49 protein-coding genes (1 of these 49 running past the window's edge) are annotated in these 57,671 nt (G+C 61.9%); 16 read left to right on the forward strand and 33 right to left on the reverse strand.

The window, feature by feature from the left end:
* Positions 1–27: 27 nt before the first annotated feature.
* The 3 genes from uxaC to AC1DYF_RS22830 are packed head-to-tail and all read right to left on the reverse strand — an operon-like array spanning position 28 to position 3,398.
* Complete coding sequence (gene uxaC, locus AC1DYF_RS22820; protein ID WP_477879059.1) at positions 28–1,443, reverse strand: glucuronate isomerase; 1,416 nt, start codon at positions 1,441–1,443, stop codon at positions 28–30.
* Between the two features lie 29 nt (positions 1,444–1,472).
* Positions 1,473–2,660: a mannonate dehydratase gene (uxuA, locus tag AC1DYF_RS22825; protein WP_477879060.1), complete on the reverse strand. Its 1,188-nt coding sequence runs from the start codon at positions 2,658–2,660 to the stop codon at positions 1,473–1,475.
* A gap of 18 nt (positions 2,661–2,678) precedes the next feature.
* Positions 2,679–3,398, reverse strand: coding sequence for a GntR family transcriptional regulator (locus AC1DYF_RS22830; protein WP_477879061.1), 720 nt, complete (start codon positions 3,396–3,398; stop codon positions 2,679–2,681).
* Between the two features lie 180 nt (positions 3,399–3,578).
* Between AC1DYF_RS22830 and AC1DYF_RS22835 the strand changes: the two genes are divergently transcribed.
* Genes AC1DYF_RS22835 through AC1DYF_RS22850 form a run of 4 tightly spaced genes read left to right on the forward strand, consistent with a single transcriptional unit; the run spans position 3,579 to position 7,613 of the window.
* A complete protein-coding gene (locus AC1DYF_RS22835) occupies positions 3,579–4,754 on the forward strand; it encodes an extracellular solute-binding protein (RefSeq protein ID WP_477879062.1) in 1,176 nt (391 codons plus the stop codon).
* A 55-nt stretch (positions 4,755–4,809) separates the two neighbouring features.
* Positions 4,810–5,898: an ABC transporter ATP-binding protein gene (locus AC1DYF_RS22840; RefSeq protein WP_477879063.1), complete on the forward strand. Its 1,089-nt coding sequence runs from the start codon at positions 4,810–4,812 to the stop codon at positions 5,896–5,898.
* Positions 5,895–6,773: an ABC transporter permease gene (locus AC1DYF_RS22845; RefSeq protein WP_477879064.1), complete on the forward strand. Its 879-nt coding sequence runs from the start codon at positions 5,895–5,897 to the stop codon at positions 6,771–6,773. The genes AC1DYF_RS22840 and AC1DYF_RS22845 overlap by 4 nt, the downstream gene beginning before the upstream one ends.
* A gap of 3 nt (positions 6,774–6,776) precedes the next feature.
* Complete coding sequence (locus AC1DYF_RS22850; RefSeq protein ID WP_477879065.1) at positions 6,777–7,613, forward strand: ABC transporter permease; 837 nt, start codon at positions 6,777–6,779, stop codon at positions 7,611–7,613.
* A 9-nt stretch (positions 7,614–7,622) separates the two neighbouring features.
* Here the strand turns inward: AC1DYF_RS22850 and AC1DYF_RS22855 are convergent, their stop codons facing one another.
* Positions 7,623–10,286, reverse strand: a complete 2,664-nt coding sequence (locus AC1DYF_RS22855) for an EAL domain-containing protein (protein WP_477879066.1) — start codon at positions 10,284–10,286, stop codon at positions 7,623–7,625.
* Between the two features lie 383 nt (positions 10,287–10,669).
* Between AC1DYF_RS22855 and AC1DYF_RS22860 the strand changes: the two genes are divergently transcribed.
* Positions 10,670–11,749 (forward strand): DUF3616 domain-containing protein, encoded by a 1,080-nt coding sequence (locus AC1DYF_RS22860; RefSeq protein ID WP_477879067.1) that lies wholly within the window; start codon positions 10,670–10,672, stop codon positions 11,747–11,749.
* Positions 11,750–12,177: 428 nt separating this feature from the next.
* On the opposite strand, the gene AC1DYF_RS22865 is transcribed toward AC1DYF_RS22860, so the two are convergent.
* The 16 genes from AC1DYF_RS22865 to AC1DYF_RS22940 form a co-directional block, all read right to left on the reverse strand.
* Positions 12,178–13,254, reverse strand: a complete 1,077-nt coding sequence (locus tag AC1DYF_RS22865; protein ID WP_477879068.1) for a DUF917 domain-containing protein — start codon at positions 13,252–13,254, stop codon at positions 12,178–12,180.
* Entirely contained in the window at positions 13,254–14,354 is a 1,101-nt protein-coding gene (locus AC1DYF_RS22870) for a DUF917 domain-containing protein (RefSeq protein ID WP_477879069.1), read from the reverse strand. Before AC1DYF_RS22870 ends, AC1DYF_RS22865 begins: the two co-directional genes overlap by 1 nt.
* Positions 14,344–15,891, reverse strand: a complete 1,548-nt coding sequence (locus AC1DYF_RS22875) for a hydantoinase/oxoprolinase N-terminal domain-containing protein (protein WP_477879070.1) — start codon at positions 15,889–15,891, stop codon at positions 14,344–14,346. The genes AC1DYF_RS22870 and AC1DYF_RS22875 overlap by 11 nt, the downstream gene beginning before the upstream one ends.
* On the reverse strand, positions 15,888–16,814 hold the full coding sequence (locus AC1DYF_RS22880; protein ID WP_477879071.1) for an ATP-binding cassette domain-containing protein: 927 nt from the start codon (positions 16,812–16,814) through the stop codon (positions 15,888–15,890). Before AC1DYF_RS22880 ends, AC1DYF_RS22875 begins: the two co-directional genes overlap by 4 nt.
* The gene (locus tag AC1DYF_RS22885) at positions 16,811–17,656 is read right to left on the reverse strand and encodes an ABC transporter ATP-binding protein (protein WP_477879072.1); all 846 of its coding nucleotides are present in this window, start codon (positions 17,654–17,656) and stop codon (positions 16,811–16,813) included. Before AC1DYF_RS22885 ends, AC1DYF_RS22880 begins: the two co-directional genes overlap by 4 nt.
* Entirely contained in the window at positions 17,653–18,540 is an 888-nt protein-coding gene (locus AC1DYF_RS22890) for an ABC transporter permease (protein WP_477879073.1), read from the reverse strand. The genes AC1DYF_RS22885 and AC1DYF_RS22890 overlap by 4 nt, the downstream gene beginning before the upstream one ends.
* Positions 18,540–19,562, reverse strand: coding sequence for an ABC transporter permease (locus AC1DYF_RS22895; protein ID WP_477879074.1), 1,023 nt, complete (start codon positions 19,560–19,562; stop codon positions 18,540–18,542). Before AC1DYF_RS22895 ends, AC1DYF_RS22890 begins: the two co-directional genes overlap by 1 nt.
* A 133-nt stretch (positions 19,563–19,695) precedes the next feature.
* Positions 19,696–21,261 carry an ABC transporter substrate-binding protein gene (locus AC1DYF_RS22900; RefSeq protein WP_477879075.1) on the reverse strand — a complete coding sequence of 522 codons (1,566 nt, stop codon included), beginning with the start codon at positions 21,259–21,261 and terminating at the stop codon, positions 19,696–19,698.
* Between the two features lie 209 nt (positions 21,262–21,470).
* Complete coding sequence (locus AC1DYF_RS22905) at positions 21,471–23,831, reverse strand: helix-turn-helix transcriptional regulator (protein ID WP_477879076.1); 2,361 nt, start codon at positions 23,829–23,831, stop codon at positions 21,471–21,473.
* A 52-nt stretch (positions 23,832–23,883) separates the two neighbouring features.
* A complete protein-coding gene (locus AC1DYF_RS22910) occupies positions 23,884–24,087 on the reverse strand; it encodes a type II toxin-antitoxin system CcdA family antitoxin (protein ID WP_477879077.1) in 204 nt (67 codons plus the stop codon).
* Positions 24,088–24,162: 75 nt separating this feature from the next.
* Positions 24,163–24,660, reverse strand: coding sequence for a hypothetical protein (locus tag AC1DYF_RS22915; RefSeq protein WP_477879078.1), 498 nt, complete (start codon positions 24,658–24,660; stop codon positions 24,163–24,165).
* Positions 24,661–24,875: 215 nt separating this feature from the next.
* Entirely contained in the window at positions 24,876–25,742 is an 867-nt protein-coding gene (locus AC1DYF_RS22920) for a hypothetical protein (RefSeq protein WP_477879079.1), read from the reverse strand.
* 4 nt (positions 25,743–25,746) lie between these two features.
* A complete protein-coding gene (lepA, locus tag AC1DYF_RS22925; protein WP_477879080.1) occupies positions 25,747–27,567 on the reverse strand; it encodes a translation elongation factor 4 in 1,821 nt (606 codons plus the stop codon).
* 87 nt (positions 27,568–27,654) lie between these two features.
* A complete protein-coding gene (locus tag AC1DYF_RS22930; RefSeq protein WP_477879081.1) occupies positions 27,655–28,383 on the reverse strand; it encodes a FadR/GntR family transcriptional regulator in 729 nt (242 codons plus the stop codon).
* A 383-nt stretch (positions 28,384–28,766) separates the two neighbouring features.
* Positions 28,767–32,960: an nSTAND1 domain-containing NTPase gene (locus tag AC1DYF_RS22935; protein ID WP_477879082.1), complete on the reverse strand. Its 4,194-nt coding sequence runs from the start codon at positions 32,958–32,960 to the stop codon at positions 28,767–28,769.
* 2 nt (positions 32,961–32,962) lie between these two features.
* Positions 32,963–34,105 (reverse strand): RyR domain-containing protein, encoded by a 1,143-nt coding sequence (locus tag AC1DYF_RS22940; protein WP_477879083.1) that lies wholly within the window; start codon positions 34,103–34,105, stop codon positions 32,963–32,965.
* A gap of 318 nt (positions 34,106–34,423) precedes the next feature.
* Here AC1DYF_RS22940 and AC1DYF_RS22945 point away from each other — a divergent pair, with 318 nt between their 5' ends.
* A complete protein-coding gene (locus AC1DYF_RS22945; protein ID WP_477879084.1) occupies positions 34,424–35,548 on the forward strand; it encodes a patatin-like phospholipase family protein in 1,125 nt (374 codons plus the stop codon).
* Positions 35,549–35,559: 11 nt separating this feature from the next.
* Here AC1DYF_RS22945 and AC1DYF_RS22950 read toward each other — a convergent pair whose 3' ends face one another.
* The 5 genes from AC1DYF_RS22950 to AC1DYF_RS22970 all read right to left on the reverse strand — a co-directional run bounded on the left by AC1DYF_RS22950 (position 35,560) and on the right by AC1DYF_RS22970 (position 40,523).
* A complete protein-coding gene (locus AC1DYF_RS22950) occupies positions 35,560–36,321 on the reverse strand; it encodes an SDR family NAD(P)-dependent oxidoreductase (protein ID WP_477879085.1) in 762 nt (253 codons plus the stop codon).
* Between the two features lie 14 nt (positions 36,322–36,335).
* Positions 36,336–37,148 (reverse strand): ABC transporter permease, encoded by an 813-nt coding sequence (locus AC1DYF_RS22955; protein ID WP_477879086.1) that lies wholly within the window; start codon positions 37,146–37,148, stop codon positions 36,336–36,338.
* On the reverse strand, positions 37,148–38,014 hold the full coding sequence (locus AC1DYF_RS22960; RefSeq protein WP_477879087.1) for an ABC transporter permease: 867 nt from the start codon (positions 38,012–38,014) through the stop codon (positions 37,148–37,150). Before AC1DYF_RS22960 ends, AC1DYF_RS22955 begins: the two co-directional genes overlap by 1 nt.
* A 229-nt stretch (positions 38,015–38,243) precedes the next feature.
* Positions 38,244–39,404 (reverse strand): ABC transporter substrate-binding protein, encoded by a 1,161-nt coding sequence (locus AC1DYF_RS22965; protein ID WP_477879088.1) that lies wholly within the window; start codon positions 39,402–39,404, stop codon positions 38,244–38,246.
* Between the two features lie 21 nt (positions 39,405–39,425).
* Complete coding sequence (locus AC1DYF_RS22970) at positions 39,426–40,523, reverse strand: ABC transporter ATP-binding protein (RefSeq protein ID WP_477879089.1); 1,098 nt, start codon at positions 40,521–40,523, stop codon at positions 39,426–39,428.
* Positions 40,524–40,709: 186 nt separating this feature from the next.
* Between AC1DYF_RS22970 and AC1DYF_RS22975 the strand changes: the two genes are divergently transcribed.
* Entirely contained in the window at positions 40,710–41,531 is an 822-nt protein-coding gene (locus tag AC1DYF_RS22975) for a helix-turn-helix transcriptional regulator (RefSeq protein ID WP_477879090.1), read from the forward strand.
* Between the two features lie 502 nt (positions 41,532–42,033).
* The gene (locus AC1DYF_RS22980) at positions 42,034–43,536 is read left to right on the forward strand and encodes a DegQ family serine endoprotease (protein WP_477879091.1); all 1,503 of its coding nucleotides are present in this window, start codon (positions 42,034–42,036) and stop codon (positions 43,534–43,536) included.
* Positions 43,537–43,683: 147 nt separating this feature from the next.
* Here AC1DYF_RS22980 and AC1DYF_RS22985 read toward each other — a convergent pair whose 3' ends face one another.
* The 7 genes from AC1DYF_RS22985 to AC1DYF_RS23015 form a co-directional block, all read right to left on the reverse strand.
* Positions 43,684–44,454: a cyclase family protein gene (locus tag AC1DYF_RS22985; RefSeq protein ID WP_477879092.1), complete on the reverse strand. Its 771-nt coding sequence runs from the start codon at positions 44,452–44,454 to the stop codon at positions 43,684–43,686.
* A gap of 107 nt (positions 44,455–44,561) precedes the next feature.
* Positions 44,562–45,539: a fumarylacetoacetate hydrolase family protein gene (locus tag AC1DYF_RS22990; protein WP_477879093.1), complete on the reverse strand. Its 978-nt coding sequence runs from the start codon at positions 45,537–45,539 to the stop codon at positions 44,562–44,564.
* Between the two features lie 16 nt (positions 45,540–45,555).
* Complete coding sequence (locus AC1DYF_RS22995) at positions 45,556–46,674, reverse strand: MFS transporter (protein ID WP_477879094.1); 1,119 nt, start codon at positions 46,672–46,674, stop codon at positions 45,556–45,558.
* Between the two features lie 97 nt (positions 46,675–46,771).
* Positions 46,772–47,902 (reverse strand): FAD-dependent oxidoreductase, encoded by a 1,131-nt coding sequence (locus AC1DYF_RS23000; protein WP_477879095.1) that lies wholly within the window; start codon positions 47,900–47,902, stop codon positions 46,772–46,774.
* Positions 47,903–47,914: 12 nt separating this feature from the next.
* Entirely contained in the window at positions 47,915–48,280 is a 366-nt protein-coding gene (locus tag AC1DYF_RS23005; protein ID WP_477879096.1) for a Rieske (2Fe-2S) protein, read from the reverse strand.
* Positions 48,281–48,286: 6 nt separating this feature from the next.
* Positions 48,287–49,231 carry a VOC family protein gene (locus AC1DYF_RS23010; RefSeq protein ID WP_477879097.1) on the reverse strand — a complete coding sequence of 315 codons (945 nt, stop codon included), beginning with the start codon at positions 49,229–49,231 and terminating at the stop codon, positions 48,287–48,289.
* A gap of 42 nt (positions 49,232–49,273) precedes the next feature.
* Entirely contained in the window at positions 49,274–50,440 is a 1,167-nt protein-coding gene (locus tag AC1DYF_RS23015) for an alpha/beta hydrolase family protein (RefSeq protein WP_477879098.1), read from the reverse strand.
* A gap of 166 nt (positions 50,441–50,606) precedes the next feature.
* On the opposite strand from AC1DYF_RS23015, the gene AC1DYF_RS23020 reads away from it, so the two are divergent.
* Both AC1DYF_RS23020 and AC1DYF_RS23025 read left to right on the forward strand, forming a co-directional pair.
* Complete coding sequence (locus AC1DYF_RS23020; protein ID WP_477879099.1) at positions 50,607–51,518, forward strand: LysR family transcriptional regulator; 912 nt, start codon at positions 50,607–50,609, stop codon at positions 51,516–51,518.
* Positions 51,519–51,908: 390 nt separating this feature from the next.
* Positions 51,909–52,799 carry a SphA family protein gene (locus AC1DYF_RS23025; RefSeq protein WP_477879100.1) on the forward strand — a complete coding sequence of 297 codons (891 nt, stop codon included), beginning with the start codon at positions 51,909–51,911 and terminating at the stop codon, positions 52,797–52,799.
* A 40-nt stretch (positions 52,800–52,839) separates the two neighbouring features.
* On the opposite strand, the gene AC1DYF_RS23030 is transcribed toward AC1DYF_RS23025, so the two are convergent.
* Positions 52,840–53,757 (reverse strand): LysR family transcriptional regulator, encoded by a 918-nt coding sequence (locus tag AC1DYF_RS23030; RefSeq protein ID WP_477879101.1) that lies wholly within the window; start codon positions 53,755–53,757, stop codon positions 52,840–52,842.
* A 138-nt stretch (positions 53,758–53,895) separates the two neighbouring features.
* Here AC1DYF_RS23030 and AC1DYF_RS23035 point away from each other — a divergent pair, with 138 nt between their 5' ends.
* From AC1DYF_RS23035 to AC1DYF_RS23060, 6 genes are all read left to right on the forward strand, one after another.
* Complete coding sequence (locus AC1DYF_RS23035; RefSeq protein WP_477879102.1) at positions 53,896–54,522, forward strand: pyridoxamine 5'-phosphate oxidase family protein; 627 nt, start codon at positions 53,896–53,898, stop codon at positions 54,520–54,522.
* A 6-nt stretch (positions 54,523–54,528) separates the two neighbouring features.
* On the forward strand, positions 54,529–55,005 hold the full coding sequence (locus AC1DYF_RS23040) for a nuclear transport factor 2 family protein (protein WP_477879103.1): 477 nt from the start codon (positions 54,529–54,531) through the stop codon (positions 55,003–55,005).
* A gap of 134 nt (positions 55,006–55,139) precedes the next feature.
* A complete protein-coding gene (locus tag AC1DYF_RS23045; protein WP_477879104.1) occupies positions 55,140–55,592 on the forward strand; it encodes a CoxG family protein in 453 nt (150 codons plus the stop codon).
* A 222-nt stretch (positions 55,593–55,814) separates the two neighbouring features.
* On the forward strand, positions 55,815–56,144 hold the full coding sequence (locus AC1DYF_RS23050; protein ID WP_477879105.1) for an XdhC family protein: 330 nt from the start codon (positions 55,815–55,817) through the stop codon (positions 56,142–56,144).
* Positions 56,144–56,851: an XdhC family protein gene (locus AC1DYF_RS23055; protein WP_477879106.1), complete on the forward strand. Its 708-nt coding sequence runs from the start codon at positions 56,144–56,146 to the stop codon at positions 56,849–56,851. Before AC1DYF_RS23050 ends, AC1DYF_RS23055 begins: the two co-directional genes overlap by 1 nt.
* Positions 56,848–57,671 carry the 5' portion of an NTP transferase domain-containing protein gene (locus AC1DYF_RS23060; protein ID WP_477879107.1) on the forward strand. The gene runs 811 nt beyond the window's last position, so the window shows 824 of its 1,635 coding nt (coding positions 1–824); the start codon lies at positions 56,848–56,850; its stop codon lies off the right edge, out of view. The genes AC1DYF_RS23055 and AC1DYF_RS23060 overlap by 4 nt, the downstream gene beginning before the upstream one ends.

The raw sequence follows: 57,671 nt of genomic DNA on the forward strand, positions 1-57,671 counted from the left end.
GACCGATGGTGTCCTGTAAGCGCTCGGTCACAGCTTGTATGCCTTCTTCGCATTTCCGTAGCTCAGCGCCTCTGCCACGCCTTCGGCATCCTGTTTCGACAGGCGGTGTTCGGCGACGAGGTCGGCCAGGAAGCGGCAGACTTCGCGCCGCCAGACATCGTGGCGGGCCGGGATCGACAGGAGCGCCCGGGTGTCGTCGTTGAAGCCGGCGAGATTGGCAAAGCCGGCCGTTTCGACGACCTGATCGAGATAGCGGCGGATGCCGTTCGGGCTGTCGTGGAACCACCAGGGCGGGCCGATCATCAGGCAGGGCCAATAGCCCGCCATGGGGGCGAGTTCGCGGGCATAGGTGGTCTCGTCAAGCGTGAACAAGAGGATTCGCAGGCCGGGCGCCCGGCCATATTTCGACAGCAGCGGTGCGAGGCCGCCGACCCAGTCGGTGGGTGTGGGGATGTCGGCGCCCATATTCGGGCCGCGGGTGCGGAAAAGGCCGATATCGGTGTTGCGGCGCGAGCCGGCATGGATCTGCATCACCATGCCGTCTTCTGCTGAAAGTCCGGCCATTTCGGTGAGCATCAGGCCGCGGAAGAGTTCRGCGTCAGCGGCTGTGGGGGGTGCCACCAGGATGCGGTCGAGCAGAGCCTGCTTGTCGTTCAAGGGCAGGTCGGCGGTGAAGGCGGTGGGTACGCCATGGTCGGTCGCTGTCGCACCATGCTGGCGGAAGAAGGCGCGGCGGCGGCGATGTGCCTCGATCATGCCCTCCCAATCGGTGATATCGGTGCCGGCAATCTCGCCGAGCTTGACCAGGTTTTCGCGGAAATGCGGTGCATCGGGATCGGTGACGCCGTCGGGGCGATAGGTCGAACGCACCTTGCCGATCCAGCCGTCTGCCGCCAGTTTCTGGTGATGCGGGAGYGGATCGAGCGCGCCATCCGTCGTGGCGATGGTCTCGATGTTGAAGCGTTTGTGCAATGCGCGGGGGCGGAATTCGGGCTGGGCGAGCTCGGCGTTGATATGGTCGTAGAGCGCGTCGGCATTATCGGGCGTCAGCGGCTCGGTGCAGCCGAGCACGGCCGACATGGCATGGTCGACCCAGAGCCGCGACGGCGTGCCGTGGAAGAGATGGTAGTGTGTGGCAAAGGCGCGCCAGACCTCCCGGCCGCGCGCGACCGGCTTGCCGTCAAGCCGTGGTACACCCAAAGTGTCGAGATCGACCCCGACCGAAGTGAGCATGCGGAAGAGATAGTGGTCGGGGATGATCAGCAGCGAGGCGGCATCCTCGAACGGCTTGTCTTCCGCAAACCAGGATGGTTCGGTATGCCCATGCGGACTGACGATCGGCAGGTCGCGCACGGTTTCATAGAGATCGCGGGCGATCGTGCGAAGGGCTGGGTCGGCCGGGAAAAGCCGGTCGGGATGGAGAAAGCCGTCGCTTACGGTCATGAGATGCTCCTTGCCGCCTGAAGCGGGTTCTAGTTCGGCACGCTGCCGAGCGCATAGAGAATGCCGCGCAGTTCCGCCAGCCCGCGCATGCGGCCGATGGCCGGATAGCCGGGGGTCACGGTCTTGTGCAGGTCGTCGAGCATGCGGTGACCATGATCGGAGCGGAAGACGATTGCGTCCTTGTCGCTGCGCTTGCGGTCCTCGGCCACCAGTTCCCTGAGCACCGCGACCATGTCGACATCGCCCTCCAGATGTGCGCTTTCGTGGAAACTGCGGCCCTCGCCTTCGCGTTTGGTGGCGCGGAGATGGGCGAAATGGATGCGCGAGGCGAAGCGACGAGCGATTGCCGGCAGGTCGTTGTCGGCGCGGACGCCAAGGCTGCCGGTGCAATAGCACATGCCGTTGGCCGCGGATGGCACCGCGTCGAAGAGGGCGGCATAGTCCTCTGCCGTCGAGGCGATACGCGGCAGGCCGAAGAGCGGCCGCGGCGGATCGTCGGGATGCAGCGTCAGCTTGACGCCGCGCGCCGCGGCCGCCGGCGTCACGGCTTCGAGGAATTCGATCAGGTGCCGGCGCAGAGTCTTGGCATCGATCTCGGCATAGGCGAGCAGCTTGTCACGGAATTCCGGGATGGTCAGCGGTTCGGTCGTCGAGCCGGGCAGGGCGGAGGTGATGATGCGGGTGATCTCGGCGATTTCCTCCCCCGTCATGCTTTCGAAGACGGTGCGCGCGCGCGCCGTGTCCTCCTGCCCATAGTCCCGAGCGGCGGCCGGGCGCTGGAGCACGAAGAGGTCGAAGGCGGCGAAACGCTCGTGGTCGAAGCGCATGGCGGTCGCACCTGTGGGTGTCACGTGGTCGAGCTCGGTGCGGGTCCAGTCGACGACCGGCATGCAATTGTAGCAGATGATCGGGATGTTGCAGGCGGCGGCGGCTTCGAGGCTGGCGATCCAGGCCTCGATCTCCTGTTTCGCGCCCTTTCCCTTGCGCTTGACCGCGTCAGGAATAGGTATGCTTTCGATCACCGACCAGGTGAGCTTCGAGCGGCCGGGTGGCGTGATCTCGATCAGCGACTGGCGCTCGCGCACTTCGGCTTCGGTCCAGGCACGGCCGATCGGCACTTCATGCAAGGACGAGACGATGTTGGTGGCGCCGGTCTGCCGTACCTCGTCGAGCGTAACCGGGCTCGCCGGCCCGAACCATCTCCAGCCCTGTTTCACGCATTCTCCTCCGGCGGCTCAGCAGAAATAATCGGGATAGCGGGAGCGCAGTTCCGCGACGTCGGGGATGACTGCGCTGAGATGATGGATCATCCGCTCCCGCGCCTGCTGTATGTCATGGGCGGCGATCGCATCAAGAATTGTCTGATGCTCGGCGATGACGTTTTGCATGCGGCCAAGCACCGGCAGCGTCAGCCGTCGTGCGCGGTCGATCTGCACTTTCACCGTCTTGAGAATATTCCAGATGCCCGGATAGCCGGCGATCTGGCTGATGGCTTCGTGAAACGCCTCGTCCTGCTCGTGAAAACCGGATGTGTCGCCGATCGCCGCAAGCGCCTTCTGGCGCGCGATGATCGCCGCCAGCCGTTCGATATCGGCTGCGGTGGCAATCTCGGTCGCCCGCTCCACCGTCGTGCATTCGAGCGATTTGCGCACCACGACGGCTTCCGGAATGGCGCCGACCGGCACGCGCGACACCACCGTGCCTGATTGCGGATAGATATCGACCAACCCGCCCTCGGACAGTCTCAACAGCGCCTCGCGCACCGGCGTGCGGCTGACGCCGAATTCTTCTGCGATGCGTTTCTCCTGCAAGGCGGTGCCCGGCGGCAGGCGCAGCGACAGGATGTCGGCGTGAAGGCGACTGAAAATCGCATCCGCCGTCGTCACGCGACGTAGCGTGATTATTTTCTCCGGCTCTCGCTCATTCAGCGCGTTTGAGACGCTGTTCTCCGTCATCGGCTTTCCATGTTGTTGACACCTTCGTGCATACTAGTATATCAGTTGCCGTCGCTTGCCAAGGGCATCCGAAGAGGAGTTGGAAACCTGGCCTGAACTTTACGCAAATATTTCCAATCATTTTCACGCCGGCATCCGCCCCATGTCGCCGGTATGGATCAAAGTGGAGGAGAGACCACGATGGAGATGAAACGCAGAACATTCGTCGGCACCGCAGCCGGCGCGGCCGTTGCCAGCCTGCTGCCTTCGCGCCTGCTGGCCGCCGTCGCCAAGCCGGCCAGCCCGGTGACGATCACGATCGCCGACGTGGCAGGCGACCTGGCGCTGACGCAGGGCATGTTCGAGAACTATGCATCGGAAAAATCCGACTGGGTGTCGAACTTTGCCTTCACCAAGGCACCGGCGCCGGAACTGCCCGCCAAGATCAAGGCGCAGCAGGATGCCGGCAAGGTCGATATCGATCTCGTGCTCACCGGCACGGATGCGCTCTCGGCCGGCATCGACCAGGGCCTGTGGATCAGCATGGACAGCCACAAGGCCGACCTGCCGAAATCCGAAAATATCCTCCTGCCGCAGGCGCTGAAGATGCAGTCGCTCGCCAAGGGTCAAGGCGTGGTGATCACGTATTATCCGTCGGGACCGCTGCTTGAATATATGCCGGACAAGGTGGCCAATCCGCCGAAGACGGCGCAGGAACTGCTCGATTGGACCAAGGCCCACAAGAACAAGTTCCTCTATGCCCGTCCCGCCAATTCCGGCCCCGGCCGTACGCTGCTGATGGGCCTGCCCTATCTGCTCGGCGACAAGGATCCGCATGATCCGGTCAACGGCTGGGCGAAGACCTGGGACTATCTCGCGGCGCTGGGCGAGAATATCGAATATTACCCGACCGGCACCGCCGTCGTGTTCAAGGAACTCGGCGAAGGCACCCGCGACATGGTGGCGACCACGACCGGCTGGGACATCAATCCGCGCGCGCTCGGCATCGTGCCGGCGGAAGCCAAGGTGACGAAGCTCGACGGTTTCCACTGGGTAACGGACGCGCATTATGCCGTGATCCCGAAGGGCGTCTCCGACGAGAAGATCGCGGTGCTGATCGATGTGCTGAACTACATCCTGCAGCCGAAGCAGCAGGGTATCGCCTATGATGCCGGCTATTTCTATCCCGGCCCGGCGGTCAAGGATGTGACGCTGGCCATGGCGCCGCAGGAAAGCCAGGACACGCTTAAGGAATTCGGCCGCAAGGAATATGACGACTGGATTCCGAACAACCCGCTGGAGGTGCCGCTCGAACCCAAACAGATGGTCACCGCCTTCCGCATCTGGGACGAGAAGATCGGCGCCAAGAAGGGCTGATCCTGCTTGAGCCGGCGCCGCTTTTCTCGGCCGGCGCTGGCCGATCTGCTTCACCATGGAGATTGGCTTGACCTCGCTCTCGCCTGCAAAAAACAATGCGCGCCTCGAATTGCGCGGGCTTCGCCGTTCCTTCGGCGCCTATAATGCGCTTGACGGTATCGATCTGGCGATCGAGCCGGGCGAGTTCATCGCGTTGCTCGGGCCTTCGGGCTGCGGCAAGTCGACGGCGCTCAATTGTATTGCAGGCCTTTTGGCGCTATCGGGCGGCGAAATCCGTCTCGGCAATCGTCGCATCGATGAACTGGAGCCGGAGAGGCGCGGCTTCGGCATGGTGTTCCAGAGCTATGCGCTGTTTCCGCATATGAGCGTGCGGAAGAATGTCGGCTTCGGCCTCTCCATGCAGGGCGTCAAGGGGGCCGAAGCCGACAAGCGCATCCAGGAGGCACTGACACTCGTCCGGCTCGAAAGCCAAGCGGAAAAGCTGCCGGGCCAACTGTCCGGCGGCCAGCAGCAGCGCGTCGCCATTGCCCGCGCCGTCGTCATTCGTCCGCCTATCGTGCTGATGGACGAACCGCTCTCCAATCTCGACGCCAAGCTCAGGCTGGAAATGCGGGCCGAAATTCGCGGTATCCATGATCAGATCGGCTCGACCACCATCTATGTCACGCATGACCAGGACGAGGCTTTGTCACTGGCCGACCGCATCGTGGTGATGAGCCAGGGTCATATTGAGCAGATCGGTTCGCCGCAGGACCTCTACCAGCGGCCTGCCAATCTCGCCGTCGCCGATTTCATGGGGTTTCGCACCCGCATTTCCGGCCGGGTCGTTTCGGTGTCCGGGGACGAAGCCGAGATCGAAGCGGCTGGGGCGCGGTTGTCCGGCACCATGCGAACACCGCTGAAGGTCGGTGATGCTGCGGTGCTTTCCGTCCGTCCCGAGGATCTGATGGCGACCGACGGAGAAGGCATTTTCGCGACTGTGGCCAGCATGGAATATCGCGGCCGCGCCTTTTTCGGCATGGCGCGAGCGCCCGATGGCGCCGACCTCTATTTCCGCGCTGACCAGGCGCTGCCGCGCGGGGCAGAGACGCGGCTAAACCCGCTTCCCGGTCATGCGCTGCTGTTCAGGGATGGAAAGCAATGAGCGGTCCGAGCCTCAGGACACGGCTTGCCGTGCGCGGGCTGGACGGGACCACGCTTCTGGTCCTGCCCGGACTGCTGCTGATGATCGCGCTGTTTGTCTATCCGTTCCTCTATGGCGTGGTGGATTCACTCATCCCCAAAGAGGGCGCCTGGTACGCCAACTATGTCAAATTCTTCAGCGATCCGTTCGAGTACAAGACGATCGGCGCCACCCTCTGGCTGGCGCTGCCGGTGACCATCGTCAATCTGGCAATCGCTGTGCCGATCGCCTTCCGTGTCCGGCTGATGCATCGGCAGAGGTTGTTGACCACGATCCTGGTCCTGCCGATCACGCTTGGCACGGTCTTTGTCGCCGATGGCCTGCTGACCTTTCTCGGACCGCGCGGCTGGTTCAATCATACGCTTCAGGCGCTCGGCATTCTCAGCGATCCGGTCAAGCTGACCAACAATTACTGGGGCGTGTTTGCCTCGCTGCTGATCACCGGATTTCCCTTCGCTTTCCTGCTGGTTCTGTCCTTCATCACCGGCATCGATCCGGCCATCGAGCAGGCCGCCGCGACGCTCGGTGCCGATGCGCGGCGTCGGTTCCTGCGCGTTTTCCTGCCGTTGCTGGTGCCGGGACTGGCGATCACCTTCTGCCTGTCATTCGTCCAGGCGTTTGCGGTGTTTCCCTCCGCCCTGCTGCTCGGCGCGCCGGCGGGGCCGACACGGGTGATATCGATCGCGGCCTATCAGGCGGCCTTCGAACAATATGACCACTCGCTCGGCTCGGCGATCGCGCTGATCATGGGGGCGGTCGAACTGGTCGTCGTGCTGGTGGTGCTCGGCCTGCGTTCGCTCTTTTATCGCGGCCCGGCTGCTGGAACGAAAGGCTGAGTCATGATCCGCGACAAGGGGCTGACATCGAAAATCTGGCGCTTCGCGGTCTGGGGCATAGCACTGCTCTTCATCCTCAATCTCCTGGCGGTGATTGCCGTCGTCATCATCAATTCCTTCGCCACGCGCTGGCTCGGCACATGGCTGCCGGCTGGCTGGACCACGCGCTGGTATGCGAGCGCCTGGAAGGAATTCCAGCTGGGAAACGTCGTCCTGGTGACGTTCGAGATCACCTTTACGGTGGTGATCATTTCCGGCCTGATCGGCGTGATGACGGCCTATGCGCTGGCACGGCGGGATTTTCCCGGCAAGCGCGCCATCGTGCTGCTCTTCCTGTTGCCCTTGCTCATTCCGCCGCTGACCTATGGCATTCCTTTGGCCACGGTGCTTTACCGGCTTGGCCTGGGTGGCACGTTCTGGGGCGTGGTGCTGATCAACCTGGTGCCCTCAGTGCCCTTCGTCGTGCTGGTGATGATCCCCTTCGTCGAACAGATCGATCCGCGCATCGAGGCGGCGGCACGGGTGTTCGGCGCCGGGACCACAAGCCTGTTCGTCCGCATCCTACTGCCGCTGCTGCTACCGGGCATGCTGGCGGCACTGCTGCTGGTGCTGGTGCGCACGATCGCCATGTTCGAGCTGACATTCCTGATCGCCGGCCCGACGACCCAGACGCTGGTGGTGGCGCTCTACTACGCCGTCTTCGCTTCGGGTGTGCGTGCGGCGCAATCGATCGATGCGATGGCGGTGGTCTATATGGTGACGACCTTGTTCTGGCTGGTGATCGCGCTGCAATTCGTCAACCCGACACAGATCGTTGCCCGCGCCAAGCAGCAGCAATAGGGCGTCGGCTCAGGCCGCCGCTCCGCGAACGATGTCCTCGAATTCCGGCGCTGAAACCGGCCGGCTGAAATAGTAACCCTGCATCTCGTCGCAATTGTTTTCGCGCAGGAAGGTCAGTTGCTCGTCGGTTTCGACGCCCTCGGCGATGACGCGCAGGTTCAGCTTCTGGCCCAGGAGGATGATGGCGCTGGCCACGGCGCGGTCGCTCTCGTTGACCGAAAGGTCGTCGATGAAGGACTTGTCGATCTTCAGACGGGCGACAGGAAAATTCTTCAGCGCGCTGAGACTCGAATAGCCGGTGCCGAAATCGTCGATGGACAGCTGCACGCCGAGCGATTGCAGCGCCTGCATGGTCGCGACCGCGTGGTCGATATTCTGCATGATCAGGCTTTCGGTGAGTTCGAGCTCCAGATATTTTGCCTCAAGCCCGCTCGCTTCGAGCGCCTCGACGACCTGCTCGATCAGGTTCTTTTCCCAGAACTGACGCGCCGAGACATTGACGCAGATATTGATCGGCGGCAGGCCGGCATCCTGCCAGGCCTTGTTCTGGCGGCAGGCCTCGCGGATCACCCAATTGCCGATCGGCACGATCAATCCGGTCTCTTCGGCCAGCGGAATGAAATCGGCCGGCGAGATGCGACCGAGTGAAGGATGGTTCCAGCGTATAAGCGCTTCGGCGGCGAAGACGCGACCGGTCTTCAGGTCGACCTGAGGCTGGTATTGCAGGAAAAGTTCGGCGCGCTCCACGGCGTTGCGCAACTGCTCCTGCAGCAGCAGTTTCTGGTGGGCCTTGGCGTTCAGCTCCGGCGAATAGAACTGAAAATTGTCGCGCCCCAAGCCCTTGGCCTGATACATGGCCGCATCGGCATTGGTCAGCAGCGCTTCAGTGCTCGCTCCGTCGGCGGGGTAGTGGGCGATGCCCATGCTGCAGGTGACCCGCAGTTCATGACCTTCCAGCGTGATCGGCGCGGCCACGGCGTCGATAATGACCTGGCATATGGCGGGGACGGTCTCCGGCAGCTTGGGCTGGTCGGGCAGCAGGACGACGAATTCGTCACCGCCCAGCCGGACGACGGTGTCGGTCGAGCGGACATGTTCCAGCATGCGGTTGGCGACGATGCGCAGCAGCTCGTCGCCGGCATTGTGGCCGAGGCTGTCGTTGACGAATTTGAAGCGATCGAGATCGATGAACAGCACGGCAACGCCGCGATCGGTGGCTTCCGCCTGCTCGATCGCGTCGGCGAGACGCTGCCTCAGCAGAGTGCGATTGGGCAGATGTGTCAGCGCGTCATGCGTCGCCATGAACTGGATATGGTCCTCGGTCAGCTTCCGCTCGATGGCGATGCCAGCGATGCGGGTTGCCATGCTGACAAGGCCGGTCTCTTCACTGGTGGGCTCGCGCACCGATTTGGAATACATCGCAAAGGTGCCAAGAACCGCCCCTCTATGTGACATGATGGGTGTCGACCAGCAGGAGCGGTAGCCAAAGGGCGCCATCAGCTCGCGAAAATCCTCCCAGAGCGGATCAGCCTGGATGTCGGCAACGATCACGGTTTCCTGACGATAGGCGGCCGTGCCGCAGGAGCCGACTTTGGGGCCAATCCGCACGCCTTCGATCGCACGTGAATAATCCGGATCGAGGTGCGGTGCGATCCCTCGGCAAAGCCTTTCGCCGTCATTGTCCAGCAGCAGGATCGAGGCGACGATGCCGGTCAATTGCGCTTCGATGAGCAGCACGAGTTCGGTCAGCACATCTTGCAGTGGCGCTGCAGTCGCGATCATTTCCAGGATCTTCGCCTGGCCGCCGCGCAATATTTCAGACCGTTTGCGTTCGGTGATGTCGCGGGCAATGCCGACGAGGCCGAGAACCTCGTTGTCGCGTCCGCGCAGCAGCAGCTTGGTGGACAAGATCCATTTGAACCGGCCGGACGGATCGTGGACATTCTCCTCCCGGTCGATCATCGGTGTGCCGGTGCGCAGGATCTCGAGCTCGCGCTCCCGGAACTCCTTTGCCAGTTCGGGTGGATGGTAATCGCTGTCGACCAGACCGATCATTTCCTCCGGCGTCCGGCCCCAGTCGGCGGCCAGCGCCGTGTTGGCGATGACGAAGCGGCCGTCGACGTCCTTGACCCAGAGATAGTCGGGCACGGAGTCGATCAGATGCTGCAGCGACATCCGTTCATTGGCGAGCGCCGTGTGGGCGATCTTGTCGGAAATATCCTCATGGGTCGCCACCCAGCCGCCATCCTCCATCGGTTGGTGGCAGACGCGGATGACACGACCATCCTGGAGTTCGGCATTCCAGATAATCGGGCGCCCGGCGACAGCTGCATCGGTGCAGAATGAGGTATAGTTGTCGGCGCTGCCCATCGGGCAGGTACCATTGGCCTCACGCAGCTCGATGATCTCGCGCAACGACGTGCCGGAGACGAGACATTCCGGATCGAGGCGATAGATTTCTGCGTAGCGCGGATTGCTGAGCACCAGCCGCTGTTCGCCGTCGAAAAAGCAGACACCTTGGGAAATATTGTCGATCAGCGTCTGGTAGCGCAGCATCTGCACCATCAGCGACGGAAGGACCGACAGCACCTCCTGCTCGTCATGCGCCTGCTGCACGTCCTCAGGATCAAGGCCGCTGTCGTTAAAACCTTTGATAAAATGTTTTTCAAGCAATTGCAGCACCTTCCCAGTACATGCATGAAGCAATGTCTGCGACTGCTTACCTATAATATACAGTTGTTAACCGTCGCTAAATCATGCTCGTCTGGCACGGTTCATGGCAAAGGCATGTCGAACTGGTTGCCGTTGCGCAACTGATCGCATGGCGTGGCGCTGGTTCTACCGAGTTGGAAGTGATCGGATTCCAGCGGATCGAATTTGTTCGCTTGTCAATCGTTTAGGTTGCGAGTATCAATGGAACAACCGAACTGCGGCCGGCCTGACCTGCAGCCTCCTTCGACGACTTTGAGGCGTCGTGCCTACAGAGGAACGGAGCGGACAACAGAGCGTCGCGTATTCGGGATCGCACAGGCAGCAAAAGCAGGGGAGGAATGTGCATGTCGCTTAAACTACTGCTTAGCGCGTCGATATTTGCATGTCTGGCATCGCAGTCATATGGAGCCGAAATATCCGGCAAGGCGTTAAAGGTCCCGGCGCAATTCGATGCCCCTGGATCCAAAACCGGCAACAAGCCGCGTGGGATCAGCGGCATGGCATGTATGGGAAAGGCCGCCGATCCATCCCGACTATGCTTCGTCATCAACGACGAGGAAAAATTCGGCCAGTTTGCCGAACTCGGCTCCGATACCCTGACGCCGCTGGCGCATGTCATCACCTTCATCAAAGGAAATGACACCGGCGATGATGTCCTTGGAAAACAACGCATTGCGCCTTGCCCTGGCGGCAATTCGAAACACCAGTATGAGGAGCTTGATGGTGAAGGCGTAGCCTATGCAGATGACATGATCTTTGTGTCGAGTTCCCATTCTTGTAACGGAAGCGATAAGTACAAGGCGTCAAGCTATCTGCTCACGCGCTTTGCTGCCAAGCCCGATGAGCCGATCGCGGATTCCGTCACGGTTGAGAGAACCTGGCGGCTTGCAGATGTGCTGGCCGAAAGCGACGTTGCGAAGGATTTCGGCAACGCCAAAACCGTCGGCACGAACATCGAGGGCATTGCGGTCATCGGAGGCGATCTCTATGCGGGATTGCGGACCCCTGTCGATGCCGGCGTGGGATATATCGTCACTGTTCCAGTCGAACCGTTGTTTGCACCGGGCAAGGAAGGATTGCCGACGGGCCTTGTGCATACGATCAAAGTCGCCCTCGCTCCCGATGTCGGCATCCGAGACCTTGCTGCCCTGGACGACCAAAAACTTCTCATTCTGTCGGGGCCTACGCTTGAGCAACCAGACGTTCCCTATGAGATTCGGTTGCTGGACAATTTGACTCCGGGAGACATTCGCAAAACGAAGACGCTGCTGCCAATTCCGACGGTGGTCGTCAACAATACGATCGGAAAAGCCGAAACATTGACCGTGTTGTCGAACGACGCGTCCGGCGTCGATGTCGTGGTGCTCTACGACAATCTGGACGAGGGCCATCCAACTGTATTTCATCTGCCGCCGATCGACTAAATCGGTCCTGGATCGGGCAGAGTTTCATTCCGCCCGACATCGACGGTGAAGTCCGGATGGTTGCGGCGATCGATCGCTCCAAGGGCTACACGCAGGCGCCGCTTTCTACCCTCATAGTGCCCAATTGCGAAATGGGCCAGACGGCGGCAGAAATGCTGAGCGACATCGCTGTGCACGGCAAGGCGATCAAGCCGATGACAATGAAGGTGGATGGGCCGGTGGGTGATCCGCACGTTGATGGCGCGGCCAAGGGGGGTGAGAAGAGTAGACCCTCTCTGGCCTGCCGGCCATCTCCCCCACAAGGAGGGAGAAGACTCGCGGCATCCTATTTGCCTCAATTGGGGCGCAGTGGGTGCGGCTGGGTTAAGCCCCTCACCCTTGTGGGGAGGGGTTTGGGGCGGGGTCTTTTTAGGCCAAAATACCGGCTGTCAAAAGAACGGCTTATAATCGATATCGTAGCCGAAATACCGTGGCCCCACCAAAGCAATCCCCTCCGGTGTCCGCCATTGCGGATTGCAGGGAAAGGCGAGGGCTACAAGCCGAAGCCCATATTTCAGCGAATCCGCCGTCACCGGATTGCCGCTGTCGGCTTCCAGCAGCGTGATCAGTTCCGGCGTCGTCACGAGGATCTTGCCGTCGCGCTCGGCCATCAGGAACTCATTCTGGAAATCGAGCTTGAACGTATGGCCTTTCCAGTCTTCGACGCCGTCGAAACGGGCGGTGCCGCGGGCAAAACCGCCGACTGTGCGGCGGTCGATGTCCTTGACGCGACCGTGGAAGATGATCTGGGCGCCGAGCATGTCGACAACCGCCTCGACCGGATCGGCATGCGCCGCCCGCGTCTCGCGCAGCGTCAACCCGAGATTGGCGCAAAGCGTCAGCGTGCCGCGCACCACGGCCTTCTTTGCCACTGCGCCGCTCATCGGGTAGAAGGCGAGCAGCGCCGAGCCGCCCATTTCGATGGTGGCGGCGCGGGCGAGGCGTTCGGTCCAGGCATTGCTGACTGTTTCCAGCACGATGGAATTGCCCTTGTCGTCGCACAGCACCATCGGTGTCGCCGAGACGCCGTGCATGGTGAAAGTCACCATCTGCAGTTCCGGATAGGCGCGGCCCATGCCGTCGCCGTCGACCAGCGGCAGGCCGGTCATGGCGGCGACGACGAAAGGCGTGGTGGAATTGATGCCGCCGGCTTCACCGCAGAGCACAGCGTCGATCTTGCGGTTCATCACCTGTTCGAGTTGGCGGAAGGCGTTGATCAGTTCCTCGCCCTGCGGCAGCTTCTCGGTCATGACCGTCGGCGCGCCCATCATGCAGACGGGCACGACCAGTGCATCGTCGACCAGATCCTCGACATCGACGATCTTCACCGGGCCGTGCTTGCGGATCGCCTGCTGGGCCATGAGCTTGCCGACATAGGGATCGCCGCCGCCGCCCGTGCCCATGATCGCACCGCCGACGGCAATATCGTCCAGGTCCTCGGCATAGACCGTGCGCAGAGTTTTCATCAGGAGCTCCTATGCGAGGGGAGGGGTTTGAAGGTCAGTTCCGGATAACCGAAGGCTTTCGGGCCCACGACTTCCAGCGCATGCGGCGTTTTCATCAGGTCATGCACGGGCAGGCCAATCACGGCGACGCGCTGGCCGTAGCGCAGCATTTCGGTGGTGATCGGCTCGCCCGTGTCGAGTTCGAGATTCATGATCAGGTCCGGCACCATGATCACCGGCTCGCCATCGATCCAGAGCACCAGGTTTTCGTTCTGGATCGCGATCGACGCTTCCGATCCGGCCCAATCGCCAGTGCCGGCGATCTTGGCCATGCCACGAGCAAAGCCGCCGCGCAGCACGCGTTCGATGTCGGTGATCTTGCCGGTGAAGAACAGCTTGGCGCCTGTCTCGGCGACGATCTTCTCGACCACATTCTGGTGTTTCGCACGCGCCCTGATGATGGTGTTGCCGATATCGAGTGCCTGCGTCACCGTGCCCGGCACGGCATTGCGACGGACGAATTCGCCACTCATCGGTGCGACGGCGAAACCGGCACCGGCACCCATATCGACGGCGATGTCGCGGGCGAACTTTTCCAGCCAGAACATATCGACCACATGCCGGAAGACGACGACATTGCCTTTTTCATCGGCGATCGCGCCTGGCGAAGCCTTGGCGCCGTTGATGAAGAAGGTGGTCATCTGTACTTCGGGGAAGGCGCGGCCCATGCCGTCGCCATCGACCACGGGCAGGCCGGCATAGGCGGCGGTGATGATCGGCTCCATCGAGTTGGCGCCGCCGATCTCTCCCGAGATCACCGCCGTCATTTTGACGCCGGCTGCTTCCTCGACACCCAGCATGGCGCGATAGCACTCGCCCCCTTCCTCGATCTTCTCGACGCCGACGACCGGCGCGCCGATGCCGCCGACTTCGCCGACCCAAGCGTCATCCGGCAGGGCTTCGAGCGGCATGAGCTCGATCTTTGCACCGCGGCGCATCAGTTCGCGGGTGCGCAGCATGCCGATATAGGGGTTGCCACCACCACCCGTGCCGAGCAGGGCAGCGCCAAGTGCGAGCGGCTTCAGGTCCGCTTCTGTGAGTATGCGGAAATCACGCGACATGGAGTTCACCCACAGCCTTGACGCGGACGCGCGTGGCATTGCCCGGCAGATAGGCGAGCGGCACGTCCTCGACATCGACGATCTCGACGCTGTCGCGCGAAGCTCCTGCAGCCACCGCGGCATCGATGGCGCGCGCCTTGGCATCGTCGAGCGCCTGCTGGCGGCCGATCTCGGCCAGCGCGTAGACACGGTCGATCTCGCCCGAGACCTGGGCGATGGCTGCGCCGACGGCATTGGCGACGCCGAAATGAGCAGGCTTGATCACTTCCAGTCCGCCGATCGGGCCGTCGATCAGGATCGAGCCGCCGCCCACGACAATCACCGGCAAGGGGTCCGGCGACAGTCGCGAGCGCTCGACGCAATCCTCCAGCATGGAGAGGATTTTTGCCTGGGTGCGAGCGAGCAGATCTTTCGGCAGATGCGAGACCTTGGAGGCATCGCCGAGATCGGGATAGCCCGCCGCCACTGCAACGTCGGTCGTGGTCAGCGTCTCACCGCCGAAGATCAGCGCTTCGGTCTTGATCCGATATCCCACCGAGGTCGGGCCGACCTTGACGCCGCCATCGCCATCGATAACCAGCGAACCGCCGCCGAGGCCGATGGAGAAGACATCCGGCATGCGGAAATTGGTGCGCACGCCGCCGACTTCGACGGCAACCGTCGCCTGGCGTGGAAAACCCTTCTGCAACGAGCCGACATCCGAGGTCGTGCCACCGATATCGACGACGATGGCATCATCCACACCCGACAGGAAGGCGGCGCCGCGCATGGAATTGGTCGGGCCGGAGGCGAAGGTGAGTACCGGGAATTTCTCGGCGAAGGCGGCATCCATCAGCGTGCCGTCGTTCTGGGTGAGGAAGAAACGGCCCTTGATACCGGTCTCGGTGATCGCCTTGCGGAATGCCTCGACGACGTGAGCGGAGAGGTCGCGCAGGCAGGCATTCATGATCGCGGCATTCTCACGTTCGAGCAGACCGATGCGGCCGATCTCGCTGGAGAGCGTGATATGTGCGCCTGGAATTGCCTTGGCGAAGATCTCGCCGGCCCGCTTCTCGAACTCGTTGGAGACGGGAGAGAAGACCGAGGTGATGGCGATGGTGTTGATGCCCTTGGCCTTGATCTCGTCGGCGATGCGCAGCAATTCTTCCCCGTCGAGCGGCGAGATCACCCGACCGTCGAACTCGTTGCCGCCATGCGCAAGCCAGGCGTGGTTGCCGATCGCGGTCTTCAGATCCTCCGGCCAATCGACCATTGGCGGCAGCGACGAGGTTGCGGGCAGTCCAAGCCGGACAGCCGCGGTCTGCGCCAGATCGCGGCGCTGCACGACAGCATTGGTGAAATGCGTGGTGCCGATCATTACCACGTCGATGGCGCTCGCCGCCACGCCGGAGGCGGCAAGCACATCCTTGAGGGCGTTGACGACGCCGCTCATTACATCGGCGGTCGTGGCCGATTTCACGCCAGCCACCACCTGCGTGCCGTCCATGACGACGGCATCGGTGTTGGTGCCGCCGACATCGATCCCAATTCTAATCATCCTGGTTGTTCCTCATTGAAGGCTTGTTTGGCATTCGACGCCTGCTCGGGAGCGGCAGAGCCGCTCCTGAACTCGATGAGTTTCTCGGCCGTTGGAATCTCACCGTCGATCAGCGGAATTTTTGGACGCATCGCTTCTTCCTCGGCCGAGATCACCGGCACGGAGGCGAGCAGAAGCTGCGTGTAAACATGTTGGGGGCGCATGAAGACATCGTCGACCGAGCCGGTCTCAACCAGCTTGCCGCGATAGAGCACGCCGACGCGGCTGGCGAAATTGCGCATCAGGCTGAGGTCATGCGAGATGAAAAGATAGGTCAGGTCGAGCCGCTTGCCGAGATCGACCAGCAGGTCGATGACGCGCGCCTGCACCGAGACGTCAAGCGCCGAGGTCGGCTCGTCGAGCACCAGCAGTTTCGGCGCCACCGCAAGTGCGCGGGCAATGGCGACGCGCTGCTTCTGGCCGCCGGAGAGCTCGTGCGGGAACCGTTCGGCGAAATTGGCCGGCAATTGCACCATTTCCAAGAGTTCGCTGATCCGCTTCGACCGGTTCGAGGTGGGGAACCCATGGGCATCGAGCGGTACGGCGATGGATTGGCCGACGGTGCGGCGTGGATTGAGCGACGAACCGGGGTTCTGGAACACCATCTGCACGGTCTTGCCGTGCTCGCGTGATCCCCGGCCTGCCGCGATCTCGCGGCCGTCGATGCGGATCGCGCCGGATGTCGCCGTCTCCAGGCCCATGACCATGCGGGCGATCGTCGACTTGCCCGAGCCGCTTTCGCCGGCAAGGCCGTAGACGGCGCCGCGCTCGATGGAAAAGCTGACATCGTCGACCGCGTGCACGTCGCTGACATGCCGGCTGAAGGCATTGTGGACCGGGAAATATTTCTTGAGATTGACGATTTCGAGCATGGGCGCGGTCATGGCCTGGCCTCCGCTCTGCCGAACTGCATGCCGCCGGTCAGCCGCGGCACAGCGGCGATCAGGCTCTTCGTATAGGCGTCCTTGGGATCGGAAAAGATCGCCCCGGTCGGGCCTTGCTCGACCACCACGCCCTTGTTCATCACGTACACATGGCTGGAGGTTTCGCGGACGACGCCGAGATTGTGGGTGATCATCAGCAGCGCCAGTCCGCGCGCCTCGACCAGGTCTTTCAGCAGTTTGAGGATCTGCGCCTGGGTGGTAACATCGAGGGCGGTGCCGGGCTCGTCGGCGATCAGCAATTTGGGTTCACTCAGTAGCGCCATGGCAATCAGGATGCGCTGACGCATGCCGCCGGAGAGCTGGATCGGGTAGGAGCGGCTGACCCGTTCTGGGTCACGCATGCGGACCTGTTCGAGCACTTCATGCACACGCGCCATGCGTTCGCGGCCCGAACGGCTGCGGCCGAGACGCTTGTCGGCATATTTCAGGATCGTGCCCATCTGGTCGGCGATGGTGAAGACGGGGTTCAGCGAACTCATCGGATCCTGGAAGACCATGGACATGGAGGTGCCGCGCAACCTCAAGCGATCGCGATCGGGGATGGTGAGCAGGTCGGCGCCGTCATAGAAGATTTGGCCTGCGGTGATCCTGGCCGGCGGCTCGCGCAGCAAGCCCATGATCGCCTTCATGGTCACGGTCTTGCCGGAGCCGCTTTCGCCGACCAGCGCCACCTGCGAATGGGCGGGCACGTCGAGCGAGACCTCGTGCAAGACCTTGTTGGTGCGGCCATAGGTCGAGAATTCGACGGAGAGGCCTTTCACGGAGAGAAGGGCGTCGCTCATTTGACCTCCTGGACGTCGAAGAGGTCGCGCAGGCCGTCGCCGAGCAGGTTGAAGCCGAGCGCTATGAACAGGATGGCGAAGCCGGGCAGCACCGATTCCCACCAGTAATCCGGCAGGAAGGCGGAACCCTGCGCCACCATGGTGCCGAGGTCCGGTGTCGGCGGCTGGATGCCGAGGCCGAGGAAGGACAGCGAAGCGCCGACGAGGATGACGAAGCCGCAATCGAGCGAAGTCTTGACCGCCAGCGCCGAGACACAATTCGGCAGGATTTCGCGAAAGAGGATGTGGAATTTCGATGCCCCGAGCGTCTCGGCCGCTTCAACGAATTCCTGGGTGCGAAGCTGCCGCGTGATCGAATAGATGAGCCGCGTGTGCCAGGTCCACCAGAGCGCGGCGATCGCCATCATCGAATTGATCAGGTCGGGCGACAGCACGGCCGCGACGGCGAGCGCCATGACCAGCGGCGGGATGGCGAGCGCGATGTCGGTGAGACGCATGATCACGGTTTCCACCCAGCCGCCGAAATAGCCGGCGAGCAGGCCAAGCACGGTGCCGAACGGCACGGCCGTGCCGAGCACCACCAACGCCAGCAGCAGCGAGATGCGGGCGCCGAAGATCACGCGGGTGAAGAGATCGCGGCCGACATTGTCGGTGCCGAACAGGTGCTCGAACGAGGGCGGCAGGTGGCGGGCGCGAAAATCGACGACGGCGCCGACATGCTTTGGATAGGGCGTGATATAGGGCGCGAAGATTGCGGCGAGGATGGTGACGATGACGATGATCGCGCCGATCACGGCGGTCGGGTTGCGCGAGAAGCGGTACCAGTTCTGATAGGCGTTGGAAAGGCGCTCGGGTTCGGCGGCGAGGGTGTCGATATCGGCCATCAGCGATGCCCCCGGATGCGGACGCGCGGATCGACGAAGCCGACCAGGACATCGATAAGCAGGTTGACGAGCACGAAGAAGACACCGGAGACGATCACCACGCCCATGACGGCGTTGAGATCCTTCTGCAGGATGGTGCGTACGCCATAGGCGGCCATGCCCGGCCAGGCGAATACCAGTTCGACGACGAAGGCGTTGCCGATCAGGGAGGCGAATTCCAGGCCGGAAATGGTGAGCGGCGGTACGAAGCTGGGCCGCAGCATGTATTTCATCACGCGGAGCCGCTCCGGAATGCCGAAGGCGCGGGCGGCCTCGATATAGTCCTGGCTGGAAACGTCGATCATCGAGGCGCGGGTGATGCGGGCGATCTGGCCCATGGTTGCGGCACAGAGCGAGATCGACGGCAGCAGCAGGTAGCGTAGCGCCTGGCCGAAGACATCCCATTGGCCGTGGAGGAGAGAGTCGACCGTGACCAGGCCAGTGATGTCAGGCACGAATGTCATGGTCGGCGGTAGGCGGCCGGTGGTCGGCAGGATATGCAATACATAGCCGGCTAATATTTGCAGCAGCAGTGCCAGGAAGAAGCTGGGGGTGACGGCTGAGATGATGGCGATCATACGCACGATATTGTCCGGCCACTTGTCCTTCCAGCGCGCCGCGATCACGCCCAGGGGCACGCCGAATGTGAAGGCAATGGTGATCGTCGCCAGCACCAGTTCGAAGGTGGCGGCGAAGGTGTCGCGGATATCGTCGTTGACCGGCCGCTTGGTCAGCAGCGACAGGCCGAGATCGCCCCTCGCCAGGCCGGTGACGAACAGGCCGTATTGCTGGTAGAGCGGCTTGTCGAGACCGAGCGTCTGCTGCAATTCGTGGACCTGCTCCTGCGTCGCACGCGGCCCCAGCGCCAGCCGGGCCGGATCGCCGGGCATGGCGCGGGCGATGGCGAAGATCACGATCGACAGGCCCACCAGGACCAGGATCGACCAGAGAACGCGCCTCACGAGGAAGAGCAGGAATTCCAACGACTTGCCTCTTTAGAAATTGAAACGGATCAGCATTCGCGCGAGATGGCGCGGTTCAACCGATGGATCGAAAGCAATTGGGCTCCGAGGTCCGACCCTCCCATTCGCGGGATGGGCCGGCCTCGGGAGAACTTTACTTGCAGTTCCAGCTGTAGCGGGTGAAGTTATAGTCGAAGGACTGCATCGGCACGGCGTTAAAGCCGGTCAGGCATTTGTCCATCGCGTGCTGGACGCGCTGGGTCAGCAGGAAGACGTCGGGCTGCATGTCGACGATCTTGTGCTGCAATTCCTTGTAGATTTCAGCCTGCTTCTTGACGTCGACGGAACCGCGGGCATCGTCGATCAGCTTGTCGATATCCTTATCCTCAAGCCATTCCATCGACATCCAGGTGCCGGCCGACTTGGAATGATACTGGGCGTAGAACATCGAATCCGGCGACGGATAGGTCGGGCCGAAGAAGATCTGGTTGACGGCCGGCGAGGTATCGACCTTGGAGGCAATTTCCGTGACGCGGTTCCAGGGATCGGATTGCTGGGTGACCTTGAAGCCGATCTGTTCGAGATTGGACTGCATCAGCAGGCTGATTTCTTCCTCAAACTTGGTGCCGGCGACCCAGCCGAGCGTGATCGGAATGTCCTGGCCGGCATATTTCGATTTGGCGACTTCCGCCTTGGCGGCTTCGAGGTCGAACTTTTGGGCCGGCAGGTCATTGGCGTAGAAATCGGCAAAGCCGCTCGGCAGCGGTCCGCGCATTTCGCCGCCCGGATAGATCACATTGCGGATGGTGTCGTAATCGGTGGCAAGCGCGATGGCGCGGCGGATATGGATGTCGTCGGTCGGCGCAACCTTGGTGTTGAGCTTCAGGTAGAAGGCGATCGTCGTATCCTGGCTGACGATGTCGAAGCGGCCCATTTCCTTGAGCGCCTTATAGGTGTCCGGCGACTGGTACTGGCTCGACATGGTCAATTCGCCCGATGCGGCTAGCGACTTCACGGTGGCTTCGTCATTGGTGATGATCCAGCGGACTTCGTCGATCGGGCCTTTGCCGAAGCCGCGATAATAGTTCTTGTCGCGGGTAATGGTCATCTTGGCGCCGCGATCCCAATCCTTGAGCTGGTAGGCGCCGGCGCCGGCCACATGGGTGGCAAAATAGGTCTGGCCGTTGTCGCTGCCGGCATTGGCCTCAGCAACCTTCGAATTGACGATGAAAATCGCCGGCACGGTCGACAAGAAGGGCGCGAAGGTCTTTTCGAGCTTGAACTTCACCGTGTGGTCGTCGACGGCGGTGACCGAACCGGATTTGAGCACGCCGGCGAACAGGGTCGCTGGCCCCTGGTTGATCTTCAGGAGGCGCTCGACCGAATAGACGACGTCCTTGGCGGTGACCGGCGTGCCGTCGGAGAAATGCGCGTCGGCACGCAGCTTGAAGGTCGCTTCGGTGGCGTCCGGCGACATAGACCAGCTTTCGGCCAGTTCCGGCTGCAGATTGCCCTTGGAATCGACGGTGACGAGGCCGTCGTACAGGTTCACCGCGGCCATATAGTCGGTGTAGTCGGAGATTTTCGCTGGATCGATCGTGCCGAAGATCTGCACCGTGTTCATGGTGACGACGGTTTCGGCCGAGGCGGACGACAGGCCAGCTGCACCCAGCATAAGCGCTGCGGTGGCAGTGGATGCGAGAATTCGGAGCTTGCTCATTGTATCTCCCGGTTCAACATGGGTTCCCGAAGCGGCCCGTGCGGCCGTCTTTTCGATCGCGTGCCAGCGGAGTGCACGGCGTCGGAGACAAGCTTGCATGGCAATCGCCATGTGACAACGTGATGAAAGTCTAGGTTTTTGTCTAAATAGTCTAGGTTTTGGTGAAACAATACGCTTCGGCTAGGTGCCAAAGGTGAGGTTGTCGCAGGTCAGCCGACGATGCCCGCAGCGCGCGCCGTGCTGATCGCCTCCTGCCGCGTGCGGCAGCCGAGCTTGCGATAGACATTGCCGAGGTGGAATTTGACCGTCGCCTCGCTGACGCCCAGCATGCCGGCGATGGATTTGTTGGCGGCCCCTTCGGAGATCATCACCAGGATCTTGTTTTCGCGGCGCGAGAGTTCGCTTCGGATGCCGGAGGTGGGCGTCAGGTGGCCGCTGTCGCGCAGCTTGCGGATCACCTGGCGGATCGCGGGCGAGGCGCTCAAGAACTGGCTGATGCGCTTGTTGTCGATCAGTTCGCCGAGGAAGGGTTTTTCCTCCGCCAATGGTGCGATCGAGCCGAGCCGGGCGGCATCCTCGAATATGCCGAGCAGCAGGGCGCGGGCGCGGGTGAGGTCCTGCCGGCGCTTGTGGATATAGGCGAGCCAGATGCCCACCGCCATGCGTTGCCGGTCGGTGATGTTGAGATTGCCGTGCACTGCGTCCAGCAAGGTCTCGATCTGCGGCAGGTCCGGCTGCTCGTGCAGGATCTGCCGAAGCCAGCCGAGTGCTACAGCGACATCGTCGCGGTCGGCGATGCCTGAAAGCCGGGCCGGGTCGGCCAGCACCCAGTCGCGATCAATGGCGGTATCGACGCTTTTCAGCCGTGCGGCGGCCTCCGACCAGCGATTAGCGTTCTGCAATATGATCGCTTCGCGGGTGCTGACCATGGCCTGGAAGGCATGGTTGGAAATCTGATAGACGCGCCAACGGTCGAGGAAGCCGCGCGCGGCGAGCAGCGAGAAATGCGTCGCCATCGCCTCGCTGCCATAGAGCAGGGTGAATTCCATCAGGCTCGGCCAGATCTCGCCATGCGAGAAATCGTCGATCTCGGTGTTGAGGAAACGAGCCAGCGGCTCGGCACGGCCGCCTTCATATTCGATGCAGGCTTCGAGCAGCGTCTGCAGCCGCATGTCGTTGGGCGTTTCGAACGGCACGTCCATAAGGCTTTCGCGCGACAGCGCCGCATGCTTGCGCGCCGTCAGCGTATCGCCCTCGATCAGCGCGATCATCGCCTGATGCAGGCTGATATAAAAGCAGAGCATCGGCGCCTTGGCGCATTTGTAATGATACATTGCCCGCTGCGCCACCTCCTCCGCCTCGGCGAAGCGGCGCTGGCGGATATAGAATTCCAGCACCGAATTGTAGAAACTGCCGCGGAACAGGTGCGCATCGCCGGGGAATTCGGCGATCAGCGTGAACAAAGTCGCCAGCAGGTCCTCGCCGAAATGGTGATCCTCATAGATCAGCATCAGGAAGCGGAATTCGCGGAACTCGCGCGAATAGAGGGTGCGCGAGGAAAACACCGTCTCGATATCATTGGCCGTGTCGCCAAAACGATCGACAAGCAGGCGGCGGGCGCGGGAAATATCACCGCGCTTGAGCGCCTGCAGCGCCAATGACAGGACCAGCGTCTCGCTCTGATGCGCGTAGCTGGGTGGAAAGCCCGACAGCACGCGCTCGAAATCGGCAGGACCATGGAAATAGATGAAGAACAGGCCGCCGGCGCGGTTGAACTGCGCCAGCGCATTGTCGAAGAAACCGGCCGACTGGAACGTCAGGATCGCCTCGATCATCCGGTCGCGCTCGGCATAGGCTTCGGCAACCGCCTTGACGCCGGCGGGCGTGGCGAGGCGTTCGGCAATCACGATGTCAAGGCTTTCACGCAGCGCATCAGCGATCGCGGGGATGCAGAAAGAAAGTTTGCGGTCGTCACCGGCCTGCGCCAAGGGGAAAAGGCTGTCGGGATGGCGAGCCGCAAGCCGGGCACCCTCGACCATGAGCTTCAGGTCGACGAGGTCGGCGTCCGGCACCGAGGCGAGGAATTCGTGGCGCAGGAATTCTGCCATGCCGTCGATCTGGCCATGGCGGAAGGTGATCAGCGGCCAGCCGCCGGAGCGGGCGAGGATATGCGGGGCGTCTGCTGCACCGAACAGTGCAGTGGTCTCATCTTCGGAAACGAGCAGAGACTCTTTGCTGATCCGTTCGACGAGGCCATAGCTGATGGCGCGGGCGAGTCCCGGCAGCTCGGTTTCGGGGCGTTTGGCGATGACGATGCGAGCGCTATCATTGAGGAAGCGTTCGGGCAGCGGCTGGGCTGGGCGATACGGCGGTATGTCCCAGAGGGTGATTGGCTGTTCGTCACCCGGTGGAATCTCGTGCGAGGTCCAAGCCGTTGCGCCGAGGTGCGCACCAAGCTGCTGAAGCAACTGCGATTTTCCCATGCCCGCCGGCGCTTCGAGGAGTATGATGCTGTGCTTGGCCGCAAGGATGTGGTCTATCAGTGTCTCTCGGCAAAAGGATGTGTTCATAGCCCGGCCTCGGACTCAGGCAAGTAGCTTATACGAACCTGGAAACGAGCCATTAGAAGAGCCGGTATTTCGCGAGCGGCAGACCGTACTTTTCGGTGTACACATTCTCCGCATCAATCGCGTCTGAATTTTCCGCCAGCCAACAGCGGTCTCTCTCTGCCTGTTCGCCAGAGAGAGACCCGTAAATTCCGTTTCGCGCATCCGCGCCGTCGATGCGTGAAGCGTTCCGTTTCGGGCTGCGAGCATTCGAGGTCATGATAATCTCCGGATGCCATGCACTATAACGCGCACGGCTCCCGAGACAACGCTTGTTCATTCGCGCGTGCCGCCTTCAGCGAACCACCCTGAGCAGCGGACCCGGCGTGCGGAAACGGCGGACGCTGAGAAAGCCGATGATGATCGCAACGATCAGCAGGATTGCCTGGGAAATCGCGAAGGGCGGTTCGGAGCCCGTCGGTGCCAGCGTGTGCAGGAAGGGCACTTTCTGGAAGGACTGGGCGATCAGCACGAAACAGTTGAAGTACAAAAGCACCGTCGACCCGGCGACATAGACGATGCGCCAAATGCCGGTCAGCGACGTCCTGTACTTCGCGTAGAGCGTCGGGATCAGGATGAGAATACAGAGAATTCCGACGCCGATGGCCGGTGTGAAGCCATGGAACTTAAACAGGAAGCCGGTGATCAGGGTCAATGTCGTGGTGACGATATAGGTCGTGGTCCAGCCGGGATAGGTCTGGCTCTTGAGAAAGCCATAGACGACCCTGATGCCGGTGACTATGGCGACCAGGCTGAGCAGTGTGTGAAAATAGGTCAGAAAAACATCCGACATTGGCGATACCCCCTAGCCAAGATTGTCAATCGTCAAGTGGCTACGATACAGGAAATCTGTCGGAACGATAGGGGATTGTCAGTGAATCTTCTGACTCGGTGGCAACGCTTTTGGGCACGCAATCCTGCTGAAACCGGCAAAGTCTCGATGTAAAGGATATCAATTCGAACAACGCGATCGCGCAGGTTCGGACCATGTCACAATGGCGCCGATGGTCAGTCGGGAATCTGCAAAGCAAACTCAGCACCACTCATGAGGCGCCCTTTCAGTCGATTGCCATCCAGTTCGAACGCTTCGACACTTTCACCGAAAGTATGGCTCCAACGCTGCTTGCCATTCGCGTCGAGTCCGAGAAAGCCGATCTCGTCCTGCACGATAAGCCAGGGCTTGAAGCGCACAAATTCTCGAAACAGCGTCGGCATCCGGGAGATAAAACGACGGGAGTTGAACGCTAGATCATAGCAAGCGAAAAACCCGCCGGTGCCGATATAAAGAGCGCCAGCGAAAATCACGCCTTTCGGCGTCATGCCGGTCTGGTTGAAGCCAACAGCGATCACGCCGGATTTTGGCAGCACGAAACAGCCCCAACTGGCTGCGTGATCCTCTTCGATGACGTCGGCAATGTTGTGATATTCGATGTGGTCGAACATCGAATGCCGATCAACGAATTTGTAGAGATGGAATTCGGAAGAATGCGGGCCATCGGCAGTGAACCACGGTTGCTGCATACGCCTCATTGTCTTGGGCGGATGCTCAATCTGGCTCGCGGGAATGTCGAAGACATGCTGATCGTCGATTGAACACACCAGCCATGGCTGCTCAATGTCGATCCGCACGGTGTTTCGGCCATCGTCATCCACAAACCGCTCGAGAATTTGGCATCTGGTCCAGCCCGGCTGCGGGAAATCGTCCTCGTAGTCGAGGTCGTAAGGCCAGAGCAAGGCCACCTTTTCAACAAAATACCAATTGCAGCCGTATGCGTCTGTCAGTTTGAATTCAACGACGCCCGGCTGGTGTGTGCTGACGTAGCGAATGATCTCAACTCTGACATCCCATTCCTCTCTGGAAGCCGCTTGAAGCACAATCCTACTCGTCGCTCATCCTCAGCGCCGCGATAAACGCCTCCTGCGGGATATCGACCTTGCCGAACTGGCGCATGCGCTTCTTGCCTTCCTTCTGCTTGTCGAGCAGTTTGCGCTTGCGGGTGGCGTCGCCGCCGTAGCATTTTGCCGTCACGTCCTTGCGCATGGCCGAGATCGTCTCGCGGGCGATGACGTTGCCGCCGATGGCGGCCTGGATCGGGATCTTGAACATGTGGCGCGGGATCAGTTCCTTGAGCTTCTCGCACATGTCACGGCCGCGCTTTTCGGCCTGTGAGCGGTGGACAAGCATGGAGAGCGCGTCGACCGGCTCGCCGTTGACCAGGATCGACATCTTGACGAGATTGCCTTCCTGATAATCGGTGAGATGGTAGTCGAAGGAGGCGTAGCCCTTGGAGATCGATTTCAGCCGGTCGTAAAAGTCGAAGACAACTTCGTTGAGCGGCAGGTCGTAGGTGACCATGGCGCGGCTGCCGGCATAGGTGAGCTCGATCTGGACGCCGCGGCGGTCCTGGCAGAGTTTCAGCACCGAGCCGAGATAGTCGTCCGGCGTCATGATCGTGGCGCGGATCCAGGGCTCGCGGATTTCACCGATCTTGACGACGTCGGGCATGTCGGCCGGATTGTGCAGCTCGCGCTCGGAGCCGTCGGTCATGCTCAGCTGGTAGACGACCGAGGGGGCGGTGGCGATCAGGTCGAGGTCGAATTCGCGTTCCAGCCGTTCCTGGATGATTTCGAGGTGCAGCAGGCCGAGGAAGCCGCAGCGGAAACCGAAGCCGAGTGCTGCAGAACTTTCCATTTCGAAGGAGAAGCTGGCATCGTTGAGGCGCAGCTTGCCGACGGCGGCGCGCAGGTCCTCGAAATCGGCGGCGTCAACGGGGAAGAGGCCGCAGAACACCACCGGCTGGGCCGGTTTGAAACCCGGCAGCGCCTCGGCGGTCGGGCGTTTGTCGTCGGTGATCGTATCGCCGACGCGGGTATCGGCCACTTCCTTGATCGAGGCAGTGATGAAGCCGACTTCGCCGGGGCCGAGTTCATCGACATTGACCATTTTCGGGGTCATCACGCCAATGCGCTCGATGCCGTATTTCGCATCCGTGCCCATCATGCGGATGATCTGGCCCTTTTTCATCACGCCGTCGATGACGCGCACCAGCACCATGACGCCGAGATAGGCGTCGTACCAGCTGTCGACCAGCATGGCCTTGAGCGGCGCATTGGCGTCGCCGATCTTCGGCGGCGGCAGGCGGTTGACGATGGCTTCGAGCACGTCGGGAATACCCAAGCCCGTCTTGGCCGAAATCATCACCGCGTCTGAGGCGTCGAGGCCGATGACATCCTCGATCTGCTGCTTGATCCGGTCGGGTTCGGCGGCCGGCAGATCGATCTTGTTGAGGATCGGCACGATCTCGTGATTGGCGTCCAGCGCTTGGTAGACGTTGGCGAGTGTCTGCGCTTCGACGCCCTGCGAGGCGTCGACGACCAGCAGCGAGCCCTCGCAGGCTGCGAGCGAGCGGCTGACTTCATAGGCGAAGTCGACATGGCCGGGCGTGTCCATCAGGTTGAGGATATAGGTCTCGCCATTGTTGGCCTTGTAGTGCAGGCGCACCGTCTGGGCCTTGATGGTGATGCCGCGTTCTTTTTCGATATCCATGTTGTCGAGCACCTGCTCGGACATTTCGCGGTCGGCAAGGCCGCCGGTCGTCTGGATCAGGCGGTCTGCCAGCGTCGACTTGCCGTGGTCGATATGGGCCACGATCGAGAAGTTACGGATATGGTCAAGCGGCGTACGATTTTCTGTGCTCATGGCCCGCCCGCATATAGTGACCGGTTAAAAGTGTAAAGATTTTTCGGGCCGCAAAGGGCGGGAAAACCGGGATATCAGCCTGCGCGACTATCCCCGCGGATGGCGGATGTGGTCGATATCGGCCGCCGAATTGCCGAGCAGGGTCAGCGCCGCAGCCCGCGCAAGGTCTGGCTTGCCTTCGAGGATGGCGTTGAGCACGGCGCGATGTTCGATGATCGCGCGCGGCCGATGCGAGCCCTGCGCGGCGATATCGAACATCTGCTTCAGCCCGAAACTGAACAATTGGCCGATGGGCCAGAAGAATTCGTTGTGGGTCGCGAGATAGATCGACCGGTGGAACAGGAGATCGGCCTCGACCCAGGCGGCATTGTCGTCGCCAGCATCGACCATGGCCTGGAAGTCTCGCTTGAGCCGCGTGTGATCCTCGGCATCGGCATTGGCCGCCGCCATGGCCGCGGCGGAGGGTTCCGTTGCATAACGCAGCTGAAACATCTTCTTGAGATAGGTTTCGGTATCCGTCGTCTCGACGCGCCAGCGCAGCACGTCGGGGTCGAGATGGTTCCAGTGGGCCGGTTCGCGCACCCGCGTGCCGAGCCTCGGGCGGGAATCGATCATGCCCTTGGCGACGAGGCCGCGGATCGCCTCGCGCATCGCCGTGCGGCTGACGCCAAGCATCTCGCAAAGCTGCAGCTCCGGCGGCAGCGCCTGACCCGGCTTCAAGTCGCCGCGGACGATCGCCAGGCCGAGATGGTTGGCGACCTTGGCATGCAGCCTTTCGGCCGGGCCGGCAAGCGGCTCGAATTCCCCGATAGTCAATAGCCCCGCCACCATATCTGAAACACCCGTTCACAGGGCATGCCACAATTTGCCGGCCACGGCAAATTGTGTTGCTGTGGACGGTTTTGGAGCATGTCGCCTGAAAGTGGGCACCGGTTTCAGGACAAGGACATGCTCAAACAAAAGATGTGTCATCACAGAATTCATCGATCGCGGAAACGAAAGCCACGATCGAACGCTTCGAGAGGAATGTGCTGACCGGCGACCGGGATATCGACGATGGGGGCGTCTGCATCGGCCAGCGCGCCATGCGTCTCCTGCCGAGGCAACTCCATCGCGCACATTCACACGCAACCAGGCGACACAGAGCGCCAGCGCGAACAATGGCGTGGTCGCCGTGCCGGCAATGCGTCGGATCGATGCTACGGCAGGGCCTTGGCCAATTCCGCACGGATGCGATCCGGCAAGGTTTTCTGTGCGGCGGCCAATTGGTTCGCCGCCGCGAGCTTGTCGGCGATGGTCGCGGCCTCTTTCAGGCTGGCAAGCCGCTCGGCGCCGGTTTGCACCTGCTCCAGATTGAGCAAGCCGAGCGCGACATCGGTCTGGGCCTCTGCCGCATTCGGGTTCTTGCGGACGATCGTGCGGGCGATGTCGAGGGCCTGCTTGAAATTCGCCGCGGCGGCTGTCCTGTCGCCCTGGTGGTATTGCAGCGTGCCGATCTTGCCGAGGAAATAGGCCTGCCGACGCTGCAATCTGCTTGCATCGGGCGTGTTTTTCAACAGGTCCACGACAAGCGAAAGTCCCCTCTGGTAGGAATCCATCGCCGACGCCGTATCTGCCAGACTGACGCTCGCATCACCCATCCTGTCGAGCATCGCGGCCATGGTATTTTGCCAGTCGACACGGTTCGGATCGACGAGGCGGAGCCTCTTCAATATCTCGGTGCTTTCACGAAGGCCGGCCAGCGCATCCTGCATCTGGCGCTTGTCGAATTGCAGGTCTGCGATCCGGGAAATGATGAGTTGCAGGTCGTTCTGCCAGATGATGTTGGTCGCGTCGGTGCCGGTGAGCTTGCGGGCGATCGTGAGCGCCTCCTTGTAGGCGCTCATCGCGCCGTCGCGATCGTTCGCCAGATATTTCGTATCGCCGATACGGGTGAGCGTGAAGGAGATGTTCCGCTGCAAATCGAGGCGGCCGGAATCGGCTGCCGCCTGCTGGCGCGCGATCACCAGCGACTGCTCGTAGAAGGGGTCCGCTTCCTTGTATTTGGTCTGTTTTTGCAGGAGATCGGCGATCTTGTTGAGGCCGTAGGCTATGTCGCTCTGGAACACCACGTTCTGCGGATTGCTCGCCGCCATCTTGCGCGCCGTGGAGAGGGCCTTCTCATAGTTTTCGCGCGCCTTGTCTGCCTGGTCCTCGGCTTCGAAAATATCGCCGAGATTGTTGAGCACGATTGCAACGTCCCGCTGCCACACGACGTTGCCGGGATCGGAGTCCGAAAGCTTTTGAGCCATCGCCAGAACTTGGCCATAAGTGTCTTTGGCGGTTGCCCGGTCGCCACTATCCCTGGCGAAGTCGGCCTTGCGGCGTAAAGAGATCATATAGTCGCTGGCCGCAAACGTGTCGTTCGGATTGAGATCGTAGAGCTGCTTGCGGATATCGAGGGCTTCCTTGCTGAGCGCCTCAGCCTTGGTGCGATTGCCGCGCTGCAGTTCAAGATCGGCACTGCCTTCGAGGTCGACGCTGAGGTCGCGCTTGGTCCCCGTGTCGTCCGGGTAGAGTTTCAATTGGGCGCGGGACTGAGCAATACTTTGCTCAAGTGTCTCGATCGCGCCTTTGACATCCCCCATGGCCTGGCGCAGTTGCGCGAGGCGCTCCGTGGTGGTCATCGCATCCCGCTTCAGCATGCTGTCTTTGGGATTTGCGGCGAGAAGCTTCTGCCGGATCCGGATACTCTTGTTGAAGATCTGCAAGGCGTCGTCGCGTTTGCCCTGGCTGACAAGGATGTCGCCGATATTGTCGAGGCCATTGGCGATCTGTCTGTTCGCCTCATCCAGGTCCGCTCCCTTGGCAGTCTTCAGCATGCCGATATAGAGACTGGTTGCCTCCTGATAGGATTGCAGCGCCTTGAGCGTATCGCCGCCCGACCAATAGGCATCGCCGAATGCCTTGAGCATCATGGCGCGCGTCGAATTGAGCGCGGGATTGTCGCCCGCCGTGTAGCGCAGCATGTCGACCGAGCGGCTGACGCGCATCAGGATCGCGCGGCGATTTTCGATGCTCATCCCCTGGACATTCTTGAGACCGCCAGCAATGTCCGAGACGACGCCCTGCAGCGTATTCTGGGCGAGGTCGAAACTGTCCTCCGCCTTCTTCTTTTGTTCGAGCGCCAGGGCTTCTGCGTCCTTGGCCTTCTGGTAGAACCAGATCGTGCCGGCGAACAGCACGGCGAAGACGAAGGCCGCTACGCCGAGTATGATCGTGCCGCGCCGCGCCCGGAGCCGCGAGCGGCGGATGAATTCCAGGCTCTCATGACGGATTTCGTCCGGATAGCTGCGGCTCAGCCGTGTCGCCTCGGTGAGCAGAATGGGGTCGCGGATAAGCTGCGAACTTCTGCGGCCCAGGCGCTGCCAGCGGCGACGGGCCCGTTCGAGCTCGTCGGAGACGCGGTAGAACGTGGTGTTTTCCTGGATCGCCGTGGCGGCGTCGTCCCAGAGTGTCAGCAGCCGCTGATGGGCGAGCCTGTAACTACGGCTTTGCGTGGAAAAGCCGCTGGCGACCAGTATGCGCGATTCTGTCAGCGCCTCGGCAAGGCGCAGCATTTCCGGATCACCTTCCAGGTCCGAGGCCGGCACGTCGTTGAGGACCAGCGGCGCATTTTCCGTCTCTCCGGCCTGTCCGGTGGTCACCAGCCGGCGCAGAAGCTTTGGCAATTTCTGCCGCTCGGCCTCGCCGACCTTGGCCATGGCCGCGGCGGCTGCGGTTTGCACGGCGCCGGCAATGCCGTTCATGTTGCGATAGGCGGCGTGGGTCAGCGTCATGACGCCGTCGCGCGTCTCGCGCCGCTGAAACAGCGCTTCGAGCGTGAACTGCAGGAGCGGCAGCATGTCCGGGCGGTCAAAATCGGCGAGCAGGACTTCGTCGAGCATGCTGCCGCTGACCGGATCCTTCTCATAGACGATGTCCGCCGCCTGGGCAGGCTTGCGAACGATGTCTGCCAGTTCAGTCGTACCAGGCGGGCCGAGATCATAGATCGCACCGGCATTCCTGAGCGCGAAGAAGCCTGGCTCGCTGAGATAGCTTTCATAGAGGCCGGCACGCAACGACGCCGCGATCCAGATATTGTCCGTGTTGGCAAACTCGGTCAGCAGCGCAGCGAAGGCGGCGCGATCGGATTCGGAAACCTCGCTGGAGAAAATCTCGTCGAGCTGGTCGATGACGAGCAGCAACCGCACTTTCGGCGGCTTGTCGAACTTTTCCTTAGCCGACAAATCTTTCTCGACGCGCTGCAGCGCATCGATGACGACAAGTGCTGCGCTGGTATCGGCGTGGGCGAGCAGTTTGGCCAGCGAATCGACATTCGAGAATGCACCGGCGCGCAATTCCGGCAGCGCCAGAAGCTCGTCGTCCTTGGTAGCGCCCGCTTCTTCAGACGGCATCTTTCCGGGCTCGGCCCCCAGAAGCGCTGCAGCGAGCGCCCGGAGTGGTCCCTGGCCGGTAGCCAAAGGCGTCATGATTGCCGCGCGCCATTGTTCTGTATCGGCAACGTCGCTGCCGATCAGGGCAGGCACGACACCAGCGCGCAGAAGCGAGGATTTGCCGGCGCCGCTAGGGCCGGTCAACAGCAGGAAGGGCTGTTTGGTACTGTCCGGGGCCAGTGCCTCGGTGCCGATATCGGCGAGCAGTTCGACAATCCTCGCCGTATCGCGATCGCGGCCGAAGAAGACGTCGCGATGGGCGAAATCGAACACGTCGAGCGCCCGGAAGGGCGAGCCCTTGGTGTCGACGGGCCAGGTCGAGCGATGCTCGGCATAGACATTCGTTTCGATCCATTTGCGCAGCAGGTTTTCGATCTGCGCCTCGAACTGGTTGGCGGAGCGGAAGGTCTGGAAGGCGAAGCGGAAATCACCCTCGGCGGTGAAGAAGAAGCGCCGGGCAAAATCCTCCAGCCGCGTCCATTCCCGGCCGATGCGCTCCATGTCGCCCGAACCGAGACTGACCACCGGCGGTTCCTCGTCGCGGAAAACATAGATGTCGGGCTTTTCACTGCCATCCAGCACGCGATTGGCGATCGACGACAGGATTTCATAAGCGGTGCCCGACGGATAGGCTTCGCCGCGGAAGGGGTCGCTTTCGGGCATATGCGGGAAGGTCGAAGGCAGCGGCGAGCCGAGCCGATGTTTCAGGATGCCGATGACGATGTCGCAGGTCTTGGCTTCCGGAATCTGCGTCTGGAAGGTTTCGTGGGCGCTATAGAAATCGTCCTCCCATCGGATGATTTGCAGTTCCACCACTTCCGCGTAAATCCGGTTCAGGCGCCGTGCAACGCGCGAGAGCCGGTCGCGCTCGCGATTGGCGTCCGAAGGCGAGGAGATGAAGATCCGTACCGTTCTCATCGTCATGCCTCTTGTTTGGGCTGGAGGTCGGCAAGCAGGCGTATCTGCTCGCGATCCAGTTCCTTCTTCTCTTCCGAGAGTTCATCATAGTCCACGAGGTCGGTGTGCAGCCGCCTGTCGGAATCCCGTACGGCAGCGGGCAGCCAGCCGTCGAGTTCGCGGTCGGCGCGCCAGGATTTGTGGGTCATGCGCGACAGTCTTTCCAACGACCGGGGATCGTCGACGAGGCGGCGTGGCAGTCCGGCATTGCGATCCCACCAATTCGCCAGGCCGGCGGCGAGGCGCAAGGCAGGAATAAGGTCAACGGCGCGGCGATTGGCCTGCCGGTAGGTCTCGTCGAGATTGTTCCAGTCGGGAAGGTCGGTGCGTTCGGTGCCACCCTGTCGGGCGAGCGCTTCGTGGCGCCTCCGCCGGTAGGCCTCGTGCACACGCTTGGCAAGCATCTCCCGTTCGGCGAGCAGGGAGCCCGGTGAATGGCGGTCTTCCGGTATGCCGAAGGGTTCTATCACTTCCGCTTCGTCTTTGCTGCCTTTGATCATCGCCAGAAGTCCGGCGGCCGGTTTCGGCCGGATGCCGTCATAACGGATGTAGAATTCGCTGGAGCCTTCCGATCTGTCGGCCTGGATATAGATCGGCGCGGCAAACACCGGATGCCGGGCAGTCCATGGCCGGAGCGAAAGCGCCGTCCTGACATTGGCTGCCTGATCGTCGCCGGCAATGACGATGGCCGTGAAAGGACCGTCCGTTGCGAGCGCGTCGCTGAGGGCAGGATTATGGATGAGGTCGACAGAGCGCTCCTCATGGAGATGGATGCGGCCAGCCCAAGCCAGGGGTTGATGCTTGTCTGCCTCATCGCCGTCCAGCATGTGTCGAAGATTGGCGGCGCGGCTGACGATGCGTTCAGCCGTGGAACGCCGGTCCTCGCAGAGAATGTCGATGCGGACCGGATCCAATCCCTCGAAGGCGGAAGCGCGCAGCAGTTGGATGATGATCTCCGTCACGGTCTGCGAAAAGCCGGCGAACAGCAGCCGAATGCGCCTATGGCCGACGGCCATCGCCTGGTCGGCGAACGGGGTCCGCGCCAGCAATTGCCACGCCGCCAGCGCCGCGTCGTTCGGGAAGTGGATGTCGTCGCCGTTTTCCAATCAGGAGATCTCCGGATGAATTCGGCGGCGCTTCGCAGGCGCCCCGTCAAGCAATCGCTGCAGCGTGCATCTCAGTTTGAAGTACAGGGTACCCTCCCTCATCCCATGCGTGTGAAGCGGAAGTTCCGGCATCGTACCGTCAACAATTTCATGCGGATGTTGAAATGGAAAGCTTCAATTTCATTTCGGCTTTCCTCCGTACCTACCGGTGATAATTTCCGCATCTCCATTTTATCAGACGTTCGTGGAAGTGACTTTCTTCTTTTCAAGCTCGACGAAATGTCGCTTAATCTTGCCGCGACGGAGAAGGGTGGATCGATGTCAGAACGCGACGCGCATTTGTTATCCGATGGACCGAAGCGCATCCTGTCGCTCGACGGCGGTGGCGTGCGCGGGGCGATCTCGCTGCAGTTCCTGCAGCAGATGGAGGATCAGCTGGCGGAACGTGCTGGACGGCGGGTCCTGCTGCACGAGCATTTCGATCTGATCGGCGGCACGTCGACGGGGGCGATCATTGCCGGCGGGCTGGCGCTCGGTATGAGCGCGACCGAGGTCAGGGATCTCTACAATCGGCTGGCGCCAAAGGTTTTCCGCCGGTCGCRGCTGCGCATTCTTGGGCTGCAGGCAAAATTCTCGATCAAGGAATTGCAGAACGAACTGAACAATGTTTTCGGCGACATGACCTTCGACAGCAACCGGTTCAAGACCGGTTTCTGTGTCATCGCCAAGCGCATGGATACAGGCAGCCCCTGGATCATCGCCAACAATCCGAAGGCACCCTATTGGAACGACCCGCCGGAGAAGAGTTATATCGGCAACCGGAACTATCCGGTTGCCAAGGTGATCCGCGCCTCGACCGCGGCACCCCACTATTTCGATCCCGAGCCGATGGATGTGCTGAGCAACGGTGATCAGGGGCTGTTCGTCGATGGCGGCGTGTCGCCGTACAACAACCCCTCGATGCCACTCTTCCTTCAGGTGGCACTGCCGCAATATGGTCTGAACTGGGCGCTTGGTGCGGAAAACCTGACAATCGTCTCGGTCGGCACCGGCGGCTATCGGCAATTGATGACGCCGAAGGAGGCAACCGGGATGACGGCGGCGGGGCTGGCGCTCAAGGCACTGACCGGCCTGATGTTCGACACGGAATCGCAGACCATCGGCCTGATGCAGGCTTTGGGCACGACGCCGACGCCGTGGAAGATCAACAGCGAAGTGGGCGATATGCAGGGCATGCGTCTGCCCGGCGGGCCGCTCTTCCGCTATGTGCGCTATGACATCCGGCTCGAGGCGGACTGGATCGAGCAAAATCTCGGGCGCAGGGCCGATGTGGCCACGATTGCGCAATTGAGATTGATGGACGATCCCAAGAATATGCGGATTGCCCAGGAATTCGCCGCCCTGGCCGCGGCGACTCAGGTGAAGGTCGAACACTTCAGCTGAGATAGCCTGTCTCAGACGACTGTTTCACCGCCGTCGACCACCAGAATCTGTCCGGTCATATAGGACGAGCGGTCGGAAACGAGAAACAGGATCGGCTCGGCAATCTCGCTGACATCCGCCCAGCGGCCCAGCGGCACCTTTTCGGCAACATAGGCCTCGATCGCGGCACGGCCGCCCACCTGGGCGATGAAGGGGGCGTTGAACGGCGTATCCACCCAGCCGGGGCAGAGCGCATTGACGCGGATGCCGAATTTTCCGTAGTCGCCGGCCATTTGCCGGGTCATGGCGATGACGGCGTGCTTGGTCGTCGTATAGGCGATCATCTCGCGGTCGTAGAGAATGCCAGAGGACGAGGCGGTGTTGAGAATGACGCCGCGGCCTGCTTTTTTCATGATCGGCATGACTAGGCGTGCGGCCATGAAGTGGGCGCGGACATTGAGGTCCCAGGACCTGTCGAAACCTTCGACGGCGACCTGTTCGAGATCGCCGGCAACTTGCGCGCCCGCATGATTGTGAAGGATGTCGATGCGGCCATGGCGGGCGAAGATGTCGGCAATGCCGGCCTCCAGCGCCCGGTCGTCGGTGACGTCGAGCGGCAGGCTTTCGGCTTGGCCGCCTTCCGAGCGGATCATCTCCACCGTTTCGCCGGCGCCGTTGGCGTTGATATCGACGACGACGACACGGGCGCCCTCGCGCGCCATGATCCGCGCGCCGGCCTGGCCGATGCCGGAACCGGCGCCCGTGACGATTGCTACCCGGTTTTCCAGGATCATGAGTGTTTTTCCCGTCAATTCGTTTTTGTTTTTTCGCGCATCAGGAAGCGGGCGATGAGGATCAGTATCAGCGAGGCGACCAGCACCATGGTGGCAATCGCATTGATTTCCGGCGTCACACCGCGCCTGATCGAGGCGAAGACGTAGATCGGCAGCGTCGTGTTGGAACCCGCGACGAAGAAGGCGATGATGAAATCGTCGAAGGAGAAGGTGAAGGCGAGCAGGAAGCCGGCGAGGATCGACGGCAGGATCTGCGGCAGCACGATTTCGCGGAAGGTGGTGATCGGTGTCGCATAGAGATCGCTCGACGCCTCGACGATGTCGCGGCCGAGACCGGCAATGCGGGCTTTGACGATCATCGTCACCAGCGCCATGGTGAACAGGCCGTGTGCTGCGATGATCGAGCCGTAACCGAGCTGGATTTTCGGCGGATGATCGCCGGGCCAGATGAAGGCGATGGCAGGGTTCAGGACGCTGAACAGGGCGACGAGCGCAACAAGCGTGGCAATGCCGATGACGACACCGGGCACGACGATCGCGGCGGCGAACAGGCCGTCGAACACGGCCCTTGTGCGAGCGCCCAACCGCTCAAGGCCGATTGCGGCCATGGTGCCGAAGATCGCGGCGAGAGCAGCGCTGGTGAAGGCGATGAACAGGCTGTTCTGCAGCGCCTCGGTGAGAAAGGTGTTGGACAGCGCCTTGCCATACCACTGCGTCGAGAAGCCGACGAACTCGCTGGCATTGCGGCCGGAGTTGAACGAGAACAACACGATCAGCGCGATCGGCGCGTAGAGGAAGAGATAGACGGCAGTCACCAGTGCGCGCATCAGACGAGATCCACCTGACGGGTGCCGGCAACGCGCCAGGCGATGCGCATGGCAATCAACAGCACGACGACCACGACCGCGACAAGAGTGACAGCGATGGCTGAGCCGAAGGGCCAGTTGCGCGATTGCAGGAAGAGATCGACCAGCGCGTTGCCGATGAAGAAGACCTTGCCACCGCCGAGAAGCTGCGGGATCAGGTATTCGCCGAGCAGCAGGATGGTCACCAGCGCCACACCGGTCATGACGCCGGGTAGAGAGAGCGGCAGGGTGACGCCGAAGAAGGTGGCGAGCGGCTTCGCGCCGAGATCGGCCGAAGCTTCGAGCAGGCGCCGATCAAGCTTTTCAAGGCTGACATAGATCGGCATGATCATCAGCGGCAGATAGCCATAGACAATACCGAGCAACACCGCGCCGGGCGTGTTGATCAGCCGGACATTCTCGATGCCGATGAATTCGAGCAGATGCGGAATGCCGCGAGCGCCAAGGATATACATCCAGGCATAGGTGCGGACCAGCATGCTGGTCCAGAAGGGCACGACGACCAGCGAAACGAGCAGCAGCCGGCGCTCAGGGCTCGCCTTGATGGCGAGATAATAGGCGACGGGATAGGCGACCAGCAGGCAGGCGGCGGCGCCGATCGGCGCCAGGATCAGCGTGTTGACGAAAGCGGTTGCGCGCGAGCCGAGATTGGCGAATTGTTCGAACGTGAACGCCGCCTGATACCCGCCCTCCGGCGCCCGCTTGCCGACCGAGAAGACGATGATGGCGATGAACGGCAGGACCAGGAAGAAGAACAGCCAGAGGCTCGCCGGTCCGACGAGGACGGCGGTGACGAGGTGTCGTTTGGTGGCTGGCTTCAGGGGCATCTAAGTTTTCGTTTTTCCGGGTCATACTATTTTTGGTCGGTGGGCGAGACACCCCCCTCTGCCCTGCCGGGCATCTCCCCCTCAAGGGGGAGATCGACTCGCGGTGGCCGCTCGCCCCGATCTCGACGCTTCGATTGAGGCGAGGAGCATGCCTCTTGCCAATCTCCCCCCTTGAGGGGGAGATGTCCGGCAGGACAGAGGGGGGTGACCTCGATCACAAGAGCTTAAATCAAGCCGACTTGAACCGCGCCATCAACTCTGCCCGGCCTGGATCCGTCAGCGTCACGGCAGCACCGAATTCCAGCGGCGTCAGCGAAGCCTCATCCGGATAGACGATCTTGTTGGCGGTGATTTCTTTCGGCAGAAGCGAAATAACGCGGCTGTCGGTGGTCGGCGCGCCGTTGGCGATGTGCTCCTTCACCGCATTCTGCGGATCCATCAGGTAGTTGAGCAGCGCATAGCCGGCAGCCTTGTTGGGTGCGTCCTTGGGGATCGCGTAATAGTCGGTCCAGATCTCGCCGCCGTCCTTGCCGAGGATGTAGGCAATTTCCGGGACGTCGCGATTGAGCTGGGCGCCGTCATTGGTCCAGCACATGGTGATCCAGGCATCGGTCGAGCGCATGGACGGCTGGTAGTCGGAATTGATGGCGAAGAGGTGCGGCTTGACCTTGATCAGCAGTTCCTCGGCCTTCTTCAGGTCGTCGGCCTTGATCGAATTGAAGTCGAGACCGAGCGAGACCAGCGCGCTGCCGATCGTGGTCAGCTGGTAGTCATGCACCATGCCGCGGCCGTCGGCTTCCGTCTGCAGAACCTCGAAGAAGTCCTTCCAGCTGGTGAGCTTGCTCTTGATCTTTTTGGTGTTGACGGAGAAGCCAGTCGTGCCCCAGTTCTTCGGTACTGCATAGGTCTTGCCGTCGATCTTGCCTTCCTTGGTAAAGCGCGGATTTTCCGTTGTCGTGCTGAAGTTCGGCAGCTTGGACAGGTCGAGTTCATCGATCAGGCCGAGCTTGTGGTAGGTCGAGATGGTGTAATTGGTCGGCACGAACAGCGACCAGCCCGAGGCGCCGGCCTGCAGCTTGGCGAGCATTTCCTCGTTGGAGCCGAAGACGTTGACTTCGACGGCGACGCCGGTCTTGGCCTTGAAAGTCTCGAATGTGTTGGGGTCGTGGTAGTTCGGCCAGGTGGCGATCGACATCTGCGTGCCCAAGTCTTCAGCATAGGCCGGCGTGGCAAGCACGCCGGGAAAGCGCGACATGACGGCGGTCGCGAGACCAAGGCCGGTGATGCCGAGGAAGGTGCGGCGGGTGATCGAGCCGCGCTTCAGGCGCATGAACTCGTCCATGAAGCCTTCTGATGTGATCGGCAGATTGTCCTTGTAGTCCTTGCTCATGATGCTGTTCCCTGTTTTGGTTTATGCATTTGACGCTGGAAAAATGTGGGCCGCCCTGGGGTCGAAACTCAGCACGACCGGCTCGCCCGGCGCGGCGAGATCGGATACGTCGATGGCGTTGCGCTCCGTGGTCACCAGGACGTCGCCAAGTCCCGGAACGGCGACGGCGTATTCGGCCGAAGAGCCGAGGAAGATGCGGTGCGTGACGGTGCCTTTGAAGGAGGGGCCGGTTTCGACGGCGCTGCGGGAAATCCGGATCGCTTCGGGCCGGATGGCGACGATCGATTTTCCGGATGCCGGCGGAACTTTGCTGCCAGGCGCCAGAACCGAGCCGTCGGCGAAACGCAGTGTGGCGCCATCAACGTCGGTCGTGGCCTCGAAACGGTTGGTCTTGCCGACGAAATCGGCGACGAAGAGATCGGCCGGATGGTCGTAGACTTCCTGCGGCGTGCCGAGCTGGCGGATGCGGCCGGCGCTCATGACGCAGACGATATCGGCCATGGAGAGCGCTTCTTCCTGGTCGTGCGTGACCAGCACGAAGGTGATGCCGAGTTCGCGCTGCAAAGTCTGGAGCTCGATCTGCATGGCCGAGCGCAGTTTCTTGTCGAGTGCCGCGAGTGGCTCGTCGAGCAGCAGCACGGAGGGACGATTGACGATGGCGCGGGCGAGCGCGACACGCTGCTGCTGGCCGCCGGACATTTCGTGGATGCGTCGCGTGGCGAAACCGCCGAGGCGGACCATTTCCAAAGCTTCGCCGACGCGGCGGGTTATCTCGGCCTTTGCTAGCCGTGGCCGCTGCTGGCGCAGGCCATAGGCGACATTCTGCTCGACATTGAAATGCGGGAACAGCGCGTAATGCTGGAAGACCATGTTGACCGGACGGCGATAGGCTGGCACGCCGTTCATCTCCTGGCCGTTGATCAGCACCTTGCCTTCACTCGGCTGCTCGAAGCCGCCGATCATTCTGAGGCACGTGGTCTTGCCGCAGCCGGAAGGGCCGAGCAGGGCCAGGAAGGCGCCCTTCGACACATTCAGGTTGATGTCCGTTACGGCAGTCACCGGGCCATAATTCTTGGTGACCGATCGGAACTCGATATCGTTCGTCAGAGCGGATGTCACGTCAGTTCCCCGCGGTTGGTCATAGCGGCAGTCTTGGCTGCCTTGCCACCGTCTTTGACCGAAGACTATGCCCGGGGCTTCCGCGAGGTATATACCCCGAGAGAGGTATTTTCTCAGAAAATGTCTCAGGCAAGGTGTATATCGGCAAGAGTGGAGGAAGACGATTGCGATGATAGGCAAGAACGGATGAGCGTGGATCTGGAGGCGCTGCTGGATGGTTTTGCCGCGACGGTCGGCCGCGCGTCGATGCCTGACGCTGAGTTCGGCGAGACGTTCCGCCAGATGATGGCGGCGCTGGTGCGCTTCGATTATGTCGTCGTTTTCGCCTATCGCGGCAAGGAGCGGCCGATCGATCTTTACAGCACCTTCGATCCGGAGGAGCATATCGTCTTCGTGACACTCTACCAGGCCGGGCCCTATCTGCTCGATCCGTTCTACCACACGGCGCGCGAACGCCGCGCCGGCTTGTTCCGGATGCGGGAACTGGCGCCGGACCGGTTCTTCTCCAGCGAATATTATCGCAGTTATTATGTGCAGACCGGGCTTGCAGAAGAAGTCGGCTTCTTCGTTACGCTGGATGACGACGTCACGGTCGTGCTGTCGCTGATGCGGCGGGAGAAGACGGGACCGTTTCCCGCGGCCGAGTTCGTGCAGCTCAGGAAAGCGGAAGCGCTGGTGTCGGCTTTGGTTCGGCATTTCTGGTCCGGTCTCGGACCGCGCTTCGACGCCAAGCTCGATGCCGGCGCGCGCACCGGCCGCAAACGCGGCGTGAGCGGCACGTCACTACCGGCGGCGGATACGGTGTGGCGCGACCTGAAGCTCACCAGCCGCGAGATGGCGATCGTCGATCTGGTACTGCAGGGGCATTCGTCGGAGTCGATCGGGCTGAGGCTCAATATTTCGACGGGGACGGTGAAGGTCCACCGGCGCAATGTCTACCGCAAGCTCGGGATTTCGTCGCAGACACAGCTTCTGTCGATCTATCTGAGCACGGTCGGGCGGCACTAGCCACTAGATCGTGCGACCTTCCAATGAAGATGATTCGAGGCAGAACGGGGCGTTTTCACGTGCTTGTGAAAGCCGGCGAATGCGTAAGATTACAAAGACTTAATGATGCTTGCCGGTTTCGTCATATTCTGACGAATATTTCAGGTTTCGAACGCCTTTATTAGCGATAATTAACGTGCGGCGGCTCTCTCGCGATGTATATTTCTCCTCGAAAGCTGGGGCCTGACGCCGATGTGGCGGCAGAGCAAGACAGCTGCCATCGAGGCAAGCCTCGCAGGACATCGTGGAGACGCTCATGCGCTCTGTTATCGAATATCGCCATCGCTGTGCGACGGATGGGCGGCAAGCACTTCCATAAGGACTGACAGGCGGCCCCGGCCGATCGGCTTCTGATCACGTCGGCGGCTTCTTTTCAATTTCATTCCCGCAGTTGATCCGCCGTCACGAGACCGGCGGCAAGGTCCTCTGCGCTCATTTTCCAGGTTCAACAGGAGACGTACCAATGACCTCAGTATTCGCCAAGCATCGGATTGCCGCCCTCGTCGGCGTCGCTCTCATCGCAACGCCACTCGTGGCGTCCGCCATGATCACCAATCCCGCCGCGACACCGGTTATGACGACCACGACGAATGGCATGACGTCGTTTGCGCCGATCGTGACGGCCGATAAGCCGGCGGTGGTGACGATCACCACAAAGATGAAGGCGGCCAATGTCGAATATGACGGCAATTCGCCGTTCGGTGGCAGTTCGCCTTTCGACGAGCAATTCCGCCAGTTCTTCGGCCAGCAGGGCATTCCCATGCCGCAGCAGCGCCAGCCCATGGCGCAGGCGCTCGGCTCCGGCTTCATCATCGACGCGAACGGCATCATCGTCACCAACAACCACGTCATCGATGGTGCGGTCGATATCAAGGTGACGCTGGATGATGGCACCGAATTGCCCGCGAAACTGATCGGCGCCGATCCGAAGTCGGACCTCGCCGTGCTGAAGATCCGCGCCTCACGCCAGCTTCCGACGGTGAGGTGGGGCGATTCCGATCACATGAATGCCGGTGATCCCGTGCTTGCCATCGGCAATCCATTCGGCCTCGGCACGACGGTGACGTCGGGCATCGTGTCCGCCCGTGGCCGTGACCTCAACAATGGCCCGTATGACGATTTCATCCAGGTCGATGCGGCGATCAATCATGGCAATTCCGGCGGACCGCTGATGAACAGCCAGGGTGAAGTGGTCGGCATCAACACCGCGATCTATTCGCCGAATGGCGGCAATGTCGGCGTCGGTTTCGCCATTCCGTCGAACGAGGCGCAGAGTATCGTTGCCAAGCTGATCCAACATGGTTCGATCCAGCATGGTGTCATGGGGGTGGTGATCCAGCCGGTGACCCAGGATATCGCTGATGCCATCGGCCTCAAGAACGCTGGGGGCGCACTGGTCGCCAAGGTCAATCCGGACTCTGCGGCCGCCAATGCGGGCGTCAAAAGCGGTGACGTGATCCTCAGCCTCGATGGCAAGACGATCAAGACCACCAAGGACCTGTCGCGCTTCGTCGCCGACATAACGCCCGGCACACGCGAGCAGATGACGCTGTGGCGCAATGGCGAGAGCAAGGACCTGTCGATCACCATCGGCGGCGACAAGACCAGCACGCAGGCCGCTGAGAATGATGGGCAGGACGACGGTTCCGTCGAGCCCGCCAAGCATATGCCTTCGATCGGCATCGGCTTGGGCGACCTCGACAGCGACGCCCGCCAGGCGCTGAACCTGCCGTCGAATGAGCATGGCGCCGTGGTCGAATCGGTCAATCCCGACAAGACTGCCGCCGCTGCTGGCATCCAGACGGGCGACGTGATCGTCGCGGTCAACCAGAAGCCGGTCGCCAATGCGCGCGAAGCACGCAATGCCGTTGTCGAAGCGGCCAAAGCCGGCCGCAAGTCTGTCCTGCTGCTCGTCGAGCGCAGCGGCGGCCAGACCTTCATTGCCGTGCCGTTCGGTAACGCGTAAGCGGCGGCGGAAGCGTCTGCATTCTCCGGGAGAGGCGGCCCCTGCCTCTCCCTTTTTGCGTTTTTGCGCCTCGGCGGTGGGACGCCTGCTGCTAACGCATGCAGGTCATGTCAGCGATCAGCGCCCGCTCCGGACGTTCGACCAAGACTATTCGTCGAAAAGCGCGACAGCGCGGCACCAGCCGGCGGAAGCCCCCTTGATCTTCACCGGCAGGCAGGAGACGGTGAAGCCCCTGGCAGGCAGTCCGTCCAGCCGTGTCAATTTTTCCATATGCAGGAAAATGCCCTCGCGGCCGGCCTTGTGGCCTTCCCAGATCAGGCCAGGGTCATGCGTTTCGGCATAGCGTTTTGCCGTATGGATGAACGGCGCATCCCATGACCAGGCGTCGGTGCCGGTGATGTGCACGCCTTGGGACAGGAGCCACAGCGTTGCCTCGCGGCCGACGCCGCAGCCGCGTCCGACGTAGTCCGGCCGGCCATAGGCCGCGCCGGCAGCCGTGTTGATCAGGACGATGTCGAAGGGTTGGAGAGCGCCGCCGGTCTTTTCGACGGCGGAACGGATTTCGTCGACGGTTGCAACATGGCCGTCGGCGAGATGGCGCAGGTCGAGCTTCACGCCGGGCCGGATGCACCAGTCGAGCGGCACCTCGTCGATCGTCCAGGCCCGCTCGCCGCCATTCATGGTCGAGGCAAAGTGCCAGGGCGCATCGAGATGGGTGCCGACATGCGTGGTCAGCGTCAACTGTTCCACGGCCCAGCCTTCGCCGCCCGGCAAATCCGCAATATCCAGCCCGGGAAAGAAACGCGCCATCTCCGCGCCGCCATCCTTGTGGCCGGAATAGGTGATCTTCGGACCAAGCCCCGGCGGATCGGCCGGAATATCGTTTTCGATGGCGACGGATAGGTCGATGATCTGCATGAGAAATCTCCTGATATGGCGGGTGCGCGGCAAGGCATCCCCGTGCCTGTCAACGTCAGGCGCAGGTTTTAGTGGCTGACCGGCATCAAGGGAAGGTACAACATGCGTCAGGCGCGGATCACCGTCTGCGCGATGGTGCCGAATGGCGCGGTGCCATCCGGCAGCCGGGCCTCCATCCGCACCCGGTCTCCCCAGGTGAGGAACGGGGTTTTGGCGGCCCCATGGTCGAGCTGTTCGATGACGCGGATTTCGGAAATGCAGGACGAGCCGGCGGCACGATCGGCATTGGATACGGTGCCTGAGCCGATGATTGTCCCGGCCGCCAGTTTTCGTGTCCGCGCGCAATGGGCGATGATTTCGGCGAAAGAGAAATGCATCTCGGCGCCGCCGGCGTGGCCGACCTCGCGGCCATTGACCGCGACATGCAAGGGCAGCTTGATGCGGTTGTCTCGCCAGTGAGGCGCGATTTCGTCCGGCGTGATGGCGACGGGTGCAAAGCCGGTCGAGGGCTTTGCCTGCAGCCAGCCGAAGCCGGATCGCATTTCGCGCGGCCCGAGGGCGCGTAGCGACCAGTCGTTGATCTGCACCAGCAGGCGAATATGGCCGGGTGCTGCCTCGGCATGTGTGCCCATCGGCACATCGGAGAGGATGACGCCGAATTCGCCTTCCATGTCGATGCCCAACCTGTCGTCGGGAAATTCGACATCCGCGACGGGACCGCGAAAATCGTCGCTGGCGCCCTGGTAAACGAGAGGGATCGTCTCGAAATCGGGATTTGGCGGATTGCCGAATGCCTTGTCCATCAGCCGCCCATGATTGAGAAAGGCGGAGGCGTCCAGCCATTGCGGCGCTCGGGGCAGGGGTGCGAGGCAGCGTGCGGGATCGAAATCGACTGCGAATGCTTCTTCGTCGGCATTCAGTCGCTCATAGAGTGCCGCGAGGCGGGGTGAAGCCTGATCCCATGTTTCGAGAGCCTCGATCATTGTCCGCGCAATACCGACTGCGGGAACGGCCCGCCGGAGATCGCGTGACGCGACCCACAATTGGCCATCGCGGCTGCCGTCGTGATAGGTGGCAAGTTTCATTGTCCCAAATCCTTTCCTATGCGACGGCGCCGGAAGGGACGGGTGCCATCGCCGTCTTTGCCCTGGTGAACAAGGTGATCGACACGAGCGCCACCAGAACGGCCGCCAATCCGAGCGCGCCGAAGCCGAAATGCTCGCCCAGCGCGCCGCCGATGATCGGGCCAAGAGCCGCCCCGATCATCAGCATGGCCGGCGTGGCGGCCACGGCCCGTCCCGACGGATCGAGCCGGGCGAGAAGGCCGAAGGCGAAGGTATGGGTGAAAATCTGGACGGCCACGAACACGGCAGCAGCAGGAGCCCAGACGGGAAATACCGTCGCCATCGTCACGACGATCGCGAGCAGAGCCTGCACGGCCGGACCAATCTGAACGACGCGCGTGGCCGGAACACGTTTCTGCAGGATCGCCGCCAGGGGTGCCGGTAATAGGAAATTGATTACGCCGAGAGCGACGAGAACCGCAAGCACGCTGCCTGTCTCGAAACCGCGCGCCTTGCCGATGACCTCGACGAAGGAAAACACCATGGCCTGATTGAAGGTCATGACGCTGATGCCGAGGATCGTGAACCAGGTCGCGCGGTTGAATGAGCTGTGCTGCTCGGCCTCGAAGGCAGGCGGATTGCGAAACAGGATGGCGCAGGCAATCGCAGCGATCGCCATCACGCCTGCAAACACCTGGAACAGGACCGGACCGCCCCGGACGATCAAAAGCTGCGGTATGGCCGCGAGAAGGACGATGCCGGAAAGCCCGATTGCCAAACCGGCGAAGGCGAAGAGACGATGCGGGTTTTCGGAATGGCCCATCGTTCCATGCACCATGGAAAGAGCCGTGCCGACCGAGAGGCCTGCCAGCAGATGAAAGCCGGCAAGCGGCAGGAAGCTCGCCTGCGTGGATGCGAGGAAAAAGAAGAGCGCTGCGGCGCCAAAACCCGCCGTCGCCACCAGGCGCTGGTTCAGCCGGTTGAGACGCGGCGCGACCACGGCGCTTGCGGCAACTGCGCCCAGGAGGAAAAGCGTGGCCAGCCCACCGGCCTCCTGCGCACGAAACCCGAAGCGTTCGACCAGCGCTCCGACCCAGACCGGAAGGGCAACCAGGTCGATCATCCCCGCGCAATGGGCGATGATCAGCGCGACCATGCCTCCAATTCCAAACTTATGTCCTGACATATTCCCCTCCCGATCGTCTGTCAGCGGCCCGATTGCGCGACGTCTCCAATCGTCGGCAATCCGGCGGTCATATTGCTTCCGCCAAGGTCTTCATCGATATCAGCATGATGGCTGCGTGTTCCTCACGGCTGCCGCCGGTGATCTCGATATCCGCCAGCTTTCCGGAATTCTCGACCACCATCCGGCAGCGTTCCCAGCGGCGCGCCTCGAAGCCCATGAGCGCCGCTTCAAGCGAGGTGCCGGTTGCGACCTCTTCTGCCAGCACCACGGCATCCTCGATGCCGATGCAGGCGCCGGCGGCCAGATGCGGCGTCGTGGCATGCACGGCGTCGCCGATCAGCACGATCCGGCCTTTGCTCCAGGGCCTCGGCATCAGCATCTGCTCCAGCGGCCGGTAGACGATCTGATTGCTTTCGCTGAGTGTCTCGGCAATGTGCCGCACGGTGGGCGACCCGAAACGGTTGAGCAGGCCACGCATGGCGTCGACGAAGGTTTCGGGCGCAACGAAATCGTTGGTCGACTTGTCCTCGGTCAGGAACAGATAGACCGTGTCTGCCGTCACCCGATTGACGCCGGCCTTGAGCTTCGGCCCCATCCACATCGTCGTGGTTTCGATGCCCGCCGGCCTGGGCAGCACGGCGCGCCAGACCGATTGGCCGATGAAGCGCGGCTTCGGCGCCTCGGGAAAGCATTTTGTCCGGACCTGGGAATAAAGGCCGTCCGCGCCGATGATCAGGTCGTAGCTGCGCTGCGATCCGTCGGTGAAGGTGACTACGGCTGCCTCCGGTGTCTGCTCGATGTCGGTGAAGGTGAGGCCCAGGCGGACATCCACCTTTTCCTTCCGCACCGCCTCCTTCAGGATATCGGCGAGCGCCGGGCGCATGATCGCCGCACCGCCCGGAACATCCGGACCCGCAACCCGCGGCGTCGGCAGCGTCACCAGCACCTTGTCGTCCGGGCCGCGCAGGTCCACACCATCGGTTGCATAGCCTTCTTCGAGAAAGCGTTCGAGCAAGCCAAGGCCGCGCAGCACGCGCAAGGTGGAGCCGTGCAGGCTGATGCCCGCGCCATAGGACCGCCAGCCTGGATCGATCTCCACCAGGTCAACTGCAATGCCTTGCCGGGACAATTGCAGCGCTGCGGTCATGCCCGAAAAGCCGCCGCCGATGACAAGCGCCGTTTTCACATCAGAATTCATGATATCCTCCTCCTACGGGCGATCAGCGACGAACACGTCGCCGCGCGCGCCGATCACCAGCTCCACTTTCCTGAGACTTTGGCCCAGACAGGGCCCGAGCACGCATTTGCCGGTTTCGATGTCGAAGAGTGCCCCATGCGAATGGCAGGCGAGATGCGTGCCCTCGCCGTTGAGATAGGCATCCGCCTTCCAGGCCATCGGGGTGCCGCTGGCATAATGCGGGCAGGCGTCGAGCCAGCCGAACAGGCGGCCACCGCGGCGGGCGACGATCACCTTGCGCCGCCACGACGGCGCCGGGGTGAAGCCCCGCGCCTCGCCCTCGGCGATGTCGCTTGCATGGCATAGCCGAAGCAGGACCTGTGCCTCTTCCATGACCATGCGTGGTCAGCCCTTCGCGCCGGGCGGCGGGCCGCCCGGCGCCCATTTCTCGCGCATTTCGAACAGCACGATCTGCGAGGCTTCCGGCCCCATGGGCGCCTCGCGCGCCACCCAGGTGTCGTCGTGCTTGTCCATGTCGGCGTCATATTCGAAGTGACAGCCAAGCGGACTGTTGAAATACCAGAACCAGTTCGAACCGAATTTATGGCGGCCCGGCCCCCAAAAACTCTGAAAGCCCTTCTTGACGAAGCGGGTGCCGGCGACCATCAGCTCGGTCGGGCCGCCCATATGGAAGGCCAGGTGTTCGCAGCCCTGCATGTATTCCGGCGTGCGGATGAAGAACAGCGTGTGGTGATCGTCGTTGGCCTTCGGCCGCAGGAATGGACCGGCACCCTTCAGCACATCGGTGATGACGAAGCCCAGGCGCGAACAGTAGAAATTCGCGGCAATCTCGATGTCGGGCACGAAGAGCACGACGTGGCTCAGTGAGCGCGGCAGAGCCGGCATCTCCTCCCAGACGCCGATTTCATTGGCTTTTCGCTGTGCAGGTGCGCCGGGTGCGTTGATCTTTTCGGCCGGCATATCTAGTTCGCGGCGGATGGTGACCTGGAACCTGAGTTCGAAGCCCTGGTCGTCCTTGACTTCGATCGAGCCATCCGAGAGCCGCGTCACGCGCCGGTCCTTGGCAAGTTCCGCCTCGATCGCATCGAGATCGGCAGCGGAGCGCACGCCATAGATCTGCTGGCGCAGCATGTTCGATGTCTTGAGCGGCGGCGGCAAGGCAGGGTCCGACTTGTGGCGGACGATGATACCGGTGCCGTCGAGTGCTTCGAACAGGCCGCCTTTGTCCGAGACGTCGACGGGCTTCAGGCCGAAGGCCGTCAGATATTCGATCGCGCCAGCCACGTCGTCGACACCGAAAACCAGATAGTCGGGACCTATGATATTCATTCTTCCATTCCTCCAGCATGCCCTTCGCCAAAGCGGCCGGCATCATCCATCGAGAGCGGTTCGCCCACCCAGAACCTCGGCGACCCAATCGGCGATATAGGCGCCGGCATTGGCCGAATTGTCGAAGCTCGAATGCTGGACGCCGCCGGTGCGGGCATCGAAAATCTTGAGTTCGCGGCGCGGGCTGTTGACCAACTGGTCATAGGTCGCCTGCGCCCAGTGCAGCGGGATCTGGCTGTCCTTCTCGCCGTGAGTGACGAGGAAGGGCACGCGAATGCGGTCGAGTATCCCGTCGAGATGGACGTTTTCGGCGATTGCCATGAACTCATTCATGTCCTTGGCGCCCCAGACCCAGCGCACGTGGTCCCAATAATGCGGCACCGGGAAATTGCCTTCCTTTGCGAGGCGCTTCTTCTGCACGTCGCGCCAATCGTGATTGGCGCCCCAGACCACGCCACAGGCGAAGCGCGGCTCGAATGCCACCACGCGGGGGCAGTAGTAGCCGCCGAGAGACACGCCCTCCATGCCGATCCGCCTGGGATCGATGTGCGGCTGCGTCTCCAGCCAGTCGACGATCCGGCTCGCCCAGTGTTCGCTGTCATAACGTGCGGTCAATCCCTGCAGGCGCAGGGCCTCGCCGGTGCCGGGCTGGTCGACGATCAGCGAAGCCACGCCGCGCTGAGCCAGCCATTTCGGCAGGCCGACGAGGAATTTCATCTCCTTGGTGCTGTCCAGTCCATTCACCTGAACCAGGATCGGTGCGGGACCTTGCACGCCCTCGGCAGGAACGTAGAGGGCCGAGAGATGCTTGCCTTCATAGGGAATCTCGACGCGTCGGCAGCGCGAACCGGACAGTTCAAGTCCCCTAGCAAAGGCCGCGAGAAAGCGCTGGTAGAGCGCAAGCCGCCCTTCCGAACCATGCGCCTGCAGGCGCTCGGCGGTGAGAAGATAGTTGGCGGCGCGGATCAGCTTGTCGCCGGCCGAGATTGTCCGACGGCGCGCTTCATCCTCTTCGGCAAGTGCGATCAACTTGTCGGCCATGGTCACCCAGGTCTGGCGGAAGGCCATGGTGCCAGCGGCGTCGGGCGCCTTGGCCGCGTCCTGCAGGGGGGCACACATTTCCTCGATTTCCCCGATCCGGGCGCCCATCTCGATCGACAGGTCGACGGAGAGGTTCCAGACATAGTTGGTGGGAAAATATTTGAACATCACGCCTCCACGCATTCCCACGGGGCATCGCCGTGTTTCGGGAAGCTGCGGCCTTCTTGAGCCCGATGAACGCCTCCCGATCAAAGAGCTAAGGGAAATCGAGGCGTTTATAAAATTGCTTATTTTAATTCCTCCTATTAACAGTGTGAATACCTGGGAGGGACATATGCGGTTTAAGAACCTCGACCTCAATCTTCTCGTCGCGCTCGACACGTTGATCCGCGTCCGCAATGTCAGCCGTGCCGCCGACGAAATGTTCATTACCCAATCGGCGATGAGCAATGCGCTGGGCCGGCTGCGCGATTATTTCGACGATCCCCTGCTGATCCAGGTCGGCCGCAGCATGGAACTGTCGCCTCTGGCTGTCACGCTGGAGCAGCCGCTGAGGGATATCATCGTCCGCATCGAAACAGCCGTCGTCTCGACGCCATCCTTTTCGCCGCAGCAATCGACCCGCAGCATCGGCCTCGTGGTGTCGGACTATACGCTGCACACGCTGATCCCGCCCTTTCTTCGCAGGGTTGCCGCCCAGGCGCCCGGCATCCGCATCGATCTCAAGCCGCAGCAGAATTTCCCGCATCTCTTGCTGGAACGGGGCGAAGCCGATCTGCTGGTCGCGCCGACCGTGTTCTGTTCGACCAACCATCCGATGGAAGAACTGCTGAAAGACGAATTCTGTGCCGTGGTGGATGCAGATGGGCCGTATGCCGCGGGCGGGCTGAGCAAGGAAGATTTCATCTCTGCCGGCCATATCGTCATGCTGCCGCCGAATGGCGGCGAAAGCGTCGCGCAGAAAGCCTGCCGGGAAATGGGCGTCGAACTCAAGGTGGAGGTAACGACCTTCTCGTTCACGTCGCTGCCGATCCTGGTCAGAGGCACGAACAGGATTGCGCTCGTCCAACGCAGTCTGGCCGAAATGATGACAAGACTCGACGGGCTGGCGATCGTGGAGCCGCCTCTCGCGCTGCCTCCGTTGGAACAATCGGTGCAGTGGCACAGCTATCGCACCCGTGATCCGGCCTTGATCTGGATCCGTTCGCAACTCAAGCAGGCCGCAGCGGAACGGCATGCCGCGTAGGGAAGACATCTTCCGCTAAAATACATCATCACTGAATATCAGGCATGCCGACTATTCAGCGTGTCAATACTTCTATGACGAATAGCAATTTTACATCCTTCAATCCCGTATCTAAGCAAGGTCCGGGAAGTTCATCGGCGTCGCTCGGGACGGAGTACCAGCGAAGCCGATCGACGCCGGGCGAGCTCCGCGCCGGCGTCACAGGGGTATGGCGGGACATCTGACGACATATTGAACCGGGCAGCAGGCGTTTGCCCGACGCTGCCAACCCCTAGCTCACGGGGAATGGAGGCGTGCGCCCGCACGACATTGACCCCATCCAGATTGACGCGCCAGCGATTGAAACCGCTCGGCGCGGCGGCTCATCGCATCATTGAAGAGGAGGGAATGATGAGACATTTTCGCAAACTGGCATCAGCCATGATCATGAGTTCGGTCTGCACCGTGGCGGCGCAGGCGGCGGAGAATGGCAATACCCAATATGCGCCCGGCGCGTCGCAATTCTTTGCCGGCTCCATCCCGCCCTATGAAGGCCTCTATTTCCTGTCGCAGACGAGCTATTTCAGCTCCGACCGGACCAATGACAGCAAGGGACACGAGATTCCGATCGACTTTCATGTCGATGCGGCCGTCGAGACGCTGCGCCTTCTCTATGTTTCCGACATCCGGGTCGGAGATGCGCAGGTCTGGGGCCAGCTCGTCCTGCCGGTCATCCATCTCAACCTGTCCTCCGTCTTTGCCAGCGATACCGCGTTTGCGCCTGGCGACATGACGGCAACGATCGGGCTCGCCTGGCACCCAGACCAGGCACAGACATTTGTTCTTGGGCTCGATGTCGGGATGCCGACCGGGCAATATGACAAGGATGCGTTTGCCAATACCGGGCTGAACCATTGGTCACTACAGCCGACGGCGGGCTATCACTATTTCGATCCGCAGGGGCTCGAACTGGCGGCCTCGGCGCGGGTGATCTTCAACAGCGAAAACACCGATACGCACTACCGATCCGGCGATGAATTCGTGCTGGATTACGCGGCGGGCTGGAACTTCGACAAGGTCAAAGTCGGGGCGACCGGTTACTATCTCTTGCAGTTTACCGATGACACCGGACCAGGCGTTGCAACGGACGGACATCGCGGCAAAGGTTTCGCGATCGGCCCATCGCTGACCTATAGCTTCAATCCGGCAATGCAATTGAGCGCCTCCTGGCAACACGACCTCATGGCGGAAAACCGTGCCCAGGGCGACGCTGTCTGGCTCAATTTCGCGACAAAATTCTAGGATCGATCGATTTCGTCCTATCCAGACCGGTCATGCCCACTCAACGCGGCAAAGCGGCCTCTTCGAGCCGTCGCCTGAGCCGCGGAGCGGCGAAATCGATAAAGCTTCGCAACTTGAGCGGGATCGTCCCCTGTGCCTGGTGAAGCAGCCAGACCGGCAATGGCGGCCCCTCGAAGGCGCCGAGCACGACTTGCAGCTTGCTCTCCTTTATCGCGCGTGCCGCCTGGTAGGAGAGCACGCGGGTGATGCCGACGCCGGCAATTGCCGCATCGAGTGCGGCTTCCGCCGTGTTCACCGATAGCCGCGGCTGGATTGCCACCGCATGGTCGCGGCTATGCTCCGCCAGCTTGAAGGTCCAGGACGGCGGTGAGCCCAGCATGTCGAAGGCGATCGAGGGGCGGTTTGCCAAGTCGTCCGGATCAGTGGGGACGCCATGTTGCTCGAAATGGGCCGGGCTGCCGCAGACGACATAACGCACCTCGCCGATGCGCATGGCGATCATCGAACTGTCGGGCAGTGCACCGATGCGGACGGCGAGGTCCACGCGGTCTTCGAGAAGATGCATATTGCGGTCCGAGAGCCATATCCGGATATTGATTTCCGGATAAGCGGCGAGGAATTCGTTGACCATGGGCAGGACATGCAGCCGGCCGAAAACGATTGGGGCGGTGAGCACCAGTTCGCCCTTCGGCGCCATTTGCTCGCCCGCCACCTGCCGCTCGGCATCCCCCACCTCGTCCAGGATACGCTTGCAGGATTGGAAATAGGCGCTGCCGGCGTCTGTCAGCGTCAGGCGGCGGGTCGAGCGCAGCAGCAGCCGGGCGCCGAGATGCTCTTCCAGTTCCGCCAGCTTGCGGCTGACGGTCGGCAGCGGCATGCCGAGGCGACGGCCAGCGGAGGTCAGGCTTCCGCCTTCCACGGCAGCAACGAAGATCGACATGCCCTCGAGGCGATCCATATTTTCTCGAAATTTGAAATAATCCTTTTTGAAAATAGCAGATTATCTCAATTTCTGTGAAGCCCTATTTTTCTCCCAGTGAGAAGGCGGCTGTGCAATTTGCGCTGACCGCCCCCGCCGATTGTGAAGGAGAAAGTCATGTCCTACGGATTCCTCGATATCGCCTCGACCCCAAGTGTCCGCGCCGCCCAGGCCGCGATGGGCAGCGCACATGTCTGGCAGGATTTCGCAAGCGATCGTGCTTTCAGCCGGTTTACGGCGAATGAAGCAGCGTTCATTGCCGAGCGCGACAGCTTTTACATGGCCACCGTATCGGAGACCGGCTGGCCCTATGTGCAGCATCGTGGCGGACCGAAGGGGTTTCTCAAGGTGATCGACGACAAGACGCTGGCCTTCGCCGATTATCGTGGCAACAGGCAATATATCAGCCTCGGCAATGTCGATGCCGGCGGCCGGGCGGCGCTCATCCTGATGGATTATGCAAGACGAACCCGTCTGAAACTCTATGTTCATGTGGAGGCTCTGGCGCTCGATGCCGATCCGGCGCTGACGGAACGTGTTTTCGACACGGACTATCGCGGCAAGCCCGAACGGTTTTTTCGCTTGCGCCTGGAGGCGTTTGACTGGAACTGTCCGCAGCACATCACGCCGCGCTTCACCGAGGCTGAGATCGCCGCGGCCGTGCAGCCGCTGCACGAGCGTCTGGCGGCATTGGAAGCCGAAAACGCCAGCCTGCGCGCCAGGCTCGCCGAACAGGGAGATTGATTGATCATGGAAGCTGAACGTCCGCCTCTGCCGCCTTTCACCGATGCCGAAAGTGCGGCGAAAAAAGTCCGGCTTGCCGAGGATGCCTGGAACAGCCGCGATCCGGAGCGGGTGTCGCTTGCCTATACGCCGGACAGCCGTTGGCGCAACCGCGACCTGTTCATCAATGGCCGCGCGGAGATCCGCGACTTTCTCGCCGCGAAATGGGCGAAGGAGCTCGACTATCGCCTGATCAAGGAATTGTGGGCCTATACAGGCGATCGCATCGCCGTGCGCTTCGCTTATGAATGGCATGACAACGAGGGCCGCTGGTTTCGCAGCTATGGCAACGAGAACTGGGAATTCGATGAGCGGGGCCTGATGAAGCGCCGCCATGCCAGCATCAATGACCTCGCGCTCAAGTCGGATGCGGAAAGGTTGTTTCACTGGCCGCAAGGGCGTCGTCCGGACGCCCATCCGTCGCTCAGCGATCTCGGCCTCTGAGCTGCCCGCGCGGCGACATGCCGGGCGGAAGGGTCTGCTTGTCTGCCCGTCGCCACCGCCTATATCTTCTAGGCCGAAGAGCGCCCTGCGACCGCACGGGATTTCAGCGTGGAAGAGCGACGGGAGAATGCGGGATGGACATTACTGGAAGCGAGACGATCCCGGCGCCGCTCGAAGTCGTCTGGCGGGCGCTCAACGATCCCGGACTCCTCAAACAGTGCATTCCCGGCTGCGAGGCTCTCGACTGGACATCCGACACGACACTGAATGCGACGCTGGTGGTGAAGTTCGGCCTGATCAAGGTGCGGTTCGAAGGCACGATCGAGCTTTCTAATCTCAAGCCGCCGCATTCCTACACCATTGCCGCCCAAGGCAAAGGCGGGCTCATGGGATTCGCGAAGGGCTCGGCCGACGTGACGTTGACGGGCGAGGGACCCGATACGACCGTGCTGACCTATGTTGCCGGAGGTGACGTTGGCGGCAAGATTGCGCAACTGGGCAGCCGTTTGGTCAGTGCCGTGACGAGCAAACTTGCCGAGCAGTTTTTTGCCAAATTGTCCGCCAAGGCGGCGGGAAGCGTTGCGTAGTGGCTTCAAATTCAAGCCAGGCGTTGCTATATGGAATTATACGGAGGGTTCCTCCGGAATGATGAATGTCTGATATGAATTTTGCCGATCGTTCGGAAACGATGCCGCGGCCTTGCGCCTTGCGAAGGACATGCCCAAGCATTTCATTCATTCCGCGATTTGCTATCGTCCTCGCCGCGGCCGCGTCTCGGCTGCGATCTCAGCTATAGTCGGGAGTGCGCCATGACACGACCATCCGATAGTCTCGATCCACTTGCGATTGCCGAGGCCTGGAAGGCTGGTGGGCGCGAAGTGGCGATCGCCACGGTCATCGAAACCTGGGGCTCGGCGCCGCGTCCGGCCGGCAGCCATCTGATCGTCGACAGGGACGGCAATTTCGAAGGCTCGGTGTCCGGCGGCTGCGTCGAGGGCGAAGTGATTTCGGAGGCGGGGGACATCATCGCCTCGGGCCGGCCGAAAATGCTGGAATTCGGCGTCGCCGACGAAACGGCCTGGCGCGTCGGCCTATCCTGCGGCGGGCGCATTCGCGTCTATGTCGAAAGGCTCGACTGATGCAGCAGGCTCTGTTGACGCGTCTGAATGCTGCCCGTGCAGCGCGAGAGACGGTGGTGCATGTGATCGATCTTGCTGCTGGCGAGAGCCGGATCATCGCCGAAGGCGAGATTGTCGACGATGTGCTGGTTTCAGCAGTTTCGGCGGCGTTCCGCTCGGGCAGGGCCGGCACCGTTGAGGCCGATGGCCGTTCCTTCTTCCTCAATCCCTACCTGCCGCCGGTTCGGATCGTGGCAATCGGCGCGGTGCATATCAGCCAGGCGCTGGCGGCGATGGCGACACTGGCCGGCTTCGACATCCGCATCATTGATCCACGCACGGCCTTCGCCACGCCGGAACGCTTTGCCGGATTCGAACTGATCGCCGACTGGCCGGCGGACGTCTTGCAGGAGCATCCGCTCGACCGCTATTCCGCGCTGGTCGCGCTCACCCATGATCCGCGGATCGACGACCACCCGCTCGTCGCGGCACTGACGGCCGGCTGCTTCTATGTCGGCGCGCTCGGCAGCAAGAAGACGCATGCCAAGCGGCTGGAGCGACTGGCGAATGACGGTGTTTCGAAGGCCGAACTGGCGCGCATCCATGCGCCGATCGGCTTCGATATCGGCGCGGCGAGCCCAGCCGAAATCGCTGTATCGATCCTCGCCGAAATCATCCAGGCACTGAGGCGGCCGGAAGGTGCAGGCCAGGGAAGGCGCGGGCGATGATTTTCGGCGATCTGCCACTGCGTGAAGCCCAGGGCGCCATCCTTGCGCATGCCGTCAGGCTGGCGGACCGGCAGTTTCCCAAGGGTCACGTGCTGACGGAGGTGGATCTCGATGCACTCAGGTCGAGTGCTGTCGAAAGCGTCATTGCTGCACGCCTCGATCCCGGCGATCTTTCCGAGGATGAGGCGGCGGCGGCGTTGGCCGCTGCGATTGCGCCGGATCATCTGCGTTTTTCCGAGGCGGCGACGGGCCGGGTCAACATCTATGCCGGCGTCAACGGCCTGTTCACCGCGGACCGCGAGGTCATTGACCGGCTGAACCGCATCGACCCGGCGATGACGCTGGCCTGTCTGGCAGATCGGTCGGTGGTACAGGCCGGCGCCATGGTGGCGACATTCAAGATCATTCCACTCGCCGTGCCGCGCGACAAGGTCGAGTGGGCAAAGGATATTCTCGGCTCCTCGCCGCCCTTCCAGGTCCAGCCCTTTGCCGCGCATTCGGTTTTCCTCGTGGCAACCGAGCTGCCATCGCTAAAGCCGTCGGTCATGGACAAGACGGCGCGGGTTCTGGCGCAGCGGCTTCAGCTGTCCGGCAGCCGCCTCATTCAGGAAGTGCGCGTGCCGCATGAGACTGCGCCGGTGGTAGAAGCGATCGAGACGGCGATGGCGGTGCCGGGGTATGAGCGCAAGCTCATCATCGTATTTGGCGCCTCGGCCGTGATCGATCCTGCGGATGTCATCCCGGCAGCGATCCGGCAGGCGGGCGGCGAGGTCATCCGGGTCGGCATGCCGGTCGATCCGGGCAATCTGCTTGTCCTCGG

It is taken from the genome of Rhizobium sp. P2_G9 (assembly GCF_056403475.1).

Bases quoted from the DNA above. Each gene is read 5' to 3' on its own strand.
- AC1DYF_RS22830 (WP_477879061.1), bottom strand. From the start codon at position 3,398: ATGACGGAGAACAGCGTCTCAAACGCGCTGAATGAGCGAGAGCCGGAG.
- AC1DYF_RS22835 (WP_477879062.1), top strand. From the start codon at position 3,579: ATGGAGATGAAACGCAGAACATTCGTCGGCACCGCAGCCGGCGCGGCC.
- AC1DYF_RS22840 (WP_477879063.1), top strand. From the start codon at position 4,810: ATGGAGATTGGCTTGACCTCGCTCTCGCCTGCAAAAAACAATGCGCGC.
- AC1DYF_RS22845 (WP_477879064.1), top strand. From the start codon at position 5,895: ATGAGCGGTCCGAGCCTCAGGACACGGCTTGCCGTGCGCGGGCTGGAC.
- AC1DYF_RS22850 (WP_477879065.1), top strand. From the start codon at position 6,777: ATGATCCGCGACAAGGGGCTGACATCGAAAATCTGGCGCTTCGCGGTC.
- AC1DYF_RS22860 (WP_477879067.1), top strand. From the start codon at position 10,670: ATGTCGCTTAAACTACTGCTTAGCGCGTCGATATTTGCATGTCTGGCA.
- AC1DYF_RS22865 (WP_477879068.1), bottom strand. From the start codon at position 13,254: ATGAAAACTCTGCGCACGGTCTATGCCGAGGACCTGGACGATATTGCC.
- AC1DYF_RS22870 (WP_477879069.1), bottom strand. From the start codon at position 14,354: ATGTCGCGTGATTTCCGCATACTCACAGAAGCGGACCTGAAGCCGCTC.
- AC1DYF_RS22875 (WP_477879070.1), bottom strand. From the start codon at position 15,891: ATGATTAGAATTGGGATCGATGTCGGCGGCACCAACACCGATGCCGTC.
- AC1DYF_RS22880 (WP_477879071.1), bottom strand. From the start codon at position 16,814: ATGACCGCGCCCATGCTCGAAATCGTCAATCTCAAGAAATATTTCCCG.
- AC1DYF_RS22885 (WP_477879072.1), bottom strand. From the start codon at position 17,656: ATGAGCGACGCCCTTCTCTCCGTGAAAGGCCTCTCCGTCGAATTCTCG.
- AC1DYF_RS22890 (WP_477879073.1), bottom strand. From the start codon at position 18,540: ATGGCCGATATCGACACCCTCGCCGCCGAACCCGAGCGCCTTTCCAAC.
- AC1DYF_RS22900 (WP_477879075.1), bottom strand. From the start codon at position 21,261: ATGAGCAAGCTCCGAATTCTCGCATCCACTGCCACCGCAGCGCTTATG.
- AC1DYF_RS22905 (WP_477879076.1), bottom strand. From the start codon at position 23,831: ATGAACACATCCTTTTGCCGAGAGACACTGATAGACCACATCCTTGCG.
- AC1DYF_RS22910 (WP_477879077.1), bottom strand. From the start codon at position 24,087: ATGACCTCGAATGCTCGCAGCCCGAAACGGAACGCTTCACGCATCGAC.
- AC1DYF_RS22915 (WP_477879078.1), bottom strand. From the start codon at position 24,660: ATGTCGGATGTTTTTCTGACCTATTTTCACACACTGCTCAGCCTGGTC.
- lepA (WP_477879080.1), bottom strand. From the start codon at position 27,567: ATGAGCACAGAAAATCGTACGCCGCTTGACCATATCCGTAACTTCTCG.
- AC1DYF_RS22935 (WP_477879082.1), bottom strand. From the start codon at position 32,960: ATGAGAACGGTACGGATCTTCATCTCCTCGCCTTCGGACGCCAATCGC.
- AC1DYF_RS22950 (WP_477879085.1), bottom strand. From the start codon at position 36,321: ATGATCCTGGAAAACCGGGTAGCAATCGTCACGGGCGCCGGTTCCGGC.
- AC1DYF_RS22955 (WP_477879086.1), bottom strand. From the start codon at position 37,148: ATGCGCGCACTGGTGACTGCCGTCTATCTCTTCCTCTACGCGCCGATC.
- AC1DYF_RS22960 (WP_477879087.1), bottom strand. From the start codon at position 38,014: ATGCCCCTGAAGCCAGCCACCAAACGACACCTCGTCACCGCCGTCCTC.
- AC1DYF_RS22965 (WP_477879088.1), bottom strand. From the start codon at position 39,404: ATGAGCAAGGACTACAAGGACAATCTGCCGATCACATCAGAAGGCTTC.
- AC1DYF_RS22975 (WP_477879090.1), top strand. From the start codon at position 40,710: ATGAGCGTGGATCTGGAGGCGCTGCTGGATGGTTTTGCCGCGACGGTC.
- AC1DYF_RS22980 (WP_477879091.1), top strand. From the start codon at position 42,034: ATGACCTCAGTATTCGCCAAGCATCGGATTGCCGCCCTCGTCGGCGTC.
- AC1DYF_RS22985 (WP_477879092.1), bottom strand. From the start codon at position 44,454: ATGCAGATCATCGACCTATCCGTCGCCATCGAAAACGATATTCCGGCC.
- AC1DYF_RS22990 (WP_477879093.1), bottom strand. From the start codon at position 45,539: ATGAAACTTGCCACCTATCACGACGGCAGCCGCGATGGCCAATTGTGG.
- AC1DYF_RS22995 (WP_477879094.1), bottom strand. From the start codon at position 46,674: ATGGTCGCGCTGATCATCGCCCATTGCGCGGGGATGATCGACCTGGTT.
- AC1DYF_RS23000 (WP_477879095.1), bottom strand. From the start codon at position 47,902: ATGAATTCTGATGTGAAAACGGCGCTTGTCATCGGCGGCGGCTTTTCG.
- AC1DYF_RS23005 (WP_477879096.1), bottom strand. From the start codon at position 48,280: ATGGTCATGGAAGAGGCACAGGTCCTGCTTCGGCTATGCCATGCAAGC.
- AC1DYF_RS23010 (WP_477879097.1), bottom strand. From the start codon at position 49,231: ATGAATATCATAGGTCCCGACTATCTGGTTTTCGGTGTCGACGACGTG.
- AC1DYF_RS23015 (WP_477879098.1), bottom strand. From the start codon at position 50,440: ATGTTCAAATATTTTCCCACCAACTATGTCTGGAACCTCTCCGTCGAC.
- AC1DYF_RS23020 (WP_477879099.1), top strand. From the start codon at position 50,607: ATGCGGTTTAAGAACCTCGACCTCAATCTTCTCGTCGCGCTCGACACG.
- AC1DYF_RS23025 (WP_477879100.1), top strand. From the start codon at position 51,909: ATGAGACATTTTCGCAAACTGGCATCAGCCATGATCATGAGTTCGGTC.
- AC1DYF_RS23030 (WP_477879101.1), bottom strand. From the start codon at position 53,757: ATGGATCGCCTCGAGGGCATGTCGATCTTCGTTGCTGCCGTGGAAGGC.
- AC1DYF_RS23035 (WP_477879102.1), top strand. From the start codon at position 53,896: ATGTCCTACGGATTCCTCGATATCGCCTCGACCCCAAGTGTCCGCGCC.
- AC1DYF_RS23040 (WP_477879103.1), top strand. From the start codon at position 54,529: ATGGAAGCTGAACGTCCGCCTCTGCCGCCTTTCACCGATGCCGAAAGT.
- AC1DYF_RS23045 (WP_477879104.1), top strand. From the start codon at position 55,140: ATGGACATTACTGGAAGCGAGACGATCCCGGCGCCGCTCGAAGTCGTC.
- AC1DYF_RS23050 (WP_477879105.1), top strand. From the start codon at position 55,815: ATGACACGACCATCCGATAGTCTCGATCCACTTGCGATTGCCGAGGCC.
- AC1DYF_RS23055 (WP_477879106.1), top strand. From the start codon at position 56,144: ATGCAGCAGGCTCTGTTGACGCGTCTGAATGCTGCCCGTGCAGCGCGA.